56 protein-coding genes, 2 tRNA genes and 1 pseudogene (1 of these 59 running past the window's edge) are annotated in these 57,671 nt (G+C 42.4%); 31 read left to right on the top strand and 28 right to left on the bottom strand.

Annotated elements, in window-relative coordinates:
• Positions 1–575: the start of a DNA primase gene (locus AUJ82_05190; GenBank protein OIO59628.1), read on the bottom strand. 1,279 nt of this gene lie to the left of the window's left edge; the window shows 575 of its 1,854 coding nt (coding positions 1–575); it begins with the start codon at positions 573–575; its stop codon lies off the left edge, out of view.
• Entirely contained in the window at positions 576–2,033 is a 1,458-nt protein-coding gene (locus AUJ82_05185; GenBank protein OIO59627.1) for a hypothetical protein, read from the bottom strand. It abuts the gene before it with no gap.
• Between the two features lie 79 nt (positions 2,034–2,112).
• Here AUJ82_05185 and AUJ82_05180 point away from each other — a divergent pair, with 79 nt between their 5' ends.
• Positions 2,113–3,159: a hypothetical protein gene (locus tag AUJ82_05180; GenBank protein ID OIO59626.1), complete on the top strand. Its 1,047-nt coding sequence runs from the start codon at positions 2,113–2,115 to the stop codon at positions 3,157–3,159.
• Position 3,160: 1 nt separating this feature from the next.
• Here the strand turns inward: AUJ82_05180 and AUJ82_05175 are convergent, their stop codons facing one another.
• Positions 3,161–3,406 carry a hypothetical protein gene (locus tag AUJ82_05175; protein ID OIO59625.1) on the bottom strand — a complete coding sequence of 82 codons (246 nt, stop codon included), beginning with the start codon at positions 3,404–3,406 and terminating at the stop codon, positions 3,161–3,163.
• Here AUJ82_05175 and AUJ82_05170 point away from each other — a divergent pair.
• Complete coding sequence (locus AUJ82_05170; protein OIO59624.1) at positions 3,405–3,944, top strand: hypothetical protein; 540 nt, start codon at positions 3,405–3,407, stop codon at positions 3,942–3,944. The genes AUJ82_05175 and AUJ82_05170 overlap by 2 nt on opposite strands.
• Before the next feature lie 118 nt (positions 3,945–4,062).
• A complete protein-coding gene (locus AUJ82_05165) occupies positions 4,063–5,313 on the top strand; it encodes a hypothetical protein (GenBank protein OIO59623.1) in 1,251 nt (416 codons plus the stop codon).
• Positions 5,314–5,334: 21 nt separating this feature from the next.
• Here AUJ82_05165 and AUJ82_05160 read toward each other — a convergent pair whose 3' ends face one another.
• A complete protein-coding gene (locus AUJ82_05160; protein OIO59622.1) occupies positions 5,335–6,843 on the bottom strand; it encodes a hypothetical protein in 1,509 nt (502 codons plus the stop codon).
• Between the two features lie 161 nt (positions 6,844–7,004).
• Here AUJ82_05160 and AUJ82_05155 point away from each other — a divergent pair, with 161 nt between their 5' ends.
• Positions 7,005–7,748, top strand: a complete 744-nt coding sequence (locus AUJ82_05155; GenBank protein ID OIO59621.1) for a hypothetical protein — start codon at positions 7,005–7,007, stop codon at positions 7,746–7,748.
• Between the two features lie 9 nt (positions 7,749–7,757).
• Here AUJ82_05155 and AUJ82_05150 read toward each other — a convergent pair whose 3' ends face one another.
• Positions 7,758–8,552, bottom strand: a complete 795-nt coding sequence (locus tag AUJ82_05150) for a 3-deoxy-8-phosphooctulonate synthase (protein OIO59620.1) — start codon at positions 8,550–8,552, stop codon at positions 7,758–7,760.
• Entirely contained in the window at positions 8,539–10,155 is a 1,617-nt protein-coding gene (locus AUJ82_05145) for a CTP synthase (GenBank protein OIO59619.1), read from the bottom strand. The genes AUJ82_05150 and AUJ82_05145 overlap by 14 nt, the downstream gene beginning before the upstream one ends.
• 256 nt (positions 10,156–10,411) lie before the next feature.
• Between AUJ82_05145 and AUJ82_05140 the strand changes: the two genes are divergently transcribed.
• From AUJ82_05140 to AUJ82_05130, 3 genes are all read left to right on the top strand, one after another.
• Positions 10,412–10,489, top strand: a tRNA-Glu gene (locus tag AUJ82_05140).
• A gap of 208 nt (positions 10,490–10,697) precedes the next feature.
• Complete coding sequence (locus AUJ82_05135; GenBank protein ID OIO59618.1) at positions 10,698–11,135, top strand: hypothetical protein; 438 nt, start codon at positions 10,698–10,700, stop codon at positions 11,133–11,135.
• Positions 11,136–11,155: 20 nt separating this feature from the next.
• The gene (locus tag AUJ82_05130) at positions 11,156–11,521 is read left to right on the top strand and encodes a hypothetical protein (GenBank protein OIO59617.1); all 366 of its coding nucleotides are present in this window, start codon (positions 11,156–11,158) and stop codon (positions 11,519–11,521) included.
• A 79-nt stretch (positions 11,522–11,600) separates the two neighbouring features.
• On the opposite strand, the gene AUJ82_05125 is transcribed toward AUJ82_05130, so the two are convergent.
• Positions 11,601–12,149: a hypothetical protein gene (locus AUJ82_05125; protein OIO59616.1), complete on the bottom strand. Its 549-nt coding sequence runs from the start codon at positions 12,147–12,149 to the stop codon at positions 11,601–11,603.
• Between the two features lie 56 nt (positions 12,150–12,205).
• A complete protein-coding gene (locus AUJ82_05120) occupies positions 12,206–13,459 on the bottom strand; it encodes a diaminopimelate decarboxylase (GenBank protein ID OIO59615.1) in 1,254 nt (417 codons plus the stop codon).
• 88 nt (positions 13,460–13,547) lie between these two features.
• On the opposite strand from AUJ82_05120, the gene AUJ82_05115 reads away from it, so the two are divergent.
• From AUJ82_05115 to AUJ82_05105, 3 genes and pseudogenes are all read left to right on the top strand, one after another.
• Positions 13,548–14,186 (top strand): pyridoxamine 5'-phosphate oxidase, encoded by a 639-nt coding sequence (locus AUJ82_05115; GenBank protein ID OIO59614.1) that lies wholly within the window; start codon positions 13,548–13,550, stop codon positions 14,184–14,186.
• A gap of 483 nt (positions 14,187–14,669) precedes the next feature.
• Positions 14,670–15,374: pseudogene (locus tag AUJ82_05110) on the top strand (hypothetical protein).
• Positions 15,375–15,433: 59 nt separating this feature from the next.
• Positions 15,434–15,901, top strand: coding sequence for a hypothetical protein (locus tag AUJ82_05105; protein ID OIO59613.1), 468 nt, complete (start codon positions 15,434–15,436; stop codon positions 15,899–15,901).
• 8 nt (positions 15,902–15,909) lie between these two features.
• On the opposite strand, the gene AUJ82_05100 is transcribed toward AUJ82_05105, so the two are convergent.
• A complete protein-coding gene (locus tag AUJ82_05100; protein ID OIO59612.1) occupies positions 15,910–16,326 on the bottom strand; it encodes a hypothetical protein in 417 nt (138 codons plus the stop codon).
• A 147-nt stretch (positions 16,327–16,473) separates the two neighbouring features.
• On the opposite strand from AUJ82_05100, the gene AUJ82_05095 reads away from it, so the two are divergent.
• The 7 genes from AUJ82_05095 (at position 16,474) to AUJ82_05065 (ending at position 23,579) form a co-directional block, all read left to right on the top strand.
• Positions 16,474–16,806, top strand: coding sequence for a hypothetical protein (locus AUJ82_05095; GenBank protein ID OIO59611.1), 333 nt, complete (start codon positions 16,474–16,476; stop codon positions 16,804–16,806).
• A gap of 16 nt (positions 16,807–16,822) precedes the next feature.
• On the top strand, positions 16,823–17,926 hold the full coding sequence (locus AUJ82_05090) for a chorismate synthase (GenBank protein ID OIO59610.1): 1,104 nt from the start codon (positions 16,823–16,825) through the stop codon (positions 17,924–17,926).
• A gap of 58 nt (positions 17,927–17,984) precedes the next feature.
• Positions 17,985–18,071 (top strand) — tRNA-Leu (locus AUJ82_05085).
• A 1,802-nt stretch (positions 18,072–19,873) separates the two neighbouring features.
• Positions 19,874–20,167: a hypothetical protein gene (locus AUJ82_05080; GenBank protein ID OIO59609.1), complete on the top strand. Its 294-nt coding sequence runs from the start codon at positions 19,874–19,876 to the stop codon at positions 20,165–20,167.
• 214 nt (positions 20,168–20,381) lie between these two features.
• On the top strand, positions 20,382–20,591 hold the full coding sequence (locus AUJ82_05075) for a hypothetical protein (protein OIO59608.1): 210 nt from the start codon (positions 20,382–20,384) through the stop codon (positions 20,589–20,591).
• Positions 20,592–21,275: 684 nt separating this feature from the next.
• Positions 21,276–21,965, top strand: coding sequence for a hypothetical protein (locus AUJ82_05070; protein OIO59607.1), 690 nt, complete (start codon positions 21,276–21,278; stop codon positions 21,963–21,965).
• A 63-nt stretch (positions 21,966–22,028) separates the two neighbouring features.
• Complete coding sequence (locus tag AUJ82_05065; protein OIO59606.1) at positions 22,029–23,579, top strand: hypothetical protein; 1,551 nt, start codon at positions 22,029–22,031, stop codon at positions 23,577–23,579.
• Positions 23,580–23,643: 64 nt separating this feature from the next.
• Here the strand turns inward: AUJ82_05065 and AUJ82_05060 are convergent, their stop codons facing one another.
• A complete protein-coding gene (locus AUJ82_05060; protein OIO59605.1) occupies positions 23,644–24,765 on the bottom strand; it encodes a hypothetical protein in 1,122 nt (373 codons plus the stop codon).
• A gap of 42 nt (positions 24,766–24,807) precedes the next feature.
• On the opposite strand from AUJ82_05060, the gene AUJ82_05055 reads away from it, so the two are divergent.
• Complete coding sequence (locus AUJ82_05055) at positions 24,808–25,389, top strand: orotate phosphoribosyltransferase (protein OIO59604.1); 582 nt, start codon at positions 24,808–24,810, stop codon at positions 25,387–25,389.
• Here AUJ82_05055 and AUJ82_05050 read toward each other — a convergent pair.
• Both AUJ82_05050 and AUJ82_05045 read right to left on the bottom strand, forming a co-directional pair.
• Positions 25,386–25,859, bottom strand: coding sequence for a hypothetical protein (locus AUJ82_05050; protein OIO59603.1), 474 nt, complete (start codon positions 25,857–25,859; stop codon positions 25,386–25,388). The two genes, AUJ82_05055 and AUJ82_05050, sit on opposite strands and share 4 nt — an antisense overlap.
• 49 nt (positions 25,860–25,908) lie before the next feature.
• Positions 25,909–26,415: a hypothetical protein gene (locus AUJ82_05045; GenBank protein OIO59602.1), complete on the bottom strand. Its 507-nt coding sequence runs from the start codon at positions 26,413–26,415 to the stop codon at positions 25,909–25,911.
• A gap of 79 nt (positions 26,416–26,494) precedes the next feature.
• Here AUJ82_05045 and AUJ82_05040 point away from each other — a divergent pair, with 79 nt between their 5' ends.
• The 4 genes from AUJ82_05040 to AUJ82_05025 are packed head-to-tail and all read left to right on the top strand — an operon-like array spanning position 26,495 to position 30,136.
• Positions 26,495–27,178 (top strand): hypothetical protein, encoded by a 684-nt coding sequence (locus AUJ82_05040; protein OIO59601.1) that lies wholly within the window; start codon positions 26,495–26,497, stop codon positions 27,176–27,178.
• Positions 27,178–27,750, top strand: coding sequence for a hypothetical protein (locus AUJ82_05035; GenBank protein ID OIO59600.1), 573 nt, complete (start codon positions 27,178–27,180; stop codon positions 27,748–27,750). Before AUJ82_05040 ends, AUJ82_05035 begins: the two co-directional genes overlap by 1 nt.
• A 28-nt stretch (positions 27,751–27,778) precedes the next feature.
• Positions 27,779–29,161 carry a magnesium transporter gene (locus tag AUJ82_05030; protein ID OIO59599.1) on the top strand — a complete coding sequence of 461 codons (1,383 nt, stop codon included), beginning with the start codon at positions 27,779–27,781 and terminating at the stop codon, positions 29,159–29,161.
• Between the two features lie 12 nt (positions 29,162–29,173).
• Positions 29,174–30,136, top strand: a complete 963-nt coding sequence (locus tag AUJ82_05025; GenBank protein ID OIO59598.1) for a phosphohydrolase — start codon at positions 29,174–29,176, stop codon at positions 30,134–30,136.
• Between the two features lie 18 nt (positions 30,137–30,154).
• Here AUJ82_05025 and AUJ82_05020 read toward each other — a convergent pair whose 3' ends face one another.
• The 5 genes from AUJ82_05020 to AUJ82_05000 form a co-directional block, all read right to left on the bottom strand.
• Positions 30,155–30,433 carry an addiction module antitoxin RelB gene (locus tag AUJ82_05020; protein OIO59597.1) on the bottom strand — a complete coding sequence of 93 codons (279 nt, stop codon included), beginning with the start codon at positions 30,431–30,433 and terminating at the stop codon, positions 30,155–30,157.
• Positions 30,417–30,641: a hypothetical protein gene (locus AUJ82_05015; protein OIO59596.1), complete on the bottom strand. Its 225-nt coding sequence runs from the start codon at positions 30,639–30,641 to the stop codon at positions 30,417–30,419. Before AUJ82_05015 ends, AUJ82_05020 begins: the two co-directional genes overlap by 17 nt.
• A 287-nt stretch (positions 30,642–30,928) precedes the next feature.
• Positions 30,929–31,618 (bottom strand): hypothetical protein, encoded by a 690-nt coding sequence (locus AUJ82_05010; protein ID OIO59595.1) that lies wholly within the window; start codon positions 31,616–31,618, stop codon positions 30,929–30,931.
• Between the two features lie 93 nt (positions 31,619–31,711).
• Entirely contained in the window at positions 31,712–32,410 is a 699-nt protein-coding gene (locus tag AUJ82_05005) for a hypothetical protein (protein ID OIO59594.1), read from the bottom strand.
• A 57-nt stretch (positions 32,411–32,467) separates the two neighbouring features.
• Positions 32,468–32,680, bottom strand: coding sequence for a hypothetical protein (locus AUJ82_05000; GenBank protein ID OIO59593.1), 213 nt, complete (start codon positions 32,678–32,680; stop codon positions 32,468–32,470).
• A gap of 348 nt (positions 32,681–33,028) precedes the next feature.
• Between AUJ82_05000 and AUJ82_04995 the strand changes: the two genes are divergently transcribed.
• Genes AUJ82_04995 through AUJ82_04980 form a run of 4 tightly spaced genes read left to right on the top strand, consistent with a single transcriptional unit; the run spans position 33,029 to position 36,574 of the window.
• Complete coding sequence (locus AUJ82_04995) at positions 33,029–34,087, top strand: fructose-bisphosphate aldolase (protein OIO59592.1); 1,059 nt, start codon at positions 33,029–33,031, stop codon at positions 34,085–34,087.
• A 17-nt stretch (positions 34,088–34,104) separates the two neighbouring features.
• Complete coding sequence (locus tag AUJ82_04990; protein ID OIO59591.1) at positions 34,105–35,643, top strand: magnesium chelatase; 1,539 nt, start codon at positions 34,105–34,107, stop codon at positions 35,641–35,643.
• Positions 35,644–35,649: 6 nt separating this feature from the next.
• Positions 35,650–36,225, top strand: coding sequence for a nicotinate (nicotinamide) nucleotide adenylyltransferase (locus AUJ82_04985; GenBank protein ID OIO59712.1), 576 nt, complete (start codon positions 35,650–35,652; stop codon positions 36,223–36,225).
• Positions 36,226–36,238: 13 nt separating this feature from the next.
• Complete coding sequence (locus tag AUJ82_04980; GenBank protein ID OIO59711.1) at positions 36,239–36,574, top strand: ribosome silencing factor; 336 nt, start codon at positions 36,239–36,241, stop codon at positions 36,572–36,574.
• A gap of 52 nt (positions 36,575–36,626) precedes the next feature.
• On the opposite strand, the gene AUJ82_04975 is transcribed toward AUJ82_04980, so the two are convergent.
• From AUJ82_04975 to AUJ82_04960, 4 genes are all read right to left on the bottom strand, one after another.
• A complete protein-coding gene (locus AUJ82_04975; GenBank protein ID OIO59590.1) occupies positions 36,627–37,433 on the bottom strand; it encodes a flagellin in 807 nt (268 codons plus the stop codon).
• 219 nt (positions 37,434–37,652) lie between these two features.
• Entirely contained in the window at positions 37,653–38,459 is an 807-nt protein-coding gene (locus AUJ82_04970; protein OIO59710.1) for a flagellin, read from the bottom strand.
• Between the two features lie 207 nt (positions 38,460–38,666).
• Positions 38,667–39,473: a flagellin gene (locus tag AUJ82_04965; GenBank protein ID OIO59589.1), complete on the bottom strand. Its 807-nt coding sequence runs from the start codon at positions 39,471–39,473 to the stop codon at positions 38,667–38,669.
• 226 nt (positions 39,474–39,699) lie between these two features.
• Complete coding sequence (locus tag AUJ82_04960) at positions 39,700–40,506, bottom strand: flagellin (GenBank protein OIO59588.1); 807 nt, start codon at positions 40,504–40,506, stop codon at positions 39,700–39,702.
• A gap of 159 nt (positions 40,507–40,665) precedes the next feature.
• Between AUJ82_04960 and AUJ82_04955 the strand changes: the two genes are divergently transcribed.
• Positions 40,666–41,592 (top strand): hypothetical protein, encoded by a 927-nt coding sequence (locus AUJ82_04955; protein OIO59587.1) that lies wholly within the window; start codon positions 40,666–40,668, stop codon positions 41,590–41,592.
• 75 nt (positions 41,593–41,667) lie between these two features.
• On the opposite strand, the gene AUJ82_04950 is transcribed toward AUJ82_04955, so the two are convergent.
• Entirely contained in the window at positions 41,668–41,880 is a 213-nt protein-coding gene (locus AUJ82_04950; protein OIO59586.1) for a hypothetical protein, read from the bottom strand.
• 81 nt (positions 41,881–41,961) lie between these two features.
• Between AUJ82_04950 and AUJ82_04945 the strand changes: the two genes are divergently transcribed.
• A complete protein-coding gene (locus tag AUJ82_04945) occupies positions 41,962–42,147 on the top strand; it encodes a hypothetical protein (GenBank protein ID OIO59585.1) in 186 nt (61 codons plus the stop codon).
• On the opposite strand, the gene AUJ82_04940 is transcribed toward AUJ82_04945, so the two are convergent.
• From AUJ82_04940 to AUJ82_04925, 4 genes are all read right to left on the bottom strand, one after another.
• On the bottom strand, positions 42,138–43,019 hold the full coding sequence (locus tag AUJ82_04940) for a succinate--CoA ligase subunit alpha (protein ID OIO59584.1): 882 nt from the start codon (positions 43,017–43,019) through the stop codon (positions 42,138–42,140). The genes AUJ82_04945 and AUJ82_04940 overlap by 10 nt on opposite strands.
• A gap of 39 nt (positions 43,020–43,058) precedes the next feature.
• Positions 43,059–44,246, bottom strand: coding sequence for a succinate--CoA ligase subunit beta (locus tag AUJ82_04935; protein ID OIO59583.1), 1,188 nt, complete (start codon positions 44,244–44,246; stop codon positions 43,059–43,061).
• A 67-nt stretch (positions 44,247–44,313) separates the two neighbouring features.
• Positions 44,314–45,069: a ribonuclease PH gene (locus AUJ82_04930; GenBank protein OIO59582.1), complete on the bottom strand. Its 756-nt coding sequence runs from the start codon at positions 45,067–45,069 to the stop codon at positions 44,314–44,316.
• Between the two features lie 99 nt (positions 45,070–45,168).
• Positions 45,169–45,984 (bottom strand): hypothetical protein, encoded by an 816-nt coding sequence (locus tag AUJ82_04925; GenBank protein OIO59581.1) that lies wholly within the window; start codon positions 45,982–45,984, stop codon positions 45,169–45,171.
• A gap of 66 nt (positions 45,985–46,050) precedes the next feature.
• Between AUJ82_04925 and AUJ82_04920 the strand changes: the two genes are divergently transcribed.
• Together AUJ82_04920 and AUJ82_04915 are read left to right on the top strand one after the other, a co-directional pair.
• Positions 46,051–46,422, top strand: a complete 372-nt coding sequence (locus AUJ82_04920; GenBank protein ID OIO59580.1) for a ribosomal subunit interface protein — start codon at positions 46,051–46,053, stop codon at positions 46,420–46,422.
• A gap of 120 nt (positions 46,423–46,542) precedes the next feature.
• A complete protein-coding gene (locus tag AUJ82_04915; GenBank protein ID OIO59579.1) occupies positions 46,543–49,110 on the top strand; it encodes a hypothetical protein in 2,568 nt (855 codons plus the stop codon).
• 1,387 nt (positions 49,111–50,497) lie between these two features.
• Here AUJ82_04915 and AUJ82_04910 read toward each other — a convergent pair.
• The gene (locus AUJ82_04910) at positions 50,498–54,445 is read right to left on the bottom strand and encodes a hypothetical protein (protein ID OIO59578.1); all 3,948 of its coding nucleotides are present in this window, start codon (positions 54,443–54,445) and stop codon (positions 50,498–50,500) included.
• 457 nt (positions 54,446–54,902) lie between these two features.
• Positions 54,903–56,840, bottom strand: a complete 1,938-nt coding sequence (locus tag AUJ82_04905) for a hypothetical protein (protein OIO59577.1) — start codon at positions 56,838–56,840, stop codon at positions 54,903–54,905.
• A 128-nt stretch (positions 56,841–56,968) separates the two neighbouring features.
• On the opposite strand from AUJ82_04905, the gene AUJ82_04900 reads away from it, so the two are divergent.
• Positions 56,969–57,418 carry a hypothetical protein gene (locus AUJ82_04900; protein ID OIO59576.1) on the top strand — a complete coding sequence of 150 codons (450 nt, stop codon included), beginning with the start codon at positions 56,969–56,971 and terminating at the stop codon, positions 57,416–57,418.
• Positions 57,419–57,671: the final 253 nt, after the last annotated feature.

The raw sequence follows: 57,671 nt of genomic DNA, 5'->3' as shown, positions 1-57,671 counted from the left end.
TTTCCGGTATAAAATAATCCGCAGGATGTTAATGCTTCTTTCGAGAACTTTTTTTCCAATAGCTCATTTAATAAATCACGACCATCCAGGGGCGCATACCCAACACCGTATTCTTTTGCTGTATTCAATAAAAAACTACGGTCTTTTTCCCAATAATTTCTTATCCAGGCACCTTCTTTTGTGTCTGCTAAAAATGCTTTTCGATAATGCTCCGCGGCTATCTCGTGTATGTCAAATAGCTCTTTACGCTCAGACATGCTTTCTTTATCCTGACCGTCTTCATACTCCAGGGGTATATTAAAGCGGTTGGCCAACACTTCCACCGCTTCGGGAAATGCCAAATTTTCTTTTAACTGGATAAACCGAAAGATATCCCCGGAGTTCCCGCTGCTATAGCATTTGAAAAAGTTCTTGTCGGGGTGCACAAAAAAGGAGGGGGTCTTCTCGTGGTTAAAGGGGCTCAATCCCTTAAAATAACTCCCGGTCTGCTTCAGGGTCACATAGGGAGCCACAACGTCCACGATGGACACCTTTAGCTTGATTTCCTCAAGGCAGCTTCGTTTAAAAAACGACATCTATTTCCCTGTCTCTGCTTTTAATTGCTCTATCGTCTTCTCGACTTCAGCCTTCTGGTTAGATTGTGGCGCTTGCTTTAAATATAATTCATACAACTGCAACGCATTGTGCTTATTGTGCGCAATATCTTTATACCCTTTTGCCACAGCTAATGTTATTTCTGGTGAACCCGGGAAATTCGCCCTCGCTTTTAACAGCTCTTCCATAAAATACTGCGGGGTTCGCTCGTTCTGTACTATTTTTAAATAAAGTAACGTGTATAATATATTTTTTGGGTTCCTGCGAATCGCTTCCAATGCGGTCATCTCCGCGTCTCGCAATTGCTTGTTCTCAAAATAGGTTTCCGCAAGCTCATACCACACGTCCGCGTCGGTATCGTCAATCGTTAACGATTTCCAGTAGAGCTTCGCCGCATCTTTATACTTATTTTCGCGTCTTAACCGGCTCGCTTCTTTATAATAATCAATCGCGCTTACAGGCTTTTTTTGGACATAGCCTCCTCCTGCAGTGCCCACTTCGCTTCCGGGTACCTTACTCGATTCCGTCTCAGGCTCAACTTTGCCATCGCCAAGTTCATTACTTTCTTCACTCTCAGCAAGCGCTCTCTGGGCTTCCTCTTGCGCTTTCTTTTCTGCTTCGGCTTTAGCGCGTTCTTCCTCGAGGCGCAGTCTTTCTTTCTCTAAGCGGCTCTTCTCGAGTTCTTCTTGCTCAACTTTCCATTTCGCAAGGATCTCTTTGTCTTGTTCAAGTCTCGCTGCTTCAGCATCGGGTATCAATGCCGTTTCTAATTTCTTAAGATAATACTCAGCCTGCGTGTACGATTTTCTCGCGATAGCCACATCCACTAAGCCTAACAAGGCATACGCGCTCGCAGGATCTTGTATCAACGCTTGGTTATACCAATACTTGGCTTTCATATAATCTTTCACTTCATACGATAACCGTCCTATAAATATACTTTCTTCAAGATCAGGTTCTTCTTCTTCAAGCTCAACTCCACGCACATAAGCGTCTAGGGATAAATTAGGGTGCCCGCTACTCAAGTAAGCATATGCCAACAACTTCCACGCACGGGCGTCTTTGCTCTCCTTATTAAGGTATATCCGGTAATACTCGATCGCGGTCTCCCAATTCTCAGACTTCGCGTACGCTTCCCCAGCATACAGTGCAAATTCTATGTGGCTTGTATCTGCCAAATACGATTGCTCGTAATAAAACCCAGCTAACGCCACGTCTCCCATCTGCGAATACACCCAGGCCAAGGCTTCCAATACCTCAGGGTGCTCGGGAAAGGATTCATGCAGGTCTTCCAGTAGGGTAATCGCCTTACTGTACTGCTTTTCGTTCACAAATTTTTCAGATGTTTTTATATCTTCATTGATCAAATATTGTATTTTTTGCTGGCGCTCCTCCTCTGTCTCACGTTGACACCCCGTCCAGGCAAAGGTCAGGCACACTATTAAACTTAAATTTATTAACTTGATTATTACAGATTTCATTGTACTCTCTATAACACTCTCTTATCCCCATTAAAGAATGCAAGTTCTAAAATGCTGTTTGACGATTTTTTTTATCTTCAGTTGCCCTTTGTTGGCTTCCGCACAAACGCATACCCTCACCCAAGAGCATTCTCAAATACTCGAATTCAGCTTAGATAACTTCTCCAAACAGGATTACAAAAGGGCTACAAGGTGTCTCATCCGAACCTTCGAAGAGCAAAATAACGTTCACTTCAAACCGGGTCCCTATAAGCGTGTCGGCATTAAGGTTTATTCGCGTTCCGGCCCTGGGCTATCTACACCCCATAACCTCGTTGAAGCGGTTATCGATTTCCTCATCGAGCAGGGTTATGAGAAAAAGGATATTTTTATTGTAGACGAATATGCACGCTACTTGCGCGATGCTGGCTTCCTTCCTCCGCTGAGCGATGGCGGAAAAACGTTTGATGGCACTCCCGTTTTAGCGCTCGATTCAGGCAAATACTGGGATGTTAATTGGTTCTACGAAAACGCCTTGCCTTCTCGTGAAATTAACCTTTTCTCCCAAGTATTCTCCCCTTACTCCAACAACATTTCGAGCACTGGCGTAGACAGAAAAAGCTTCCTTCCCACCGTCTTGTTTCTCAATGTGGATTTTTGGATAAACCTCCCTATGGTGACTAGCACAGAAGCCTTGGGCATCGGGGGTGCCGTCCAAAACATATCCCTATGGAACGTCAGCAACAACTCGCGTTTCTTCACCAACCCAGCCCAGGCTTCCATCGCTGCCGCCGAAATCGCCGCCATCCCAGAGCTCAAAAATACTTTAGCATTCACAATCCTCACCCTCGAGCGCTACCAATACATCGGGAGCACTACTTTTAACGCCAATTACACCGAAACAGAACCTCTCCTCTTTCTTAGCAACAACCCCGCAGCACTCGACTTTCTCATGCTGAAGCGCATCAACCGCGAGCGTGCCAAAAAACGTCTCCCTTTAGTAGAATCTCCTCCTCCTTTTCTCGAATATATGAATGCCCTTGGCTTCCCTAACTACCACGGCTCCTCTGTCTCGATCAAAAATATTTCCTCCAGTTGTCGTTGATTTAAAGAACTGAACATAAGATCATCAGAGCTGGCAAGGTTTGTTCCAGGTGAAACAAACCCACCCCTTTTATAGCGAACTTATATATAAAAAACCAGCCAAACCCCGCAAGACAAAAAATCAATATAGCGAATTTAAAAAACTGAAATAACGAACTTATTACCAATTTCGTCAGGCTTTCGGCACCGCCTCCTGCCAAAACAAAAGGCTTCCTTTTTACTCCTATTTCTAGTAGAATCACGCCCATGTCAAAAGCCCCATTCCTACTTACCCTGCTAGGTCTCTTCACCATTGCTGCATGCACCATACAAGCCAGCGAACCCATACTGGTAGCAGATTTCCAAGAGAAGGAACTCTCTATTCTCGCCGCTATCCCACAAAATGCCTCTGGATACGAGGGTGAGTTCGAAGATAAAGCCGCCATCATGAGCATCACAGAGGAATTGGCCGCTGCTTATCGTCACGCTGATAGCGCTTACCTCGCCAAAATAATTGCCCCAGATGCCGTCTACATAACACCTTTTGGTGCCATGATCACTCAAGAGCAGCTCCTCAAAGACTTACGCTCTGGAGACCTAAGCTTCACAGAGTACGATCTGCTTACCATCTACGTCCGCTCGTTTAATAACACCATCATCACTATCGGAAATGTGCATATTGCCGCACAGCAGGGCAAAAACAAAATCAATGAAAATTTCCAGTTTATCCGTGTATTTAAACGTATCAATGGCCAATGGCAGGTGATTGCCACAGACCTTGCCATCTATAAAATAAAAATGCAGTAACTTACTCCACAGCAAAGCTTCCCAAACCTTGCTTAAATTTTTCAAACAATCACTTTGCATTTATTATACTTTTGTAGATAATAGCGCTGGTTTAAAAACAAAACACTAAAACCCCTCCATGGAGTACAACTGGGTATTATTCGCAATCGCCGCAATTGGCGGCTTTTTCATGGCCTTTAGCAATGGGGCTAACGATGTCGCAAACGCGTTTGCTTCCGCCGTAGGCTCAAAAGCGCTTTCGGTCAGGCAGGCTCTTATGATCGCCAGTACACTCACTCTGGTGGGGGCAGTCCTCCTGGGCTCGAAGGTTGTTTCCACACTCGTAGGTGGCGTCATCCAGCCGGATATCTTTAGCAGTGCGGATCACTACATCCTTGGCATGCTGTCTTGTCTCTTGGCCGCCGGTTTCTTTGTGCTGGTCTCTACGTTAACAGGCCTTCCCGTAAGCTCCACGCACGCCATTGTGGGCGCGATGACGGGTGTCGGCATTTCTCTCGGTGGTTTTTCAACGGTTAACTGGCCTCTCTTAACGGGCATTGCCATCTCTTGGGTAGCTTCGCCTTTTATCGCCGCTTTCATAGCCTTCTGGTCCATTAAGCTCATCTATCTGTTCATCTACCGACCTGGCAAAAAAACCATCATTGATCGCTTTGTGCGGTTCGCCCCCGGCTTCCTTGCCTTCGCCTGCGCAATCATCGCTTTCTCCCTTATCCACAAATCTTCCCTTAAGGCTTATCTCTTAATATCAGCTTGGGAAATTCCTATTCTTTTTTTAGCTCTTTATTTCGCTTTCTATTTGACGGCACGTTACTTCATCGGCTTCTGGACGCTTCGGGCGGAGAACAGTGAAAAGGGCACGGAACGTCTCTTTCGCAAATTGCAAATCGGTACTTCCAGCTTTGTAGCGTTTGCACATGGTTCTAATGACGTTGCAAACAGTATCAGCCCTGTGCTCGCTATCTTTGCGGTCATGAAAATGGGAGTCATTCCGGCTAACTTTGATAACATCACCATTCCCTTATGGATCCTCTGTCTCGGGGGTATCGGCATGGCCACTGGTACCGCCGCGCTTGGTTATAAAGTAATCGCCACATTGGGGGAAAAAATCACCCTGATTACAAACTCTAAAGGCTTTTGTGTCGATTTCTCTACCGCCATTACAGTCGTCTTTGCATCCATACTGGGCATTCCTATCAGCACCACGCATGCCGCTACGGGCTCAATCATCGGTGTCGGCTTTTTCCAGGGCAAGAAGGGCTTAAATTTCAGCCTCCTTGCCAAGATCTTGATCGCCTGGGTATTCACGGTCCCCTTAGCGGCGCTCGTCACCGTCCTGTGCTACTGGATACTCAAGAGCATCTTACTGTAGCCTGTGATCCGGTATAAAGACTTAAAGAATATTACAAGTGGTACTCTTCTTTTTCTCGTCTTGCATGTCATAGCCGTACACATTCGATTCTGAATCTTCATCAAGTATATCAATGACGATTTCGCTCGAATTCGTATCTACGTTGTCTTCCAACTCAATGTAGCCCTCCTTATTAGAAGACTCCTTAATCGATTCTTTACCTTCTTCAATAATGTCGATAACAATCTTATCCTTGCTATCATCAACAACAGGCGCATCCTCCTTCGGTGCCCCTACAATACAGTTCTTAGCAACGTTATAGACAGCTGGAGCCGTCGCTAGCGCCATTGAACCAAAGAATCCAAACATATTTAAGGCATTAATGCGGTACACGAAAACGTTATCCACTGGCCATACGTTCACCGAAAAAGTCGAAACAGGTCCAAGGCCAATCAATGATTCTCCAAACGAGCCCCACTCAATTGTATTTTGGAAATTGTTATCCAAACTGCTATTCTTCTTATATTCCTGAAGTTTTCTTTCGTATATTGGTTTGTTCTCTAATGAGATAACCTTCTCTTTTATCCCTTTGTCATTATAATCCTCAAGATCGGTGACAAAATTTCCATCATCGTCCATCTCCAAGCTATCCATATCGATAACAACTTCGTTACACACATTATCTAATTCTTTTTTCGTTTGTTCAGGATCATACTCTGCTACAAGAATACTTTGTCGGTCATTATAGTAACCAATTCCAGCTCCTATCAAACCGCCCCCTATAGAGCCGACCCAACCACCAATGTTAGAACCCGCATAGGATCCTAATGGTCCACCTTGGGCGTATCCAGCAACACCACCAATAACAGTACCAATATTATTACCAAGGGCAGAGTAGTTAGAAACACTTCTGCTGCTCATTTTAAGATTATTAGGGATAAAGTTCTCTATAGTCTCTCTATTCTCTTCAGATACCATATCAAGCCCCAAACCAACGAACCCACCTAAGGCCATTCCACCCAAACTACCGTAAAATACATACCTACCCATAGATATATAATCGCCCGTCAAAAGAGGTGAAATCCCTCCTACAACGCCCCCTACGGTACCCATTATGGTAGATACATTGCCGGTGCACTCCAGATTATTATTTTCATCCACAAGGTAGTGCTTAACATCTTTAATAGACTGAATGTTCCTTTGCCCAAACTCTTTTACTGATTCCGGAACACATTTCTCATATGCCAGAACAAATGGAGCCGTAGTAATCGTCTTTACAGTGCTCATACATCCACTACAGCAATTACAGTTACAACCACTCTTTTCAACAGAATCCTCCCAATCACGCACACTACCAACAACACCGTTGTTAGAACCGTAATTATCAATCATGTACTTCTTCGTACTCTTCAAATCCTCTGTCGACCTTGAGTTACCGTTGACATCAACAACACCTTCTCCGTTACTCTTCTCTTCCTTTGGCTTTACCAAATTACCAAAAAGACCATATCCACCTATTGTTGACTTTACCTGTGCCGAAAAATTATTCATACCTTAATACTCTTTATTATTTTATTGTTTTTATTAACAATACATAGATAATAGCAATAAAAAAACAAATAGTCAATAAAAAATAATGTAAATAATATACATTTGACATATTTAAAAAATAAACCATAATACATATTGTTAATAACTAAACAAAACAAATCATGAACGGACGCGAAAAAAGACACCACATCCTACACCTATCGAGCTGGGCCCTTATGCTCTTAACCATAGCTACAATAGCAACTTTATACCTAAAAACCCCAACCTCCTCCACCATCCAACTCCCCCCAAACCACTATGCCATCTTCGCCTACGGCTCTCTACTAAACAAAATCAGCATGGAACGCACATTGGGGCGCACCTACGATGGGCCGCTTATTCCAGCTGAAATAAAAGGATGGAAACGCTCCTGGAGTATTCGATACCCCAATGACACATATTATTATGAAGAAGATGGTAAATTAGTTTACCCAGAAAATATAATATATCTAAATATAGAAAAAAATGAAGAATCCGTTGTGAACGGTATAATCTTCATTGTCTCAGAAAAAGAGCTTAGGGAATTTGATAAAAGAGAACTCGTATATGACAGAATAAAGGTAACGCATAAACTCACAGAAAAGCTTATATCAGGTGGCCCGGTTTATACCTATGTCGCTAAACCTGAATATTTCATCAAAAACCTGAGAGCTACCACAGAAACAGCCATCCGCAAAGAGTACATTGATATCGTTTCACAAGGTGCAAAATCCCTAGGAACTAGCTTTCACCACGACTTTGAAAAAAATTCAGCGGCTATACCAACACACATTGTTGTAGACGCAAAACGAGATGAAAGTACTCCCTATACGGGCATAGTATCCTCCCGCGAGAAATCAACGGAAAAGAAACGCTCTGAGAGTTAATAAAGCCTGTTAGCGATTTGAGGCCGCGTAAACACGCAAGCAACGTTCTATAAATGGGGCTAACATTCCTGTAGCGATCTGAGTAGCGCTGTCAGAAATAGCGTTTTCTGGCTCTGGGTGCGTTTCTATATAAAGCCCCTGAGCTCCTGAGGCAATTGCTGCCAATGTAAGCGGCTCTATAAACTGCCGTTCACCTCCACTTTTACCACTTGCCGCGCCTGGCAACTGTACGCTATGGGTGGCATCAAAAATAACAGGACAATCATTACTTTTCATGATCGGAAAAGAGCGCATGTCTACGATCAAATTCTGGTAACCAAAAGTTGTTCCTCGCTCAATAAGCCAAATTTCACGAGCATTACTTTCTTCCAATTTATCCACAACATACGGCATTTCATAAGGCGACATAAATTGACCTTTTTTCACCGAAACAACCTTGCCTGTCTTCGCCGCAGCTACAACCAGATCAGTCTGACGAGCCAAAAAGGCAGGTATCTGCAATACATCACACACTTTAGCAACCTTGGCAGCGTGCTCCGGTAAATGAATATCGGTAGATAAGGGAAAGCCATAAGCCTCCTTCATTGATCTCAATAATTCAAGGCCTTTTTCTAAGCCTGGCCCCCTGGGGCTGTTTAAAGATGTTCTGTTAGCCTTATCAAATGAACCGGAAAAAACAATATTCAGTTCGGGAAACTGATGTTGCAGTTCTTTTAAAGTTTCACACACACGCTCGCATACCTCACTACTTTCAAGCGCACACGGCCCTGCTACTAACAAAAATTTATGCTTATCGTACAACATCTGTTAACTTCTTTTTCTGTTCAATAGCGGCACCAATAAAATTCGCAAACAACGGATGCGGTTTATTTGGTTTTGATAAAAACTCAGGATGGAACTGCACTCCAACATACCATGGGTGATCGCTCAACTCCAATATCTCTACTAAATTACGCTTTGGATTGGTACCAACAATGTTAAAGCCATTTTTTTCAAAAGCTTCACAATATTTGTTATTAAATTCATAACGATGACGATGTCTTTCACGAACGCTATCGCTTCCGTAGGCGGCACGAGCCTTGGAGCCCTCCTTTAACTTGCATTCATAAGAGCCTAAACGCATAGTGCCCCCTTTCTCAGCAATCCCCTTCTGTTCTTCCATTATAGCTATAATCGGGTTCTTCGTGGCTTCGTCAAACTCGCTACTGTTAGCATCCGTTAAACCAAGCACGTTTCTAGCAAACTCAATCGCTGCGATTTGCATCCCCAAGCATAAGCCGAAATAAGGTAGTTTGTTTTCTCGCGCGTACTTAGCTGCCAATACCTTGCCCTCGATTCCTCTATCGCCAAAACCGCCAGGGATCACTAATCCATCAAGTCCTTTAAAGTAATTTTCGACATCTCCCAACTCTAAATGCTCGGAATCAATCAACACTAAATTAACACGGCAATCATGCCCAATTCCAGCATGCGTTAAGGATTCATACACAGACTTGTAGGCATCTTGTAGCTCTATATATTTACCCACAACGCCAATTGAAACGTGGCAACTTGGGTTTTTCAGCCTACGCACAACGTCTAGCCAAACAGTAATTGGCTTAGCTGGTGCATCCATACGCATCATTTTCACAACAAGATTATCTAGGCCTTCTTCATGAAGCCTCATAGGCAATTCATAAATCGAAAAATCAACATCTTTTTCTTCTATAACGGCTTCCTTGGGTACGTTACAAAACATGCTTAATTTGTGACGCAACTCTTCTGTTATGGAGTGTTCTGTTCGGCAAACCAAAATATCCGGCTGTATGCCTATTTCTCTCAGCTTTGCCACGCTCTGTTGGGAGGGCTTTGTTTTTAATTCCCCGGCAGCCTTTAAATAAGGCAATAACGTTACATGAATAAATAAAACATTTTCTTTTCCTACCTCCAAAGCAAATTGGCGCATCGCTTCAATAAAAGGAAGCCCTTCGATGTCCCCAATCGTTCCGCCAATTTCAGTAATAAGAACATCTACGCCTTCTCCCGCCTTATAAATGCGTTCTTTGATCTCATTGGTTACATGAGGTATCACCTGGACTGTTTTACCTAAATAATCTCCACGTCGCTCCTTCTGCAAGACAGACTCGTAAATTTGACCCGATGTTAGGCTATTAAAGCGTGTTAGCTGGGTATTGGTAAAGCGCTCATAGTGGCCCAAGTCTAAGTCTGTTTCCGCACCATCATCCAAAACATAAACTTCACCATGCTGAAAGGGGCTCATCGTTCCAGGATCTACGTTTAGATAGGGATCAAATTTTTGTAAGCGGACCGATACTCCACGCACTTCTAGCAGAGCTCCTAGCGCCCCGGCCGTTAACCCTTTTCCTAGCGAAGATACAACGCCTCCTGTTATAAAAATATATTTCATGCTTATGATATTTTGAAAATGTGTAAACAAGGCTACCTCGCCTTAAAGAAGCTGTCTACGGTGATAATATAAATAAGAGATGAGGCTATTGGAATATATTACAAAAGTCAAATACACGTGTACGGGAAAAATTTTCACGCCTATTTCATTAACTATCAACGTGTTTTCTCAAGTGTCGCTACTCGTCACATAAATTTGTTAAAAAAGTCTTGCAATAGAAACGATTTTTCGTAAGATTCTCTACATTATATGGCATGTCCCGTTCGTCTAGCCAGGTCCAGGACACTGGATTTTCATTCCAGCGACAGGGGTTCGAATCCCCTACGGGACGCCAATTTTTTTAGTTACAACTAAAAGCTCTGCCTTCGGGCAAAACGAGAAAAAATGACACAGATCCACAAAATATGTGCCATTTTTTCGTACTGAAATTAAATTCACCAATCTTTAATTCCTTCGACTAGAACAACTTAGCGAAACCAAATTATTGGCACGCTTTTAGCAATACAATCAGGTGAACTTGAATTGAAAGGACATGAATTAATATGAGTAATCTAATCAAATCTGAATCTAGAGGTGGAATTTTGGAGAACCTGAATTTTGGCAATTGGGATCCTTTTCAAAATTTCAACACCTTGCTAAATGAGCTATCCAATATACAGTCACGAGGACAAAGCCACGCTCTAATTGATATTTACGAAGACGATTCCAATATCTATGCGCAATTGGAACTTCCTGGCATGAAAAAGGAAAATATTAATATCTTTGTGGAAGAAAATACCCTCACCGTTGAGGCGCAAGAAGTATTTGATCAAAAGGATAAGGGGTTCAAACAGCACAAAGAGCGTTCGTTCTCAAACAGTATCCTTCTTCCCGATCATGTTGATAAAGATCGCGTCTCCGCTGAACTAAAAGATGGAATTCTGCACCTAACACTCCCCAGGATGGAATCCAAAAAACCGCGTCGCATTGAAATTAAGTAACAACTTCACCTTAGAAACATATGACAACATTGCTAGAAGAAAAAAGAACGCTAACGCAAACAGCCTTCAGGAAGCCGGACTATGAAGTCATGGCGCATCCCGAGGGAGTTCAGATAAATGTGCACCTTCCGGGTGTCGCTAAGCAAGATATTGAGCTTACGTTAAAAAATAATATTCTTTATCTTAACGCGAATAAATCTAAACCCGCCTCAAATAATTACAGATTGATCCATAAAGAGATTCCTGCGATGGACTATCAATTAAGCCTACGCGTTAATAACAAACTGGATATGGACTCACTTAGGGCTCAGTATAAGGATGGCATTCTGGAAATTAACTTAACCAATTCCAAGGAAAGAAAGTCCAAATCTATTAGAGTCAGTTAGGGTAAAATCACCTCCTTACAAAAACAAAAAAACTCGAAAACAAATCGTTTTCGAGTTTTTTTGTTACTTGAAAATGACTTTACTTGTGGCTTGTGGACGAAGTATGGCTTTGGGAAGGCTCGTTCACGGGGACAATCATACCGTCTGTGGCATCACTTGGCACTTCGGATAATTTTAGTGCTTTACCGTAGACCATCCAACCGCCGTGCATACCCGTCTGGTAGACAGAAAAGCTAAGAAAGAGCGTACCGACAAAGGTTAAAAGCCTTAGGAGCCATGAAACTTTTTTCACGTTTAACATGAACATGGAAACAACGGCTAATAAAGCCACCGCAAAAGAGCCTCGGTAGGTCCAGTGAGCCCATTGAGCGTGCTCGTCTAAGAGGGCTTCTGCAGAGGGATAAGCAGCAAGAAATTGATTTGCGGCATCTTCACCGGCCTGCAATGTGTACTGGGCGGCGACAGCTGCCAGGACTAATACAAATGCTGTCATGCGAGGAAAAAACTTACCGGGAAGTAAGCCTATTAAGGCACACAGGGTTGCCAAAATAATAAGCGCTATAGGAAAGTGTACTAAAGCGGGGTGTAAGGGATCGGGGATTTCAATGTACTTAGTGATCATGTCCATGGCATGGACTTTATAGCACAGGAAAAACTAACGCAAGTAAAATTATCCCTACGGAATCATAGCTCATTTTCAATAATTTGACCTAAGGTTTGGCGCTTGCGAATGAGAATTGGAGTACCATCTTCCCTTAATAAAACTTCGGCCGCTTCTGGGAATGAATTGTAATTCTTAGCGCACATGGCTGAGCAATAGGCGCCAACTGCCCCAATGGCTAATGTATCACCTACTTTTGCCTCAAGCAGCTCTATTGAGGCGATTGTTTCTGGAGTCTCGCCGCAGGTTATTAAATCGCCAGATTCACAACAATGCCCAACAACAACATATTTCTTGTAACTAAACGGTGCTCGCGCTAATTGATCAGTTAACACCATGATCGGGTGATGCGCACCGTACAAGGCAGGACGCATAATTTCCGTGAGGCCAGCGTTTAGTTTAATAAATTCATAACCCTCTTGCCCCGTAGCGACAATGTCATCAATCGTTGTTATTAATACACCGCCACTAGCCACAAGATAAGTTCCTGGCTCGACCTCCAGATGAAGTTGTCGGCCTGTTTCTTCAGCAAAGTTTTCCAGCTTTTGGGTTATAGCGGAACTGATTAAACGGGTATCCACGCTCTTTTCCTCCGGTACGCGCCCCACTTTAAAACCGCCTCCCAAATTCAATATCGTCACCTCAGGAAATTGCCGCACAATATCAAGGCTCATTTCAGCAGCACGTTGCCAAGCTTCTGCCTCTGCTCCGGAACCGATATGGGTGTGAATTCGTACAATTTTCAAACCGTATTTGGCTGCTGTAGCCGCTACATCCTTCCAATTCTCGTACCATATCCCAAAACTCGCGGACGGGCCGCCTACATTTGTCTTACGACTTCCCCCTGAACCAAGACCTGGGTTAAAACGAACTCCCACTTCATGATTCGGACGAATTTTGCCAAATGCCTCTAACTGCCTAAGGGAACAAGCATTAAATAAGATACCTGAATCCAGTAGCGCACTTAAATTCCTGGGAAGCTCCTGGCTGCTCAGGCTAATTTTCTCTCCCTTAATACCCGCCAAAAGCGCACGCTCAGCTTCGAAACCAGAGCTGGCATCGATATGGATTCCCATGCTATCAAATAACCTTAAAATAGCTGCGTTTGGTAAAGCTTTCATGGCATAGCGAACGGTTAAACCGTAAGGGTTATGAAAATCCAGCATAGTCTTTGCGTTGCGCATAAGCTCTGCCTCGCTATAGACAAATAGAGGGGTTTCAAATTCTGACTTCAGAGCCATTAGAACCTCATCTGTGATAAACGGAAATATTACCATTGCCCTGAAAATTGATTTTAGCCTTAATGCTAGACGTAGGTGACTACCAATCAAATAACATTCCTATTCAAATAAACGTTTATACGCAATGGAAATTCATGATATGCGCAAGGAATATTCGGAGAAAGGCCTAAGAAAAACGGCTCTTAAGGCAGATCCTATTCAGCAATTTCAGCAATGGTTCGATGAAGCGGTTAACTCAAACATAGAAGAACCCAATGCCTTTACTCTAGGAACGATCCGTCAGGACAACTTCCCATGCAACCGCACCCTACTCCTGAAGTCTTTCGATTCCCGCGGATTCGTCTTTTACACCAACTATGGTAGCCGAAAAGCACAAGATATTACTCTAAATCCGAATGTTTCTCTTCTATTTCTTTGGCTTCCTTTAAACAGGCAAATTCAAGTTTTAGGGCGTGCCGAAAAGTTGTCATCAGAAGCGTCTGCCTCTTATTTCAAAACAAGGCCACGTGAAAGTCAGATTGGCGCTTGGGCATCTCCTCAAAGCCAGGTTGTCCCTAACCGAGCATTTTTGGATGATCGATTCGATCAATTTGAGCAAAAATTCAAAGATCACCCCATTGATCTTCCTGACAACTGGGGCGGCTATTGCATAACCCCAATTGCTTTTGAATTCTGGCAAGGAAGGAATAAACGCCTCCACGACCGCTTTCAATATCGCTTGGATGATAAAGGCAACTGGATAATTGAGCGTCTAGCACCTTAATTAAAGCCCGCAAAATAGCTGAAAAACAAGAAGACCGCCTCCACAGAGACGGCCTTCTAAAACCTAAAGACAAACTACAAACCTATCTAAATTGAAATTTTCACCAATATGATTGGGTTTATCTATAAGGGTAGACAGCCTTATTCTGACATTCGTTCAAAAAAATTTAAAAAAAAATTGAGCATGTAGCAAAATTTCTTTCTACCGGGTAATTTTCTAAAAAAGAAAAATCGCCCACCTTTTGAGTGAGCGATTATTTCAAAACCTAAAGACAAACTACAAACCAACTTGAAAATTTTAATCTTACTCGTTGACCAGTAGATTCATATAGGTAGACTGCCCTTAATCAGACTTTGTTCAAAAAAATTTAAATAATTTTAAATAAAAACACAAGTCCCTTAACCGCAATAAGTTATAATGAAGAAATTTTGCTGCTTTTATTCAGGTTTACCCAAAAATAGCCCAAACAAAGAACATAAATTTACCTTATCGAAGGAGGAATCTCACCATTTGGTAAATGTTTTGAGAGCACAGGTAGGTGACCAAGTAACGCTGTTTAGTGCCGATAACTGCTTTTGCGAAGGAAATGTGACTGAAATACGTAAACATGCCGCTGTTGTGACAGCAGGCAATATAAAAGCAGTTACCAGACAATATCCTGAAATTACCCTGGCTGTGGCGATTCCTAAAGGAAAAACCATGGAATCCATTATACGCAAGGCAACCGAAATTGGGGCGACCAGGATCATTCCCCTACAAACAGAACGTACCGAGGTTCAATTAAACGCGGAACGTAAAGAAAACAAAGGGCAACGCTGGGAGCACACTGCCATTGAATCCTGCAAGCAATCCGGTAACCTGTGCATACCCCAGATTACTGAGATACAAACCTTTAAGCATTACATAGAGAGCTTATCTGCCTCGATTTCTGATAATGAAGTATGCTTGATGGGGAGTTTGGAAGCGAATAGTGTCCCCTTAAAAAACACCCTCCAAAAATTAGATTTTAAAAACTTGAAACAGTTGATTTTTCTGATTGGGCCAGAGGGCGACTTTACTCCTTCGGAATACGAGATGGCAAGGTCGGTTAACGTTTTACCAGTTCGATTGGCCAAGAATGTGTTGCGGGTAGAAACAGCGGCGCTTTACGCGCTTGCCGCACTGGATTACGAACGGCAAGCGCTTTAGTTTTTACAAAGGCATAACGCTACCTTTATAATAGGGTAATTCACCTCAAAATTACCCCAATGAAGTTAAAGGACAGTACTCTGATTCATTGCCGGAAAGAGGTTGTTTGGGAGCTCTTGAACGACACTCGTACCTGGCACAAATGGAACCCGAAAGTACAAGAAATAGTACCTGTATCCTATGGCTCGAGACGGGAAGGCTATAAATACAAGATTACCTATAAAATGAAGGGTAAAAAATTACCTTCTAATGCGGAAATCGTGTCATACAAACCGCCCGATGAGCTTATAATCGCATGCAACAACCCGGAATTCAATAAAGAGAACGTGGTATATGAAATATACCATATTACAGACCAAGAAGGAGGAACATTACTCACCCAGACAATAGACTTAACCCAGTCCGGCATAAGTCTATTTTGGCAGATGGTTATGTACCTGATCTACCGATTCGGGAAACCCACAGGTATGAAATACCTTCAGCAATTCAAGCGAATCGCTGAAGAAAAAGAGCCCATTGTGGACTAAAAAGCTTATTAGACGGATTGGGCGACCAAGTCGTCTTCCTGAGCATCTTCATTAACAGCTGCTGGTCTTTCCAGTTTCAGCATGTCTTTGATGACCGTGTGGTCATCGAGCTCACTTAGAAGAACGCGGATTTGGTTCACAACCTCCATAGCTGCTTGGCTTTCATCGTGTTTGACACGGCCTAATAATAAAAACTCAGGCGTGACACGGAAAAAGTCTGCTAACTTATGGATAGCTTCTGGAGATGACGGAATACGTCCATTCCTCCATGTACCAATTGTAGAAATCGGATAGCCGACCGCTTTGGCAATATCGTGTAAGGCAACATCATGGTAAGCCATGAGCACACGGAAGCGAAGAGCAAATGTGCGCCTTAATTCTTTATCTTTTTTATTGATTTTCTCTGTGGAATTGATATAATTCATTTGTCTTTTCTAGGATTGACTGTCGTATATTATACACTAAGGAAATTATCTATTACAACATTAAAATTTCTCTTTATGTAAAAAAATGTTACAAATCCCTCTTAATCAAAGACAAAAACATCTCAAAAACTAACCCAATACCCTATTATGATGAACGAAAAACTTGATCAACTGATGAAAGCAAAGGAATGGTTTACTGCCCCTGAAGTAGCAAATCTTATCGGCTCCACGGACGAATTTGTACGACGTGCAATTGAACAAAAACGGATCCTAGGGCACATTTTTGTCAGCGGCAAAAAACGGTTTTACCGCGTAAACAAGAAACATATATTGCTATACCTTTGCGAGACTGCCACTTACAAAAACCACGACTTTCAGTCTAAATTCCTGGCTCTGATTAAAGGTTGCCCCAAAGACATACAACAAGAGATAATGAGGGCGCTGGAATCAAACCGGCCTGAGAATATCTCAAACAATTAAGCGTTTTAATATTATTATGGGAAATATTTTTGGCGAAATCTTTCGTATTACAACATTTGGTGAAAGCCATGGTGGCGGAGTGGGCGTCGTGATAGATGGTTGCCCACCGAATTTACCATTGGAGGCTTTGGAAATACAAAAAGAACTGGATCGTAGGCGTCCTGGGCAAAGCGCTATTACTACTCCCCGTAATGAAGCAGATGAAGTCGTGATTCTGTCCGGCCTATACCAAGGAAAGACCCTGGGCAGCCCGATTGCGATGCTGGTTTATAATAAAGACGCAAGGCCGGAAGCTTATAACGAAATGCGGGATAAATTTAGACCCTCTCATGCCGATTTCACTTACCAAACAAAATATGGGCACCGCAATCCGGAAGGCGGAGGGCGTTCATCAGCAAGAGAGACAATTGGACGGGTTGCCGCTGGTGCAATCGCAAAAAAGATTCTTTCTGTGTCCCACGGTATAGAGATAAGGGCTTATGTGGATCGCGTTTACGATATACAAGCCCTGCCCTTAGACCATTTTCCTACGATAGATGATGTTGAGAAAAACATCATTCGTTGCCCTGATGACGCAGCCGCAGCGAAGATGATTCATTTAATAGAAAAGATGCGCGAAGAGGGGGATTCTGTCGGCGGGGGCGTCCTGTGCCGCGTAAAATCACTACCTGTTGGCTTAGGAGAACCCGTTTTTGATCGCCTTGAAGCTGATTTAGCAAAAGCGATGCTATCTTTACCCGCAACAAAAGCGTTTGAAATAGGTAGTGGGTTTGCGGGAACACATATGAAGGGATCCGAGCATAATGATGCCTTTGAAATGAAGGAAGGCAAAGTGTCCACCAAGACAAATTACTCCGGAGGCATTCAGGGCGGAATTAGCAATGGCGAGGAACTGTATTTTCGAGTCGGGTTTAAGCCAACGGCAACGATTCTTAAGAAACAACAAACCGTGGATTTACACCATAAGGAAACGGAATTGATCGGGCGTGGCCGACATGACCCCTGCGTACTACCGCGTGCCGTTCCCATTGTAGAAGCGATGGCGGCCCTTGTGCTATTAGATCATGTCATGAGAGACAGTGCTCAGTGCCATACATTCGACTTTAGCAACAAGGCATAATGCGACTTGACTTTGCGGGTAAAGAAAATAACGTTAGTAATTTCCCCGAGATTATTGTGCTGGGGTGGCGGAATTGGTAGACGCGCTAGATTCAGGTTCTAGTGTCCGCAAGGACGTGGGGGTTCAAGTCCCCCCTTCAGCACCACTTATAGGAATGCCTCCCCGTGTTTTTCTAATTTTCTTTTCTTCCCTAATAAATTGTACCGCTCTTACCAAAGCTGATTTGATGTCTTTTAGTTTAGCAGGTTTTGTTAAATAGTCATCCATCCCCTCTAATATGCCCTTTTCGCGGTCTGATTTCATGGCGTGGGCAGACAGCGCGATAATATAAATATGCTTCAAGTCCGGATCCGTCTTGATCCTACGGGTTGTTTCATAGCCATCCATAACAGGCATTTGAATATCCATAAGAATAAGGTCTATGTTCTTTTTTTCATTCAAAACGTTAAGGGCATCACTCCCATTAACCGCAAAAGCAGGGTCATAACCTATGCGATGAAGTATCATGCTAGCAACCTTACGATTTACCTTATTGTCATCTATAACGAGAATATTTAAGGGGTAAGCATCTGAAAAAGCTTTACCGATCAAAAAAGGTACCTCTGTATCTTCCCTGGGCGCACGCACAGCCTGAGAAACTTCCATCACAGGCTGAAGCCCCGACTGCGTTACTTTTTGAACGGGCTCCGCGGGCAAAACTTTCTCTTCTACAACGGGAAATATGAACGTAAATGACGAGCCCTTATTAGGAGAGCTTTTTACGGAGATTTCCCCCTCCATCATTTCTACTAATTTTTTACAAATGGCTAACCCTAGACCACTACCGCCATAAGTACGTGTCGTAGAAGAGTCTAACTGCGAGAAGGATTGAAATAATTTGGGGAGCGAATTCGGTGAGATACCTATACCCGTATCTGTTACCGTAAACTCAAGCATCGGGAGCGTTGAACTGTTCGTATTATTGCAATCAACAGAAATCGTTATACTGCCCTTATCGGTAAATTTGATGGCGTTATTAACCAGATTAAGGAGAATTTGGCGAACTCGGCTTTTATCACCCAGAATGACTTCCGGCACATCATCGGTAATCTGACAAGTCAAAGATAGGTTTTTTGATTTGGCGTTTGGGGAGAGGAGTTCTACAACCCCGTGCACTATTTCCTTAACATTAAAGGGATGGTTATCAAGCTCCATTTTCCCAGCCTCAATTTTCGAGAAGTCGAGAATATCATTTAAGATGGTGAGCAAATTTTCACTGCTTCGTGAAATCGTTTCTGCGAATTTGCGTTGTTGATCATCTAACTGGGTGGTTGTCAATAACTCAGAAAAACCAATGATGCCATTTAGTGGCGTGCGAATCTCATGGCTCATCATGGCAAGAAAAGCACTCTTAGCTTGGTCGGCGACTTTTGTTTTTTCAGCAAGCGCTTTTGTTTCGTTGATAGAGTCTTTGAGCCGTTCATTGGTGTCTAGCAACTCGTGATTGAGTTGTTCGGCATAGTTTTTAGCGTTGAGGAGTTTTTCCTTGGAGAGGATACTCTCGGTTCTATCACGAATGATAATTAACGCAGACTCCAAGTCTACATAAGACAAGCGGGCTTCAAAGTATTTCCAGCCGGAAGGCTTTTCCAATTTAAATTCTAGGGTATCGGTACGCTTGTTACGGGAAATTTGAGACAAACAGCCCATGAACTGATCTCTTACCTGGTCTGGGAAATTTTCGCGAATGCTCGAGCCGATTAAGCGGTCATTTGCCTCGAACATGGACTCGTCTCTATTGGCTTTAACATCTAAGAACTTTCCTTGTCGATTGACGTGAATAATCGTGTCTGGAACGGCATTTAAAATAGCAGTATTCTGGGCTTCGCTTTTCATCAAGGCTTCAGCGGCTCTTTTCTTACTTGTGATGTCTTGAGAAAAATACAAAACGGCAACAATCTCGTTATTATGATCTTTGAGAGGGAGCTTTCTGCTTGTCGCAATATATTCCTTGCCGTTAGGGAGGATCATTTTCTCGTTGAGAACTTGTATCGTTTCACCACTCAAGACGCGCATGTCGTCATCTCTGACACCTCTTATTTTTTGGGAAACATCACCATATACAATTTCCGTGGGTATACCTACCTCGACTTCAGTCTTACCAATCAGCTCATCTGTGCTCTTACCAAGAGCCTTGGCAAAACTGGCATTTGCCATAATATAACGGAAGTCACGATCTTTTGCGAAAATCCAGTCTGGTGACGTGTTGATGATGGCATGGTATAACTTCTTGGAATGCTCAACTTCCTTAAGCGCCTTGCTCGTGTTTCGCTCAAAACGCTTTCGCTCCATGCAGATAACACCTAAGAAAAGAGCCCCCGTCATCCCTAAACCGGCGATTGCCCAATTGGCCAAAAAACTATCAATTAACGCTTGGTTCTGTGATACTTTAGCGGCATAAAGCATACAGAATGCAATGATAAGGGACCCTATACTGGCACCGAACCCACCATACCCAATAGCCATCCAGATCAGGAGCGGTGATAACGTAAACGCGATCAACATGCCGGATATCCCGCTACCCGTCATGATATCAAAACTGCTTAGCCCTGCTAGCCCTGCCAGTACACATAGCGTGAGGAACCCAGAAATAGATGCCAATTTATTTTCTTTTGAAAAAAAGTAATCAATAGAGGGTTGAAACGTAAAAACTAACGGCACTAATAAGAGAATGCCCATAGCATCCCCCAACCACCAAGTGTAAATGGCTTTATTGACAAGTGCGAACCCTTCGGATACCGGAGAGAAAAATGCGGCGCCAGAGGCTCCGATAACAGCCGAAGCAAACGAAGTAAAGAAGACGCCTACTACTACAAAACCAACTAAGTGCTGAGAATCCTCAATTGTTTTCTTTATGTAAAAGTATTTTTTAAGCAGTATGACAGAAAGTAAGATAGAGCCAGTATTGCCTACGGCTGCCGTAATAGAAAAACCCCAAGACTGGCTAATGGCAAAATTAACAGCCAAAGAGCCCAAAAAAACACCCGGCCATAAATTATAACCGAAATAGAGTAAGGCTCCAAGGGCGAGACCCGCGGGCAACCAAACAGGTGTGATGCCTGCATCTAATGGTGCAAATGCTAAGCCATATTTGCCTAAGAAAAAATAGCCAACGGCAAGCACCAGTATTTTTACTAGAACAGTTCCTGAAAAGAAGGGTGCCTTTGCCCTAAGTAGCTTTCGTTTCATGGGGTAACAATTGCTATACTAATTTTCATTACTTTATAGTTCAAGCTTAAGTTTTTTTCCCTCGAAAGTTGCTCTTTTATTTAGCTTGTTCCCGTTGTGGAGAGTTTTTTATGATATAGCTATGAATACCCCACTAAAAACCCCGCCTCAAAGTCCTGACAAAGTTAAAAAAATAAATTTTAAGATCATCACTGAAGAGGGTGAAAAAAACGAACTCCTCTCCCCGCGCTCCCTAAAAAACCTGAAAGGGGAATATGACCAACGAAATGAAATCGGTTACTCCAAGGGTCAATTTCTATACGCTAGCCTAACGAATACTTTGAATGATAAAGATGAGGGCAATGGGCGCGTTGAATTGTGCCAGAAGTGGATCAAGCACAATTTCAATATCATGATCAATCTTAACACCGACTATAACGATCCTTTGTTGAAGTCATTAAAAAATCTTACCTTGAAAAAGGGAAAGGTTGAAGACAACGATTTAAACGATATCGCCGATAAGGAATGGGAAGTCAGTAAAACCAAGCCTAAAGATCGTTCCGAGAAGATGCTAAAGGAATGGGGTATTGTTGTAATTGATGCCTTTAAGGAAGAAAACGATTACGTCAAAGAATGGGAAGAATTCAACCAAGAGAGCATACAACTTGAGCTTGGGAAAAAACTCTTTGAGTCCATTACACGTAATGAAAAGCCGGTTTTATTAAGTGACGCCCTTAAAAAATTACTGAAGAATTTGAGCGAGCAAAAGCACCTTATCCAAATGGCGCATGAGGAGTTTATCCTATCCGTACCAAACAATGACAAAAATTAATAATCAGCAACTTGTGAGATTTGCTATTGTTTCTGAAATTCTTTTTCGGGTAAGATTTCTAACATGCTTACCACAACTACCCCAAAAAATGATGGCAACCTGAAAACGGTTGAAAAGAAAATCGAGAATCTCAACTCAAACTCCGAAAACAAGGAGGGGGAGTTCAAAGATAATATGGCGTTAAAACCTCGCAAGCTAGAGGATTTAACTAAACAAAATGAAGAGAATAATGTTTCGAGTAGTTATATTCGTGGCACAATTAATTTCGTTTCTCTTGGCTACGTTTCACACACGAATGTTGACCGCTTTACAGAATTTCAAACATGGGTGAAGGATAATTTTAATATCTTAATAGATAAAAATGCCCAGTACTCCGATCCTTTACTAAAAGCTTTGCAAAAGTTTTGTTTATCTCAGGTAAACTCGAGCGAGAAGGAGCTTAAGTATTTCTTGGAACTCGAATCTAAGTTCGCCAATTCAAAATTAGAGAATCTCTCTAAGGAAACTCTGCAGGACTGGGGTAAAGTGGTGCTAGATCTATTGATGGGCGACCCAGAGAAAACCAAGCTAAAGAATGATGACAAGCTCATTCCCTTTGGTGAAGCCATTTTTAATACTATTACAGAAAACGAGAGCGTAAAAACACTGGGTGACGCTTTAAAACATGTTCCTCTCACAAAAATGAAGGAGGAACTAAAGCCATTCAATGAGAGCCTTAGCAAAAGGATAGGTGAGCGTTTAATAGAAGCAGGCGAAAGCAAAAAGCTACCCCATTCCTATATGCTATACTTAAAATCAAATGTTGAATCCAAAAGAGGATTGGAGGAAAACTTTATTACGTACGCAAATGAGCAAAAAATCGATCTAGTCTCTGCGCTTGATAAATATGTCGAGGACAGAATCAACCGAGTAGAGGAAAGTGTCTTAAAAGATATTGAGTTTAGCTATGGCAGTAAAGAAGAGGCGCTAAAGGTCTTGAAATACATGGATGAAAACAAACTTAACTTTAAAGATCTATATTATATAAGGGAATCGGATCAAGAGCCTATATTCCTTACGCCAAACATTTTAGAATTCCTGAAGGACGATTCAGCCAAAAAATTTATAGATGGCTATGCTAGCAAAGAAGAGGCTATAGACGCATTATTATGCCTGGAAAAATACAAGCTCAACTTTGATGACCTTTGTTTTAACAGCCAGCTGGATAATAAGCCAATATACCTTACGGCCAGCATGTTAAAGTTTTTCAGAAATAATATATCTAAGGAGTTTGCACTAACTGACCCTGATAAATGGAGCAATTCGCTAAGAGAGGTATTTCTTGAATCCATTGATGAGGATAAAGGCATGAATAGAGATTGCAAAAAGTATGCGAAAGAAAATTTCGTTAACCAGATACTCTTTAATAAATTCTTTTCTTACAACATTGAAGGGATAACAGATGTCAACATTCCGAATGCCATTCAGCAATACATAAATAGCATCATTAATGAAGCAAAAGAATCCTTTGAAAATCTGTCCCCAAAGAGCGAATTAAAAATTGTAGAGATGAAGGATCTCAATGTGAGCGTGAATGAGGAGGAGGAAGAAGAATCCCTGCTATCCACAAATTAGCACACCATACAACTTGCCATTAACAATAAAAAAAGCTCTCCTTTCTAAAGGGAGGGCTTTTTGTTTACCGGCGTGCTGCTTTAAGAAACAAACTTATTCCCAAGATAAGGAACACTATATTGGGAAGCCAGACAAGTAGATCAGGACGCAAGTGTGGTTTCGTGTTAAACCACGTCATCACGATCATTAAAAAGTAGTAGCTCAACGCGAGCCCGAGGGCGATCGCTATATTGAAGTAAGTTTCCGAGCGGCTTGTTTTAAGTGCCAGTGGGATGGCGATAATCATAAGGGGAATAACAGAAAAGGCCATTGCCAGGTTCTTTTGTATCTGAAGCTGGGTTTTGATTCTTTCGGTATAGCGCCCCTGCTCCGCCAGCATTTCCCTGTGTTCTATTAATTCAGGTAATGTCATCATAGAGAGCTTTTTCTCTGAACGAGCAGCCGCAAAAATCGCATCAAGGGGGAGTTGAATGGTTAACTCTTTAAAAAAGACTGTCAGCAAAGCATTACTCTGAGGGTCTTCCGGGTCTTTATCTGATTTTTTCTCACCGCTACCGTTATAAAGGGTTAAAATAAGGGCATTGGCTTTTTCATCGTATTTAAAATTGCCCTCTCTGGCTTTTACGAAAAGCTTTACGCGATTTTGTTCATCAAGCTCCCATATCCAGAAATCCGAAACTTTATCCTTTTCCCTAGAGCCTAAAAAAAGGACATAACCGGGAAACTGCTTTACAAAGGAATTGGGTTGAATAAACCGGAGGGGGTTTTCCTGGACCGCCATCGCAATACCACTACGATAATCCGATTTCGCCTTTGGCCCGTAATAAAAGTTGATCCATAGCGCGATACAAGCTCCCAGCATAGCCAAGAGAAATATTGGATAGGATATGGAATATAAACTAATGCCTGCGGAACGAATGGCTGTTAACTCGTTTTGTGAGGACATTCTGCCCAAAACCAGTAGCACGGCGGTTAAAAAACCTAAAGGCAATGCGTATGCAAACACATAGGGCAACAATGTAACTAATAGCTTAAAGAAAGCGATCCAGGGCAATTGCCCCGCGGCGACTAACCCAACAGCCCCTCGTAAAGCATTCCCCACGACTAATACAAAAACGTATAGGCCAATAGAAAGCAGTGCCGCAATGAGCACTTGACTTAAAATATACCGGTGAACGACTTTCATGCTTGATTGTTACTTATGACGCTTTAAGGATAATAATCTACAATGAATACGATGCAAGAAGCAACACAAGAGGAAGTTCTTTCCCTATTCCGTAAAAGTGGCGCGTTACTCCAAGGTCATTTTATTTTAAGATCCGGCCTGCGAAGTGCTTACTTCTTTCAATGCGCACGTGTCTGTGAGGACTTAGCAGCTGTTACCCGCCTAGCAACCATGCTTATTGATAAACTTGACAACGTTGATTGCGAAACCGTTGTTGCCCCGGCAATGGGCGCGCTCTGTCTCGGTCAAGAAGTGGCTCGCCAACTTGGAAAGCGCTTTATTTTCCTGGATAAAATAGATGGCAAATTAGAACTGCGCCGTGGATTTAAGTTTAAACCGGGAGAAAAAGTCTTAATCGTAGAAGACGTTATCACCAAGGGTGGCCGAGTACAGGAATCTCTTGATGTCACTCGCCAACATGCTGCCGATCCTGTGGCAGTCACCGTTTTGGTAGACAGAAGCCAAGGGCAAGCACGCTTTGATGTCCCTTTAGTTTCCTTGCTAGAAATGTCTTTCCCTGTCTACGAGCCCGATAATTTACCCGAAGAGCTCAAAAACATCCCCGCAATCAAACCGGGAAGTTAACTTCCTATCTTGTAGCTACGCTTCTTATGCTTCGCCAAAGAATCTTTTAATTCATTTGCGAGCATAGGAATCTTGTCGTCATCCAACTCGACAAACAAATACAAGCGGCCATCCTCTAATGATTGATCCATACGCCTAAACCCTATGGGATGCCCGTCTACAAGCAAAATGAGGTTTTTGCCCCGTTCACTCACAGAGAGTTTATTAAGGGTTTTAGCCCCTTTATCATTAAACTGAAACAAAAGACAATAGCCGATATCCACCTCCGCCAAAGCGACATCGGTAACATCTCCCTCAAACAAAATGGGCTGAGGAAAAACGGAAAACACTAAATCGCTTTCCGGCATTTGCACAGACTTTGCCCATCGAGTCGGAAGGCTTGCGCTGGATTCCGTATAAAAGCGCATGGTATGTGCCGGCTCATTTTTCTTTTCACAACCCGTCACCAAGGTCACCAGTGCTAATAACATAGCCCAGATTAGTAAAGATTTTGAGTTTTTAAAAAAGCAGGGAATAGTTCTATCGCAAGACATGATCGAGCTGTTCTTTAATTTTCTCAATATCCTCTACAGAAAAATCTTTTAAAGGAACCACATATTCTTTTTTAGTAGGAACGTGAACGTAGGTTAGAAAATCCTCAGTGGCCTCCCCTACTCTTTTGAGAATGCGTTTACGCTCGAGCATGAGGCCGAGTAGTTGTTTTAAAATGTCTCGTTCATTTTCCGGGAGCACAGCAGTGTCCGCATCTTGATACAAAGAAAGAAACAGTTCTTCAGTAGACTGCAGCATATTTTGCTTTTCGGCCTTATCCTCTGCCTCTTTCTCCTTTAAAACACGCGTCCAACGCGCAATCACCTGATCTTCTGAAATATCCGTAGGAAGCACTTCTTGGTCATGAATATCTATACGGTGCATAATACCATCATTACCCATGTAAATAATCGACAAAATGCGCTCCCCGGGAAGAAATGCCTTTCCGGTACTCGTGTTTTTGCGCGAATGCGGCTTTAGTGACCAATTGTTCATATCTTACAGATTAATAAAATGGCCTATTACGGGAGATTTCACAATCGTTTTTTCAAGCTTTTTTTGCTATGAGTAATGGTTGAATATGCCCAGAACTATTATTATAGGTGATGTGCACGGCTGTGCGCTTGAATTGGCAGATCTCTTAAATAAGGTAAAATTAAGAGGGGATGATAAATTGGTTTTTATTGGAGACCTCATTAACCGAGGCCCGGATACCGCAGGCGTATTCCGAATCGTCCATAATCTGCAATATCAGAAAAAATTTATATTAGGAAACCATGAATTGCGTTTATTAAATTATCGCAAAAAGAAAAAGGGCTCCATCCTCAAAGCGTATGACAAACCCACTGTAAAAATCCTTACCCCAAAGGATTGGGAACTTATGGAAAACATGGTGCCCTATGTTTACAAAAAGAAGCATGATACCCTCATTATCCACGGCGGCCTTCTGCCCAAAATACCCTGGAAGAATCAAAGCATTAAAGACATAACCCGAATACAGGTAATCGACAAAAAGGGTAAGGGTCACAAACGAAGCGAGTGCTGGAAGGGAACTCCATGGGCTAAGCTATGGGCAGGGCCTCCATTTGTGATTTACGGGCATACCCCATACAAGCAAGTCCACCACGATCTCTGGGCTATGGGTATTGATACCGGTTGCGTTTATGGGGGCTATTTGACAGCATACATTTTACCGGAAAAGGAAATCATACAAATTCCGGCTCGCAAGACTTACCATATAAACAAAGGATTACTGTAATGATACCCCTAGGATACTCCCCCGATACGATTGCCCACTCTGCCCTCTTACTTGTCGATATACAGGAGATTTTTAAGGACATTGTACCTCATTATGAAGACATCGTAAAACGGTCCTGCCTAGCAATAGAATGTGCTTCTTTGCTTAACATTCCTATCATATACACAGAACAAAACCCTCGTAAACTGGGTAAAACGGATAAACGCATACTGGAACTGTTAACAGCAGAGGACACTTATACCGCCAAAATGGCTTTTTCTGCCTGTGCACCTTCTGAAATCAAGGAATGGTTAAAGGAGCATAATATCTCACGCCTTTATGTCGGCGGGCTGGAGGCAAGTGTCTGTGTATTCCAAACCTGTAACGAAGCCATTGACGGTTTTTACGAGGTGGTACTATTGCGCGATTGTATTGGCGGGCGCAGAGAAGCGGATACGGCTGCTATTATAAACTACTTTTCCCACCGGTTTATTCCGCTCTTGCCCGTAGAAACTATTTTCTATAGCCTCATAAGTTCCGCAGAACACCCTGCTTTCAAGCAATTTGTTAATATTATTAAAAAATATAGCTGAAAATAATCAGTAAACATTTTTATTTGTCATGCGAGGCCTACCACTCAATCACTCTCACAAAACGCTGTCGCCAGAATGTTATTCATTAGAAGACCTTCTACAGCAGCCGCTTGAGGATTTGGAAAGTTTGACAAAGGATCGGCTGGAAATGACTCCACCCCATATCATCGCTTCCTTTCTGGAACGATTGGATGTTGATGAACGTCGCACTATTTTAAGAAAACTTTCCGTAGAGCACGCTTCTGAAATCCTTTCGGAAATGGACGCAGAGGACTCCGCCGAAGTTATCGCGGCGATGCGAGAGTGGCGTGCTTTGAAAATCTTAGAAGAGTTTGAGCCCGATGACGCCACAGACCTTATGTACGAGCTTAAGGAGGATGACCGCGCTCGTATTTTAAACAAATTGAGCCAAAAGATGGCTCAGGATGTCCGCAAGCTCCTCACTTATCATCCTAATACAGCCGGTGGAGTAATGACGCCTTATTTCATGTATGTGCATCCTGACATGCATGTAGATGAAGCTATCCATCATATACGCAAACTAAAGGATGAATTTGACCACACAAGCTATGTTTACGCCATCGATACTGCCGGAAAACTAAAGGGTGTGATGACGTTGAGGGCCTTGATTCTGGCCAAACCGGATCAGAAAATCGTAGATATCATGTCTACTGACATTGAGGGCATTTGCCATCCTTTTGAGGACAGTGAGAAGATTGCACTTAAAATGGCGGAACTCAATTTCCACGCCTTGCCGGTTGTCGACAGCGAAGGCCGTATTCTTGGCATTGTTGAGCACGATGATGTAATCGATATTATCCAAAACGAGGCTACGGAAGACTTCCAAAAGATCGTGGGTGCGGGTCCAGATGAAACGATCCATGACTCGGTAGCGTTTAGCGTAAAACGCCGTTTCCCTTGGCTGCTGGTTAATTTAGCCACCGCGTCAACGGCATCTTGGGTGGTATCTCTCTTTCAAGGGTCTATACAACAGCTTCCCCTCTTAGCTGTTTTTATCCCCCTAATGGCAAGCCTTGGAGGTAACACGGGGGCTCAAACACTGGCCGTTGCCATTCGCAGCATTGCTCTGGGCCATGTTGAGACATCTGATAATATGTCAATTTTCATCAGTGAAGCCCTTAAAGGGTTGGTTAACGGGTTGTTTATTGGGTTGATTGGTGGAGCCGTTGCTTTATTTATGTCGAGAGATCTCTCCCTGTCTTTCGTTATTTTTTCTTCGCTTATGATCACTATGTTGATCGCAGGCTCCATCGGCGCCATCGTGCCTCTTTTACTGAAACACCTACACCTAGACCCCGCTCAAAGCTCCTCGATTTTCTTAACGGCCATCAATGACAGTTGCAGTAGTCTTATTTTCCTGTCGATTGGCACCTGGGTGTTATTAGGATAAATTTAATAAACAATGACAGTAGACGAATTAAAAAAAATCCCTGAGGGCGAAAAGCAATCGTTCCAAGCCACGTTAATCGTAAAAAAGATCGCCGCCAAGGTCGCTCGTAATGGTACCGACTTCTTAATGGTAGAGCTGGGTGATAAAACAGGCAGTTTTGGCGTTACTTGTTTTAGCGACACCCGCGAATTCGAATATTTCAAACAGGCCAAGGATGGCAGCATTGTCTCCATAGAGGGCGTATCAGATCATTATCAAAGCCGTTTTAGCCCGAAAATACAAAAGATAGTAGAGATAACAGCAGAGGAAGCGAACCAAAGTGGCGCCATCGGCAATCTTGTCGAGGTATCCACAGAAGAACCGTCTGCGCTATGGGCAGAGTTAGATAGCTACGTAAACAAAATCAAGAATCCTGAATTGCGTTTAACGGTTCAAACCGCCCTGGAATCCATCAAAGATGATTTCATCAACTGGCCGGCCGCGATTGCCATGCACCATGCGTATCGTCATGGCCTACTCGAGCACACCGTCCACGTCACCAGAGCTGCCGTTGTCCTACTCCCGCTATATCCTGAGGTTGACCCTGATCTTGCCATCGCGGGCGCCATCTTACACGATATCGGAAAAGTAGTTGAATACGAAGGTCATTTCAGCACAAAAAAAAGCAAAACCGGTCTCCTCCAGGGGCACGTCGTCCTGGGCTACCGCATGGTTCGCAAAGCGGGCATGCAAGCAAAACTTAACCAAGACATCCTGGAACGCCTAGAGCACATCATCCTCAGCCACCAGGGCGAGCTCGAATGGGGCGCCGCTGTCATGGCCGCCACTCCGGAAGCCGTTTTCGTCTCCATGGCAGATAACCTGGATGCCAAAATGGGCATGGTACAACGCGCCCTCAGGCGTAAGAACGAAATGGATACATTCTCAGAGTACATCCCCGGCCTCAAGGCTCCGGTCTTGCTGGAGGGGGTGTAAGAAAAAAACTTCTCTCGCCTATCCTTCATAAACATCTTTCCGGTGCTCAATCGCCGCGATCACAATCAGCTGCTCTTCCGGCTCAATACGGTAAACAACGCGATAGTCGCTCACGCATAACCGCCTATGCCCTTGCAAGCTATAGCGCAGGGGTTTCCCAAAAAAAACAGGATCAATTATCAACCGTTCTTCGATCGCTTTCTTGATTAAGCGGCGCACGGATGTCCCTAATCTCGGAATGTCTTCTTTTAGGACAGCTTCCAGATACTCAACAGTGTAATTACTCTCCCCAGACATCTTTGTGAGAAAGGCGTTTCTTGCTTGTTGCGGAACGTTCTTTCGCAACTCGGCTCAACCAAAAATCTTCCCTCCGTTCCAAAGATTCCATAATCAATTCCTTCGCAAGGCTCGATACGGACTGCGACCGCCGCTTCGCCAAAAGGGAAAGCTCTTTCTCCACTTCTTTTTCTAATGTAATGTTTAATCTCGGTTTAGTCGTTGCCATGTTTCTTGTATCTCTCTTTCCTTATAACTCGAGTGTAACACTTTTACATCACTTAGTCAAGAGGGGATATTTAAGTAATAGGAAGAAGGCTTAGCGGTTCAATACAAATCGTCAATATTTCCGTATTCTGAATCAAATAGTCTTTTGTAGACATGAATAAAGTATATCTGTCATGCCACTTATATAGTCACAGATCACTCTGGCCTTTGATCTTTCATCTTTTTCATCCATTATTCTGCCGTGATAAAAATCAGAAACTAATCGATGAGGTTTTTTTCCTTAGGCCTTCATTCTTGGCAAAGTACTTTCCAGTTTAAGTTTACTTTATCTGTGGGAGGCAAGAAAAGATAAGCTGTTCCCTTCTCTATTTTCATCTCTTGCCCGATAAGCGCTTTAGTTAAATAATGAAATACTTCCCCATGCGTTACGAATATAAGAAGCATATTGTTATAGCAGGAGTTAGAAAGTTCCTGAATGATGGATTTTCTTACTCGTTCAGTAAAATGTTCATCTGCCTCAGCATCATCAGGTAAGCAAAGGTTTGTCTCATTAAAGTAGGCATTCCTATAGGCGCTAGCCAAGTTCTTATCTTTTGAAAAGTCTCCATAGTACCGGGCATCTATCCCTTCTTTTATTATTATGTCTCCACCAATGGCAGCTTGCAGTATTCGAGCAGTGTGGATTGTTCGGAGCTTTGGGCTGGATACAATGACAACAGAGCTATACCGTGAAGCTAGTGTTTGTGCCGTTTTGAGTACAGTTTTAATCCCTTGTTCATTCAGATCAAGATCCTGAACCCCTCTCTCTAAATGATCAAAGCTCCAGTCGGTCTGGCCATGCCGCATGAGCAGGAAAGAAACAGGTGGAAAATTAGACAATGTATTATTATTCAAACAATTTTGACCGTCATTACCCATATTATTTGGAGAATCGATTGGAGGGGGCTGTGAGTAACTCTTTTGAAATGGCAAAAACATAATTAAGTAAAGGTATAGCAAAAAGACAAGCATCCGCAGGAAAAAACTCAGTATTAACAGAAAAATTAAGACTTGAGAATTGATTTATTTCGGCTAATTTGCCAGATGCAAACCCCAACTGCCATCATCTTTTGTTTCAAATAATATTGGAGTAGCGTATCTTTTTTTACCAACTGTATCTTCAGTTAATTTAATGTATTCTTTTAATGATTCGAAAACACAACCATGAGAAACGATCAACACTTTCCCATCACTAAAGCCGGAGCAGTAAAAGTAATCCAGAACTCGATCCCTAAAATCTTCCTTACTCTCGGCGTCAGCAGGGAGCAAAGTTTCAACCCTATCCTTAATGTTGGCGAAAAACTCTGGACCATTTCCAGATTGTCTTTTCAATAACTCAGCTTCTGCTTTTTGGATTGCCCAGTTCCCAAAATATCGTTCTTCCAACGCTGGTTCAATAAACACAGGAATTCCTCCTAAGGATTTTGAAATTATCTCTGCGGTTTCTCTACATCTTTTCAAAGGACTTGAAATAATTCTATTTATACCGACCCCTCTTAACAAATGAAGCACACCTCTTACCTCTGCAATGCCTTCATTATTGAGTTGTAAATCTTGAGGCCCCATCTCTAACATGTCTTTATTCCAGTCAGTCCTGCCGTGTCTCATAAAATAGAAGCTATTTTCAGGATCCATACAAATTGCATGCAAGACTGAGCCTGTAGTCACATTCTGTCCGACTAAAGCGGGTACTCCAATAAATAAAGTGCTGATTATAAAATAAAACCTCATGATTTCTAATTTTCTAAAAGTTAGGCGGAGTTTATCTTTTCACGACATTTAATTCAATCAAATAATTCCCCTGAACCGGAGCCCACAGACATCATAACCCCCAACCCCCGGAGCGAAGAAAAAGAGCATAAGAAAAAAATCTTTGGAAAAGCAAAATACCAATCTCAATCTACCTGTTTGAGATATACCATTAGGCAATATCTGCTCGGCGGAAATAATCGAGATCAATAATTTTGCAAACACAAGGTAGTCTCCAAAAAAGGCACACATGCTACTCGACCACTAAAAGCTAATTTAATCCACGTCATTGTACTGCTCAAAATCTCACTTAAAATGCAAAATTTCAACTTTTTTTTAAAAATCATCCCAATTATCCCAACTATCCCAATTATCGACCAGAAAAACACTTGACACTTCCGTATAATAGAAGAAAGCGATCTCGTTAACCTTTACTCCTCAAAAATTATGATCTCGAAAATGCTACCTCGTCTTATCACTCAAAAACAGCTTTTGCCAATTTCCACGAATACCGCTCCAAATGTTGCTTGTTCGGGCAATATTTTTATGATAACTTTTTTACAGATCTAGCTTTCACAATAACCCTGAATACTAAATTCCATGAATTCACACCACACACACCTACAAAGATTTATTGAAAATGATACAGAGCAGCTGATCGACTATAAATGCAAAGTATCTTCTGCTAAATTACACCTGCCATGTCCCGATTTTGTGGATCGCATATTTGTTAACAGCGATCGTCCGGCTCAAGTACTCAATAACCTCGCTCGCATTTATAGCCATGGTCGGCTTGCCCACACGGGTTACATGTCCATTCTGCCGGTAGACCAAGGGATAGAGCATTCCGCTGCCGCAAGCTTCGCACCTAACCCGGATTATTTTGACCCAGAGAACATTATTAAGCTCGCTATCGAAGGAGGTTGTAACGCTGTAGCCTCTACACTAGGGGTTTTAGGCATGTGCTCTCGTAAATACGCTCACAAAATTCCATTTATTGTAAAACTCAATCACAACGAGCTCCTCACCTACCCTAATAAATTTGACCAAATTTATTTCGCGCACGTAAAGCAAGCGTATGACATGGGCGCTGCCGCGGTGGGTGCAACAATCTATTTCGGTTCCGATGAATCAGATCGCCAAATACAAGAAACCACCGAGGCCTTTCAGCTCGCTCATGAACTGGGGTTAGCCACTATTCTCTGGTGCTATTTAAGAAACCCTGCTTTCTCTCAAGATAAGGATTACCATACCAGCGCAGACCTCACCGGCCAGGCTAATCACTTAGGGGTAACCCTTGAAGCCGATATTATTAAGCAAAAACAACCTACCAACAACGGTGGCTATTTGGCTTTAAAAAATTATGGCAAAACAGACAAACGGGTCTACTCAGAGCTTTGCACGGATAACCCCATTGATCTCACACGTTACCAAGTAATGAATTGCTATATGGGACGTTGTGGTTTGATTAATTCCGGGGGTGCTTCTGGCAAGGATGATTTCTTTGACGCCGTGCGTACCGCTGTTATTAATAAACGCGCCGGCGGTTGTGGTCTTATTTCAGGTAGAAAAGCTTTTCAACGCCCTATGTCAGAAGGTATCGAACTTCTCCATGCCATTCAGGACGTTTATATTGATGATCGTATAACAATCGCCTAGTTTTTCTCAAAAAAGTAATGCTAGCGAACGTATTAACAGGTGCCCTCATCGGCATCGAAGCATTTCCTGTGCATGTTGAGGTCAACACGGGAGAAATCGGCGAGTTAAAGATGGTTCTCGTAGGCCTTCCTGATTTAGCAGTGAAGGAATCCCAAGACCGCGTATTTTCTGCCTTAATGAACAGTGGTTTTCGCCCCCCAGAAACAAGAACTACAATAAATCTAGCACCTGGAAATATTCGTAAAGAAGGCCCTGTCTATGATTTACCTATAGCGCTTGGTATTCTGGCAGCAACACGTCAGTTACAATCCGACATGCTAGACAGGGTATTAATCGCCGGCGAACTGAGTCTTTCCGGCAAAACCAGACCGGTTCGGGGTGCCTTAGCGCTTGCTCTTTTGGCAAGAAAATTAGGCAAAGAAGCTGTACTCCTCCCTCGAGAATCCGCGGAAGAAGCGGCTTTAGTCGAAAACGTGATCTCGTATCCCGTAGATTCACTCGATCAAGCAACCCGTTTCCTGTCCGGAGAAATTCACATAGAGCCCATCAAACCCAGTGACAGTCCTTTCAATCGAAAACCTGATGACGAACATTATATAGACTTTTCAGAAATCAAGGGGCAAAAAGCCCTCCGTAGAGCGGTTGAAATAGCCGTTGCCGGTGGCCACAATATTTTAATGATCGGGCCTCCGGGATCCGGAAAATCCATGGTGGCAAAACGGATCAACACCATCATGCCTCCCCCAACCACCGATGAATTCTTAGAAATACTAAGCATTCAATCCGCGGCCGGCATGACCATTTCTAATTCTGAAAGATATTTCCAACGGCCGTTTCGTTCCCCTCACCACACGATAAGTGACGTAGGTTTACTCGGTGGGGGCTCTATGCCCAAGCCGGGTGAAGTGTCTCTTTCTCATAACGGGGTTCTTTTCATGGATGAACTACCGGAGTTTAAACGCTCAGCCCTGGAAGTCCTTCGCCAGCCATTGGAAGATGGCGAAGTCACCATTTCCAGAAGTGCCGCGAAAATAACACTTCCCTCGTCCATCATGCTCGTTGCCGCCATGAACCCCTGCCCCTGTGGTTATATGGGAGATTCCAAGCGCGAATGCCGCTGCACGGTCCCACAAGTTCAACGCTATCGTAACCGCATCAGCGGCCCTTTACTAGACCGCATTGATATTCACATAGAAGCACCGGCTCTCCGAATTGAAGAGTTAAGAAACGCTGCCCCCGGGGAAACCTCAAAGGAAATTCACGAAAGGGTAAAAAAATCCCGACAAAAGCAGCAGGAACGTTTTCAGGGCAGCCGCTATTGCTACAATGCCCGAATGTCTCAAAAGCAAATTCGCAATCATTGCGGCATCAAACCATCAGACGGCGATCTCCTACAAAGAGCTATGGAGGAACTGCATTTATCCGCAAGAGCTTATGACCGGATATTAAAAGTTGCCCGAACGATTGCAGATCTCGAAGATTCTGATAGTATAGAGACGAATCATTTACTGGAAGCAATTCAGTATCGTAGTCTTGACCGAACTCTTTTTTACTAAATGGATATGGGCAAAAAAATAGGAATCCTAGGGAGCTCGTTTGACCCCATTCATCTCAAGCACCTCATTATTGCTCAAGATGCATTAGAACAGCTACAGTTAGATAAGATTTTGTTTATTCCGGTAGCAAAATCACCCCTTAAGCCGCACTCACCTAACGTATCAGATGAAGACCGGCTCCGCATGGTTAAGATGGCAATCGAAGGCATGGATTCATTTGAGCTTCTCGATTGGGAAATCAAAAAAGGAGGTATCAGCTATACGATTGATACGGTAAAACACCTACAAAAAACCTATCCTGCGGATAAATTTTTCTGGATTATAGGGGAAGATCAGTTAGAACAGCTACCGCAATGGAAGAATATCGATGAATTGAAAAGATTAATTGATTTCATAGTTGTCAAACGCCCTGGCCATAGTATACAATTTCCAACTTCTGGTTTGCATTTCATTTCAAGTCATCAATTTGACATCAGTTCAACAGAAATTAGGCAACGGCTACGTGATAAGAAAACAGCCTACCCTTTTTTGCCAGAGAAAGTACATCAATACATTAATCAAAATCATTTATATGGAAGATAACAACTCAGTCGTTATGGGAATTTTAAGAGAATGCTACAATGCATTGGATGATAAAAAAGCGATGGACATTAAAATCCTGAAGCTCGTTGGTAAGTCTTCTATCACAGATTACTTTATTATTGCATCCGGAAACTCTGAACCCCACTTGCGCGCCCTAAGATCAACTATCTCAGACACCTTAAGCAAACTTAAGCTCAAAAATATTCGCATAGACTATGAGCCCGATAGCGGATGGGCTGTGATCGATGGGTTTGACTTCATGGTACATATCTTCTCTCCCGACATGCGCTCCAACTACAATTTAGACAAATTGTGGCAAGACGCAGAAGTCATCGACCTCTCTAAATAAGCACAAGAGCCTCTCTAGAGAGGCTCTTGTGGGTTCTCAAATAAATGAGGTATTAACCAAGCAAACGTAATGCTATCTGTGAAGAAGCATTTGCTTGGGACAACATAGCAGCACCAGACTGTACCAATATATTGAACTTCGCAAAGTTAGTCGATTCCTGTGCAATATCAGTATCGATGATACGGCTATTTGCGGCCTCGAGATTAACTTTGTTGACTACTAACAAATCGGATGCAAACTGCAAGCGATTTGTTTGCGCACCATTAGTAGCACGCAAGGTAGCAATACTATTGATCGCTGTACTTGTGTTCGCAACCGTGATACCAGATAGTGTCGTAGCAGCTGTAATGGTAGAAACAGCACTGTTTAAGTTAGCTTTTGCTACATTAACACTCTGTGATCCATCTTCACTGATAGCTACACTAAGATTACTGGACGATGTCGCGAACATACTGACGCCGTTGAAGGCTTCAGCTTGTATCTGCGTCAACTGCGAAGTCAACTGATTGAACTCGGTTGAGTAGTTTGATTTGTCTGTAGAACTCTTTGTCACGTCACTGTATAGTGCCGATAACTCAGAGATACGTTCCATGATCTTACCAGAAGTTTTCAACGCGCCATCTTGTGTCTGCAAGAATGATACAGCATTCGCTATATTATCTTGAGTCACACTATTACGCTTGATTGCTGCTGACATTTTCATAGACACAGCCAAACCACCAGCGTCATCTGCTGGGGTGATGATCTTAAAGCCGCTTGATAAGCGGTTTAAGCTCTTTTGCAGAGACGAGTTACTACGATTCAGATTGTTCGTAGCATCAACGGCTGCAATGTTTGTATTGATGATTACACCGGACATGTGATTATATCCTCCTTGATTGATTTTTCAGGTAATTCCCTATTACCGAGGGCCATTTGATTAAGGGATTGGCGCCCTTGTCAGAGCCTATTAGCCCTGATGTTTTATAAATCGTCCACATATTAAATAACTTTAACTTTTTTTATAGTTAAAACTGAAAAAGCAAAAGGCCTCTTCGAAAAGAGGCCTTTGACGGGATTGGGATAACTGCGATCAGGATTAACCAAGCAAACGCAACGCAATTTGCGAAGATGAATTTGCTTGAGAAAGCATTGCGGCTCCCGATTGTACCAGTATGTTATACCGAGCGAAGTTTGTAGATTCTTGCGCAATATCAGTATCGATGATACGGCTATTTGCGGCCTCGAGATTAACTTTATTAACCACGAGCAGATCAGACGCAAACTGCAAACGATTTGTTTGCGCACCATTTGTAGAACGCAAGGTAGCAATATTATTAATGGCTGTACTTGTATTCGCAACTGTAATACCAGATAGTGTTGTAGCAGCTGTTATGGTACTAACGGCACTGTTCAGATTAGATTTTGTAACACTCACACTTTGTGATCCATCTTCCGTAATGGCAACCGTAAGACTGCTAGAAGAGGTCGCAAACATACTAACACCATTGAAGGCCTCAGCTTGTATTTGTGTTAACTGTGACGTCAACTGATTGAATTCGGTTGAGTAGTTTGATTTGTCTGTAGAACTCTTTGTCACGTCACTGTATAGTGCCGATAACTCAGAGATACGTTCCATGATTTTACCTGCAGTCTTTAACGAACCATCCTGTGTCTGCAAGAATGATACAGCATTCGCTACATTATCTTGCGTGACCATGTTACGTTTAAGTGCTGCGGACATTTTCATGGATACAGCCAAACCACCAGCGTCATCTGCAGGTGATATGATTTTAAAACCACTGGACAAGCGGTTTAAGCTCTTTTGTAGAGATGAATTACTGCGATTAAGATTATTGGTTGCATCTACCGCAGATATATTGGTGTTGATGATTATTCCGGACATTTTGGTATCCTCCTTGATTTTTTTTGGCAATTCCCTATTACCGAGGGCCATTTTATTAAGGGACTGGCACCCTTTTCAGAACATAGATCCTGATAGCTATACAATCGTCTTTTAAATGAAAAACTTTAGCTTGTTTATAAACTAAAAAAAGAAAAAGCCCCTTAAGAAAGGGGCTTTTGACGGGATTGGGATAACTGCGATCAGGATTTATCCTAGGAGTTTTAACGCAATTTGAGAAGAAGCATTCGCCTGTGAGAGCATTGCAGCTCCGGACTGTACGAGTATATTATATCGAGCGAAGTTTGTAGATTCTTGCGCGATATCAGTATCGATGATACGGCTATTGGCAGCCTCAAGATTAACTTTATTAACAACGAGCAAATCAGATGCGAACTGCAATCGATTTGTTTGCGCACCATTGGTAGCACGCAACGTGGCGATACTATTGATCGCTGTGCTCGTATTTGAAACGGTGATACCGGATAGTGTCGTAGCAGCTGTTATGGTACTGACGCCGCTATTCAAGTTTGCTTTTGCTACACTAACACTTTGTGAACCGTCTTCCGTAATGGCAACTGTCAGACTGCTAGAAGAGGTCGCAAACATACTGACTCCGTTGAAGGCTTCAGCTTGTATTTGTGTTAACTGCGATGTCAACTGATTGAACTCGGTTGAATAGTTCGCTTTGTCAGTAGAGCTCTTTGTTGGGTCACTATAAAGTGTGCTCAATTCAGAGATACGTTCCATAATTTTACCGGCTGTCTTCAGCGCACCATCTTGTGTCTGCAAGAACGATACAGCATTCGCTATATTATCCTGAGTAACACTATTACGCTTAAGAGCTGCTGACATTTTCATAGACACAGCTAAACCACCTGCGTCATCGGCAGGTGATATAATTTTAAAACCGCTGGACAAGCGATTTAAGCTCTTTTGTAGAGATGAGTTACTGCGGTTCAGATTATTGGTTGCGTCAACCGCAGATATATTGGTGTTAATGATTATTCCTGACATTGTCTTATCCTCCTTGATTTTTTTGGCAATTCCCTATTACCGAGGTCCATTTTGATTAAGGGATTGGCACCCTTGTGCAATTTATTTTTGCGTAACTATATAATCGTAAAAAGCGTTAGTTTCTTAAGTTTTTTTTAAAATTTTGTATTTTATTTTTGGATACAAAAAAGCCTCTTTCATAAAAAGAGGCTTTTTTGACGGGATTTTCGTTTTCAGTAGCCAGGATTTACCCTAGGAGTTTTAACGCTACCTGGGCAGATGCATTTGCTTGCGACAACATAGCTGCTCCCGATTGTACCAGTATGTTTAGCCTTGCAAAATTAGTTGATTCTTGCGCGATGTCGGTATCCAAAATACGGCTATTAGCAGACTCAAGGTTAACTTTATTAACTACGAGCAAATCAGCGGCGAATTGTAAACGATTTGTCTGTGCACCGTTGGTGGCTCGTAGTGTAGCGATACTGTTGATACCTGAAGTTGTATCGGCAACCGTAATACCTGAAAGCGTTGTAGCAGACGTAATTGTCGTCACAGAGCTATTTAAATTAGCTTTTGTAACATTAACAGACTGAGTGCCATCCTCATTTATACTCACACTCAAACTACTACTGGATGTAGCAAACATGCTAACCCCGTTAAAGGATTCTGCTTGAATCTGTGTTAACTGAGATGTTAGTTGATTAAACTCCGTTGAGTAGTTTGACTTGTCCGTAGAACTTTTAGTAGGGTCACTATAGAGTGTGGCTAATTCTGATATACGCTCCATGATTTTGCCAGCGGTTTTCAAAGAACCGTCTTGAGTCTGCAAGAACGATACAGCATTTGCTATATTATCTTGTGTGACCATGTTGCGCTTAAGGGCTGCTGACATTTTCATGGATACAGCCAAACCACCAGCGTCATCGGCAGGTGATATAATTTTGGAACCGCTAGATAAACGGTTTAAGCTTTTTTGTAGCGCAGTATTGCTTCTATTTAAGTTATTTGTTGCATCTACTGCAGATATGTTCGTGTTAATGATTATTCCTGACATTGCGTTATCCTCCTTGATTGTTTTGGTAATTCCCTATTACCGAGGGCTATTTTTGAAGGTTAGCTTCCTTTTTTCCGTCAACCTTAATATCGGCGGGCAAAAAATATACTTTAATTATTTTTTTGATTTTTTTGATTTTTTTACTCATGACTATGTGAAATGGATAATCCCGAGCATAAACCTGCAATTGAACTCTTAGAGCAATTCATCAATTACCTACATTATGAACGGCAGTACTCGAAATACACTCAGCGAAACTACCACCAAGCCATAAGAGACTTCCTCGCTTGGCACAGTAAGTACAACACCGGAAATGCTAGCCTTACCTCAATTACTTCTAAAATTCTACGGGATTATGTCATTGAATCCCAAAAAACACTTTCCAGACGAACCTTGCATAACCATATCTCAGCTATTCGTGCCTTTTTTCAATATCTGCTCAAGCACAAACACCTCGTCTCAAATCCAGCCATAGGCATCCCCCTGCCTAAAGTTGAAAAAATGCTCCCAAAATTCTTAACAGAGAAGCAGATAGCATTACTCCTCCAATCCCCGCTAACTATGCTTAAAAACGAAGAAATCTCCCCTTTCGAGGCTTGGCGAGATCGATTGGTATTGGAGCTTATATATGGGGGAGGACTACGCGTGAGTGAGGCTGCAAATCTTAACTACAGTGATGTTAATTTCGCCGATGGAACCGCTAGGATTATCGGAAAAGGAAATAAAGAGCGAATTTGCCCATTGGGAAAAGTTGCACTAGCCTGCTTAAAGCATTTTCAAAGTATTTTTGCTCCTGAATCCATTGCTACAGATGCAATCCTCCTGGGGAATAACAAGAAAAGAATACAAATATCTGGCATTCAAAAGCTTATAAAGAATCACCTTCGCTTTTCAAATCTACCCCAAGACATTACCCCGCACAAAATAAGGCATTCCTTCGCGACACATATGTTAAACCATGGTGCCGATTTAAGATTACTTCAAGAGTTATTAGGCCATTCGAGCCTATCATCTACCCAAGTCTACACGCATGTAGATAGCTTGAAACTCAAACAAATTCATCAGAAGGCTCATCCTAGAGGATGACAGCCCACTGATAAATTCTTTTGCTGACTCTGTACGAGCCTCTTTTTAACTTAAAATCCATAACTCATCGAATAATCAATGAGCTACAAACTGCTCTTCTCTTTCTGCGGCTTCGAGGTATATTTCTTCAGGAATATCCTCTAAAACCTTCACGATGTAATTTGAACGACTTCGCCGTTCAACTTTAGCCAGTCGGTCTACCTTATCGACTAGGCGTTTTGGTATGCTTATAGAGACCTGTGTCATACCAGGCGCTCTTTCATGCGATTTTTTTTTGTTATCAGACATATTAGGATATATATTTGCAAATATTTAATTGAAAATTATCAAAAAATAACCAAAATTAATACGGTAAACCTTATCACCCCTATGGAAAAAATTATCCTTCAAATCCCCCATAACCTCTTGGAAAAAATAAATTGCTTGTCAGATTCACTGGATCTCAGTTTTAATGATTATTTAATTAAAAAATTGGAAGAATTGCCCGAAAACAACGCAAATAATGACTTACGTACTAAAAAAAGGAAAAATAATCTACACACAACTTACGAGTAAGAGTAAATTCCTTGCAAAGTTTTTGCGATATCAGAAGGTGTAGGTGCAATCGCAATTCCAGCATCCTTTAATGCCGCAATTTTCGCTTCCGCGGTACCTTTGTTACCCGATATGATAGCGCCGGCATGTCCCATTCTTCTTCCGGCAGGAGCAGTTGCACCAGCAATAAAGGCGACAACTGGCTTTTTAACGTGGTTTTTTATAAACAAAGCAGCTTCCTCTTCGGCATCACCACCGATTTCACCAATCATAATGATAGCTTCCGTTTCTGGATCCTCATTAAATAATTTGACCGCATCTGTATGTGTTGTCCCGACAACGGGATCTCCACCGATACCAATACAGGTAGATTGCCCATAACCAGCACAAGTAAGCTGCCACACAGCCTCGTAAGTTAATGTTCCTGAACGAGATACAATACCAACCGATCCTGGCTTATGAATGTAACCTGGCATAATACCAATTTTACATTGTGCTCCAGGGGTAATAATGCCTGGACAATTCGGCCCAATGAGATGCGCATCAGATCCTTCAAGTTTAGTCTTCACTCGCGCCATATCTTGGACCGGTATACCCTCAGTGATACATACTATCAATTTTATACCTGCATCTAGCGCTTCCAAAATAGAGTCTGCAGCAAACGGTGGAGGAACAAAAATAACCGAAGCATTAGCACCCTCTTTTTCTACTGCATCTCTCACAGTATTGAAGATAGGCACGCTATTTTCAAACTTTTGCCCGCCCTTACCAGGGGTAACTCCCGCAACCAGCTTTGTGCCATAGGCCATGCACTGTGAAGCGTGGAAACTACCTGAATTACCCGTGATACCCTGTACAACAAGGCGTGTATCTTTATCTGCAAGTATACTCATTTTTAAATTCCTGATTTTATTCTAAACATTGATAACTCATTACTTACCCGCAACAAGGGCCACTATTTTTTGAGCGGCTTCTGCTAACGATGATGCCGAGGTTAAAGAAAGGCCACTCTCTTCAAGCAGTTTCTTCCCCGCGTCCACATTTGTACCTTCTAACCTCACAACTAGAGGAACAGAAATACTCACATTCTTTGCTGCGGCAATAATGCCTTTTGCAATCACATCACACCGCATGATGCCTCCAAAAATATTCACCAAAATACCTTTAACATTTTTATCTGATAAAATAATGTTAAACGCTGCTGTTACTTGCTCCTCGTTAGCACCTCCGCCAACATCAAGAAAGTTCGCAGGATTTCCTCCAAAATACTTAATAATATCCATCGTTGCCATCGCTAGGCCTGCTCCATTAACCATGCAGGCAATGTTACCATCTAGGGCTATATAATTGAGCTCTGCTTTCGAGGCTTCTATTTCCTTAGGATCTTCTTCATTGAGATCGCGTAGGTTTTGTATATCGCGGTGGCGGAAAAGAGCATTGTCATCAAAAGACACTTTAGCATCTAAAGCCAGTACTAGGCCAGCAGGTGTGGTAATCAAGGGATTAATCTCAACCATTGAACAATCCTTCTCTGCATACAGCCGATAAAGGTTCAATAGAAGTTTCACCATCTGCTTTACTTGATCCGATTCAAAGCCGAGACCAAAAGCAACTTCACGAGCCTGATATGGCATTAAACCTAACAACGGATCGATACTGATTTTGATAATCTTCTCAGGGGTCTCCTCTGCAACCGTTTCGATATCCACGCCGCCTTCAGTTGAAGCGATTATGATGTGTTTCGAAGTAGCGCGATCCAATAAAATAGCAAGATAATATTCTTTTTCAATATCATTGGCTTCCGTAAAATAAACCGTTTGAACTTTCCTACCCTCAGAACCTGTTTGATGGGTTACTAACGTATTTCCCAGCATTGCATGGGCAATCTCACGTGCCTCATCTTTAGATTTGGCAAGCTTTACTCCACCTTTGTAGCCATCTACAAATGTGCCCTTACCTCTACCACCAGCATGAATTTGAGATTTCACAACAAGCATGCCTTCCGAGAACTCAGAAAGAGCAGAAGGGAACTGGTCTGGAGCTTTAACAGCAGTACCTTTAGCAACAGGCACTCCATATTCTTCAAATAGTTGTTTAGCTTGGTATTCGTGAATATTCATATTAAATTTCGGTAAAAAAATAGTTAATAGCAGCCCTGTTTGAATTACAAGACTAAATTTAAAAGCGTTAGTTGGATTTTAATTTAGAATTATTCTTAATAGCATCTAGTTGCAAATGGCTGATTTTTGAAATGCCTTTTTTGGCCAATGAAAGCAGACTATGCAATTGCTCTTCCGGAAAAGTCGCCCCTTCACCTGCACCCTGAATTTCAATAAATTCTCCACTGTCCGTCATCACGACATTGAAATCTACGGTAGCGTTCTTGTCTTCCACATAGTTTAAATCAAGTACGGGTACATCCTGATACACACCAACGCTTATAGCGGAAACTACTCCCGTAAAGGGATCTTCTTTGAGCTTTCCATCGATCATGGCTTTTTGAACAGCCAAACGCGCCGCTACATACGCGCCGTTAATGGCCGCGGTACGCGTTCCCCCATCTGCCTGGATCACGTCACAGTCAATCCACAATGTAAAACCGGACAGCTTTTTAAGGTTAACGACAGCTCTCAGCGCTCTACCAATCATTCGCTGTATCTCAACAGTACGACCATCAAGCTTGCCACGAGTAATATCACGCTGTTTCCTGTCTAACGTACTATAGGGAAGCATTGAATACTCAGCCGATATCCATCCACCTTCAACCCCTTGCTGAATCATCCACCGAGGCACCTTGTTCTCAAGGATCGCAGAACATATAACTTTCGTATTATCAAAGCTTATGAGGGCAGAACCATGAGCATAGGGCGCAAAGCCGGTCTCTATACTTATGTGTCTTAATTCTTCTTCTTTACGATAATCGGGACGTTGAAATGGTAGCATTGCAATTTTTAGTAAATTTGCATTACCATAGACAATGCATGCAGCTTCGTCAATAGCATACGAGAGTCAGTTCTTAAAACGATACCAATCTAGCGCAGACTAACGCTTTTTCCTTCCAAGAACAAAACCTGCAACACTGGTAAACAAAGCTTTTGGCATCTTTGAAGTTACAAATGCAAACAGCTTATTTTTCGCACCGCATACCAATACAGGCTTTCTCTTTTTGAGTGCACAGAAGGACTCTTTCACGACATCTTCAGGTTTTTGCCCAGAACTTTTACGAGCCGTGCGATTACCCATAGCCGGTTTATCAAAAAATGCTGTTTCTGTACGACCAGGACAAACAGTAAGAACATGGACATCAGTCCCCTTAAGCTCTGCATTTAACGCTAACCCCCAATGTAAGATAAAAGCCTTAGATGCGGCATAAGTTGCTATGTTTGGAATCGGAACATAACCAGCTACAGATGATATATTAATAAGGGCACCAGACTGCTTTTTCAAAAGGGGTAACAATCGATGAGTCAACGATATTACTGCTTTTATGTTTACATCAACCATGCTTAATTCATGTGCAATATCCAGCTGATCAAAATGGCCATAACTTCCGAAACCACTGTTATTTACAACCAAAATAGGCCCTTTTACGGAAGATGATTCGATACGCTCGATGATCTTTTGAACAGTGCTTTCAAGATTCCCTAAGGAATTTAAATCACAAGAAAAATGCTCAAATGGCCGTTTTGGCATGAAAGAAAATTCAGGTTTTCTTCGAGAAATGTTGAAAACAGTACCTTCATGGGGTATATTAAGGAAAGAGTGAAGGAATTCTTTACCAATGCCGGAAGAACCACCAGTAATGATCACAAAAGGGAAGTTCGAGGGGGAGTATTCTTGAATCATGGTAACATACATAATAAGTTATCCCGGTTCCTGTAAATCAATTTTTTATCCACAACCCAAAAATAAGGAGCAAAACGAATGACAAATAAAGAGATCATCCTATCCGGTGTCCATATGGACCTGACAGAAGCGCTAAAAAGCATGGTTCGTGAAAAAGTTGAAAAACTGTTTCGCCATGAGGATAGAATCATTCGAGTGCGTGTAGAACTCGGATACAATCATAAAAAAGAGCGTCATGGCGAGTTCATGGCAAAAGGTCATATAGAAATTAATGGGCCTGACATGATTGTAACAGAATCCACCGATGATTTATATAAATCAATCGATCAAATGATTCAAAAACTGGATAGAAAGCTCAGGCGTCGAGCCAGATTATTGCGTGTAAAACGTCGTCATAATTCTCGCGGCTTAGACATCCCAGCAAACTTACCCCAAAGCTACGTTGCTTAGGTAATCATTTACAAGAATAAAACAGGACCCTCCTATTCCATTGAGTATGAGGGTCTTTTTTATCCCTATAAGCGGGAAAGTATTTTACCAACCAAAACATATCTGCTACAAATAGCACCTATGGTAAAAAAACAGGCCACCGCAGATAATTTAGATAACATTGTTGATACCCTTCTTGATGAGGAGGTTCTGCGTTTTCAATTAACTAATGGCCTAACCGTTATTGCCAAAGAAAACCATAGTGCGGAAATCGTTTCAACTCAACTTTGGGTTAAAACAGGCAGCATACATGAGGATCGTTTCCTTGGCTCGGGCATATCTCATTACGTAGAGCACATGCTCTTTAAGGGGACTGATAAAAGAGACTACAAAAAAATCAGTAATGATATTCATGCTAAGGGTGCCAACACTAACGCGTATACCACCTTTGATCGCACTGTTTATTACATTGATGGGCCCAACGATGCACTCGAAATGAGCCTAGATGTGCTCTCCGATATAGTCTTCCATTCCAATATAGACCCTTTAGAAGCAGCTAATGAAAAATCCGTAATTTTGCGTGAAATCGATATGGGTCTAGATGAGCCAAGCACTTTGCTTTCTGAAGGTACTTTTAAAACAGTTTATCATAATCACCCTTACAAATATCCAGTCATCGGTATTCGCTCAATATTTGAAGGCCTTAGTCGTGATGATCTTTGGGAATATTATCAAAAACGTTATTCACCCAATAATTGCGTCTTGGTGGTTGTTGGCACATTTGACACTCCTACCCTATTGGAGCAGATCGAAAAGTATTTTGGATCTTTGCCCATGCGCAGCTTGAATGCTCCCTATATCGCAACCGAGCCACTACAATATGCCCAGCGCTCTTTCTATCAATCCGGTGATTATAACTTAACTCGCGGCAATGTTGTTTTCAAGACTCCAGGCCTTGGGCATGATGACACTCCAGGCTTACGTATATTAGCTAATGCTATGGGTGAAGGGATCAGTTCCCTCTTGTGGCAGGAATTACGCGAAAAGGAAAATATCGTTCACTCCATAGATACTTCGGTTTGGACACCGGTTGATAGCGGTTTATTCTGGATATCATATAGTTGCGATCCAGAGAAACGAGCCGTAGCCGAAGAAGGCATATATAGAATTTGCGATCAAGTGATGCAAAAGGGCTTTCAACAATCCGCTATTGATAAGGCAATTCGGCAAGCGATGATAGGCGAAATCAATACACGGAAAACGATGAGCGGGCAAGCCTCGCAACTCGGTTCTGCTGAAGTTGTTGCAGGTGACCTAGGATTTCCACGTTATATGCTCAATAAGCTTAAGGCTGTTCAGGCAGGCGATTTACAAGATTTAGCGAAGAAGTATCTTGTGCTAGAACAATCTACTAAAGCAGCATTGGAGCCCAATTCTGTTAAGAAAGCTTCAGTGGTCGTGAAAAAACCGCTAGCCTTGCCGGATTTCGAGGAAATAACGCTAAAGAATGGTGTTCGCGTCTTGCTGCAGCCCTATTTTGCTTTGCCTAAAGTTCAACTGAGCGTGGTCTCGTTGGGTGGGCCTTTATACGAGAGCGTGGATCAACGAGGGTTAACGGCGTTGATGTCTACTCTGCTTACTAAGGATACCCAAAAGCGTTCTGCACTGGAGGTGGCTGAAGCAACTGAGAATCTTGGGATCAATTTCAGTGAGATGGCCGGCAATAACACTTTTGGCTTTGGGATGGAGTTTCTTCCAAGTGATCTGGATGTTTCGTTGGAGATTCTTGAGCAAGCGCTTTTGGAGCCTACTTTTTTGAAGGACACATTTGAGATTGAACGGGATGGCCAGATCTCTTCGATACAGATGACGTTGGATGAAATTACTTCTTATGCCACATTGCGGCTTCGAGAGCTATTTTTTGGCGAGTACCCGTTTAGGGTGACGAGCCTGGGAACGGTCGATGCGCTCGAAGGGATGACGCGGGATGATGCGGCTATGTTTTATAAGAAGCTGGTTTGCGCGGATAATCTTGCGGTAGCGGTAACAGGGTCGTTTGAGCGGGATGTTGTGCTGGAGAAGTTGGCGTGGTTGGAGAAGATTCCTTCAACGCCGTTTCAGAAGCAAACGCTTGCGTTTGCTGGGCCTGAGCAGGGGTCTTTCGAAGAGACTGCTGAGAGTGAGCAAGCGATTGTGCTTGTGGCGTACCCCGATGTTACTGTTACAGATGCTGATTTTCAGACGGGAGAGGTGTTGGATGAGATTACGAGTGGTATGTCGAGTAAGTTATACTCTCGTGTGCGAGAAGAATTGGGGCTGGCCTATTTTGTGGGATCCCAGAGGGTGATTGGGACGATGGCGAGCATGTTTTTCTTTTTCGCGGGGACTCATCCGAAACACGCGGAACAGGTGGTTCAGGAGATTGAAGCGGAAGTGGCGCGGTTGAAGCGTGGGGACATTTCTGATGCGGAGATTGCGGATAGTAAGACGCATATTCTTGCGCAGCGGAAGATGAACTTGCAGCGACTTGGCGCGCGGACTTTGGATGCTTCGTTGAATTGCCTGTATGGGCTCCCGGTGAATCAGTGGCGTACTTATGACAAACTGGTTGAAGCGGTATCGAAGGATTCGATACAAGCATTTGCCCAGAAGTACTTTGATGACGCGCAAAAGGTCAAACTGGTTATTGGCGGCAAGACGCTGGAATAGACTGGCGCCTCATGCCCTGGTGTTGCAGGAAGGAATATTTTGCAATTTTATGCTCAGACGAGGATCTAAAACCTCCGCGCCCGTGGCATTAGCAACCGTCATGCGTTGATCAGGAGTAGGCGTGAGTGGAGTTGAGACGCTATGGCGGGTGGGTTATTCCCGGTGAAGCGAGTGAGTGATTACATTGATTTTGGTTCATAGGAAATGAGTGAGTTTTAGGATGTTGGTTTTTTGGGGTGAGGGATAAAGTCTCCTGACGCGAGCGGAGCGAGCGGCGGGGTTGGGGTTGTTAGGTGATTAAGGGATTTTTTTAAATAAATGAATTGAGGAGTTGCAGTTGTGTGCTAGTATTACGGATGGAGAAAAAGAGGGGGTGCCCGAGAAGGGGGTTGGATTGTTAAGTTGAGAGAATGGCTTGCTTTTGAATCTCGTGGTGGTTTTGCCTGGTTGAGCTAAATGAGCTAAAGCTATGGTTTATGTGTTGGGCTTTGGTTTCGTTACGGGGTGGTTGCTGTATTTCGAAGAGCCAAGGTGGCGATGGGGTTGTGGTAATTGGAGATTTAAAAATTGGAGGGAGGCTATAAAAGATAAATCGTTGTCACGCAGGGCGTGTTCAGTATGGGTTTCGATTAGAAATGAGTTTGGGTGATTAAATTGGATTGGTAGGCAAGGACTCCCGATGCGAGCGTAGCGACCTGCCTACGCCAAGGCTATGGCAGACACTCTTGGCTCTTACCTTGCTGCGCTCGGAGTGCCAAGGTGGCGGGAAGGGTTAGGTGTGATTTAAAATGATTGATTGAAAGGTTGAGTTGTAGTGATAAGTTTATGGATGGAGGGAAAGAGAGGGATGCCGATAAGGGAGTGAATCGTTAATATGAGTGAGAATGGTTTTTTTGCGTTCGGTAGTGGTTTGGGCGGCTCGTGTTTTGGCTCTTTGATATTCGACAGATGGATCCGACAGACATTTTTGGCTCTGGTCTCGCTACAGGCTGGTTACCTATATCTCGAAGTGTCAAGGTGGGTTCGTTGCTTAGGGGTAGTAACGATTTTATATTGAGGCGGGGTTTGTTTCGGTATTTGCGAAAGGGTTTTCTTCTATTATACAGAAGTGTCAAGAGTTTTTCCGGGCGATAATTGGGATGGTTGGGATAATTGGGATGATTTTTAAAAAAAGTTAAAATTTCTTTCGTTTATGTGAACGAGTGAGCACTGTAATGGCGTGAATAAGATTAGCTTTTTGAAAGTTAGGAGTTTTTTTTAGATGTGTTTTTAGTGAGACATGCCAGATTCCTGGAATATGGAGGTGTAAATCCATTGACTTAAATCAAGGAAAGTAAGGATGTATTTATTTTTAAAATACATCCTTTGCTTTTTATAAAAACTACTTTTAGTTCTTTGCTCTGTTTTTTTGAAGAATAGTCATTTCTTCTTCGAGCTTTACTAAATACGCTTCATCAAAAGCTTCCCAGGAGAATTCCTTGACGTTTAGATTCTTCCAGTCTGACTGCGATTTTGGATCTTTTTTCGTTGTGCAGTGTTCCAAGCGCTTTAATAGAGCTTGATCTGCTAACGTTTTATATTTCTTAGAGAGACTGATAGCCTGCATTTTATGCTCTGCTTTTTCAACCTTGCGAGCCGTTTTCAAGAACCTGTTACGACGCTGGAATTGTCGCGTGACTTCGTACATGTAGCGTAATTGAAGCGGGCGATTATTTTCCGGTTTATTTTTATAATGGATTGCCTGGGCGCTGACCGTTTCTGGGTGGTATTGCGTACCGAAGAAATCCAGATCCCTGTAGGTGGCTTCACTTGTACCTGTTAATGATTTTCCGGAAATTTTAAGTCCTTTATTACCCGGATTTATAACAGCGAAACTATGCGCAGAGATGACGCGTTCTATCTTGATTTGCGTTATTTTACAATCGTTCAACGCTTTTCTCTTTTGCTGTTTTGTGAGCATAAAGAAATTGGTTGGGCTGTTGGTTTCAAACACCGTTGTAGAACTGTGGAATCCTACCTTGTTTATACTTGCGCCGTTGTATAAACCGATTTGCTGGTTACCCAGGCATATGCCAACTACCGGAACCTTTTCTTCATCTGCCAATTTGAGCGCATTTTGATAATGATTTTCCAGAGATGAACGTTTGATCTCGGGATAGCCATTGAGCGTAAATTCGCTCTGTGGATAATTATCGCCACCACCCGATAGGTAGACGCCATCGAGTTGCGCCATGACCTCCTTTGTCAAAAGATCCGGGGTGATGATGACATATTCGAGATTGTCGATGCGATTCATGATCCTTCTGGCGAGGCGATAACCGTTGTCAGTGAACGAACCACTGTAAGGATTTGTATGAACGATGCCAATAGTCGTGACATGCTCTTTGCCCTTTGGGCGAATTTGCTTAAGATCACCCTTGCTGTGCAGGATTTGGAGACCGCGAATGAGCGATTCCTCACTATATTTGAGAGCAAGCTCACGCCATGGGCCATCCTTCGAATAGTAAAGTTGCGCAATAGAGCCATAAGGAGCTTTAGACGTGACGATATCAATATTTACCGCACCAGATTGGATCAATTTTTCAGCATCACCAGCATTTTTAATAGTGCTTAATGTTTGGTATGAAATTTCATTAAGCGCCCTTGTATATGCTTTTTTTAAATTGACATGCTTCAAGACACGCTCATCAATTTTCGTAATTTCCTTAAGTACAGACACGCCTCCAGAAGAGTGCAAGATGAGCGATTCGAGCTGAGCCAAATCAAGATCTTTTACACGGTTAATCAATGACGGATCCTGCGCCAAGATTGCGAAAGAGGAGCGCCAATAAGCTCTTTTAACAAAATCCGTGAAAAGTTTATTTTTATTATTATCTGAGCCCAGTTTAGCCCCGCTTTGGATAATATTTTTAAGTTCCTTATCTTTTATGTTTAAGCTGATGGCTTTTTCCACAATGGAGCTACTTTCATCCTCTTGTGCACCTGCTTTCAAGAAGAGTTCAACGACACCCCATTGCTTTTTGCTGATGGCGAATTCTAGAAGACCTTTCCCGCTATCAGAGCCCAGGCTGGCACCCGTATCGATTAGGGACTTTATGTCATAGATAGAGATTTCGCTTTCGATAGCCTGCTTGAGGATAAGGTTGTTTGGATCTTCCGTGGCACCTGCTTTCAAGAAGAGTTCAACGATCTTCCACTGCTTTTTGCTGATGGCGAGGTCGATAAGACCTTTCCCATTATCAGAGCCCAGGCTGGCGCCCGCATCGATTAGGGGCTTTATGTCATAGATATAAGTTCCGCTCTCGATAGCCTGCTTAAGAATAGGCTTGTTTGGATCTTCCTTTACACCTGCCTTTAAAAGTACGGCAATGCTAAACCACTGCTTTTTGCTGATGGCGAGGTCGATAAGACCTTTCCCGCTATCAGAGCCCAGGTTGGCACCTGCATCGATTAGGGGCTTTATGTCATAGATAGCAGTTCCGCTTTCGATAGCCTGCTTGAGGATAAGGTTGTTTGGATCCTCCTTTGCACCTGCCTTTAAAAGTACGGCAATGCTAAACCACTGCTTTTTGCTGATGGCACCTTCGAGAAAACTTTTCCCATTATCAGAGCCCAGGCTGGCACCCGCATCGATTAGAGCCTTTACTTCATGATCATTAATTCCACGTTTGATGGCTTTTTTAAGGATAAGATCATCTGATCCTTCCTTAGCACCTGCGCCTAATAATCCTGCAATATCATATGCGTTTGCGCCTGACGATTGAGCCAGCTTAATTATGGATACGTTGGTACTAATTTTCACCCCGCGCTTTAAGAGAGATGCTACAATAGGCCATTGCTTATTTTTAATGGCTTGTTGCATGAGGTTGATGCCAGCATCTTTACCTAAATAAGCTTTACCGTCTATTATCTGGGCTATCTCGTGATCTTCTGCTTTTGATTCAAGCGCTTGAGTAAGTAACGAATTATCGAGATCTTCTTTTGCACCATGCTCTACTAAAATCGCGGCTTCATACCATAGCTTGTCCTTAATAGCATCACCGAGAAGGGTACTGCCCATTTCTTCGGACATGAAAGCATTACGCTCAATCAGCGAACCTATTACCCATGAAGTAGAATTTACCTGGACTGCCTGATTTAAAATAGGGTTATTAAAGTCATCCTGGATCATTATTTTGTTCGTCCTGAGTAATGACTCTGCGTTTTTTAAATTTTTTTCCCTAAATGCGTTATAAAGATCCGATTGCCAGTGATTGGGGTAATAATCAATTTTCATCGAATGCATGTATTCATAGTTACTCCCTAATTGACGGAAATAGGGACATTTTGGTGGGGGCAGGAATAGTTTTTTTGTTTCTAAAGGATATGTATTTCGATTGCTTAAAGGATTCTGGTTTTTAGGCACAGCTTGACGACCAAAACTAAATGTATTCTCGGAAGTAGGCATACTCCCTTCGGTTGTGTTAACGATCTGGGGCATGCTTAAAAAGATGCTTGTGGCGATTTTACCCTTGTTTTTGCACGCAAAGTCCCAAAGCCTTTTAAAGATGCCGGATTCCTCCGAGTAGGTGATTTCCTCCGAGCTGAGTAATGCGTATTTGAGCAGCTTATGACCATCTATATTATCCTCGTACTGATTGAGGATGTTTTCGATGTGAGTACTTTGTTCCTGAGAGAGCCCTGATTGTTTGAGAAGTTCGGCTTTGTTTTCCTCTTTTAGAAATGTTTCTAAGTAACTATTTAATGCGTTTTTAAAGAGGCTGTTGTAGGAGATATGTTCGTTATACCAGCCCGTATTTCCATCTTCAAAAGCGTGCTTTAAGGATTCGTAAAAATAGTATTCGCCGGATTTGAGGATGGTTTCTTTGTCCTTAAGACGAGAGGTAAGCGTTGTGAAATAGTCCTTTTGAGAAGTTTTGTTAAAAAGGCTGTTATCGGATTCCAGGAGTTCCAGGGCTTTGGCGATAGCATCGAGATGCGCATTTTCGTCTGAAATGACCTGGATGATGAAATCCCGGGTTTGTTGGTTTTGTTGAGTAAAATTGTCTAAATTTTCTATTACTGACTTTGAAGAGTCGTATTTTATGTTGTTATTATTAGGTGATTCGAAATAGATATCAAAAATGCTTTTGGATGACTCTTCATTATTGGAGAAGAAGCTGCCAGCCCAGTTTGTTAAGCTAGAGAAATAGCTAAAGGAGCTATCTTTTGATTTTTGCTCGGAAGTGACTTGACGCTTTTTGTCGTTAGAATTGTCTTTATTGAAACAGAATTCATTACCGTTAAATTGATTGTTTTTATTTATTAAACTTCCTTTATTGATATCGACGTTCATATTTATTGATATTATTTATTTATTAATTTGATGGATTATAGATGATTAACGAGCGCATGTAAAGTGTAAATCTTACATTTACCTACTGTTTAATAAGAAACATTACTTACCTTGGTGAAGTGCCTGTATTTGAATGATTTTACCAGGCTAGCCACTCCCTGAGGGACTTTTCCGGCGCAAAGTAAATTACATGCACACCTTAACAAGTAAGGCGTGCGCAACAAGTGTAGCAGCTTATGCTAGCGGTTATTCGATGGCGGCGGTGAGCTTTTCCCAGTCTTTAATGAGTTTTTCCAGCTTTTCTTGGAGGACGGAGTGCTCCTTCATGAGAGAAGGCGCTTCTGGTATTGTCCTTGAAGAAATTGGGATCGGCGAGCTTTAGCTCGAGGTACAGCGCATCTAGATCCACGATGTCACTTAATTCAATCGTTTAAGTTGTAGCACTATCAATCCCGCATTATTCCTCTGGATTAATCAGTTTCCAGTAGAATTGACGTGTCTTGAATTTTTCCAAGGCATCAAAATCTTCCTGAGTTTGCGGCTCCCAGTTGTTTGGGATAATGCCGAACAAGATGAATGAAGAACGAAGAACCTCAACATAATGCTTCGGGAGCTTATCTCCTGAGTCTTTACTATCGTGGCGAATGTGAATTCGATTTTTGACTTCCGCGACAAGTTCAGCTCCGCAAGTGGAGAAGCCGTACTTTGATAGAACGAGATTAAGGTGCCTTGCAAGGGAAATTACCTTTTCGTGGTTGATGACCTTATTATTCTCCTTAAATCCGAAAACAATATCGAAGATCTCTTTATGTGTTTTATTCACCTCATTAGAAATTTTCGCAAACGAAGTTGCATCGGGAAGCTTATAGGCGTTCTTAATAAGAGCTATCCGCTCATTAATTTTCTTTTCTTTTGCTAACTCCTGTTCGGTTTTATACTGCTCAACCAGCTCTTTACGCTCTTGAGATTTCTCGAGCATTTTCTTTATTTTCCTTTCCTTTTTAGTAGGCTTTTTGACCGTGACCTCCTTTGGCAGACTCATTTCCTTAGTTTTCATCTCTTCAGCAATCTCGACTTTCACATCCTTTAGCTCTGGCTTCTTGCCGATCGTTGCCCCCTCCTCGATCTCGGTTTTTTTGATAATAGGCACCTGTTTCTCAGTCTTCAGTTGAACCACCTTATTCTTCTTCAATTTGGATTTGGAGAGTTTTGCACGCTTCACTTCAATTGCTTTCAGGAGTTCGCCATTGTGCTTCATAAAATTGCTGTAGCACTTATCATTGAGTTCAAACTTACATTCCTGAGCGATCTCTTCCGCAAAAGGACGCAGCTTGCTCATTACCAAAGCGAATGCTAAAGCACCATGATAATATAAGTTATCTACGACATCAGGTTTAAAAAATTCGGTTTTCTTTAGCATTGCGGTCTCAATGATAAAACGATTCCACTGAAGATTTAACATATCATACAAAGCATACGCCATTACAGGACAACTTCTAACACGTTTGAGGATGTCTGCACTTACATCGAAGCATTTAAATAATGAGTCGAGCAGCGCAAGCGTTTTTTTATTCGTCTCTTTTTTCTGCTGTCTGAATTTTTCGATCGCAATTGCTTTTAATTTTATGCGCTGTTTTCTCTCTAGGTTCTCTTGTTCCCGTGTCTTAAAAGAATTGTAAGTATCTTTTTGGGTTTGATCAATAATGGTTAAACCTGAGCTTTCCTGATTCTCTATTCCTGTGATCAATTCCTCAGCTCGGTTAGCATTTTTAGTGTAATTAATTACTGGAAGTTCATTCACTTCTTTATGAACCGATTTAATCAAAAATTCAACTAGATCTTTAACTTCGCTGAAACGCTTTGAACCCTCTGTAAACACTGTTTTTATTTGCGTATACACTTCTTTGGAAGGCGTAGTTGGTCCAGAAATTTGATCAAAGAACTCATTCTCAGAAAAAAACATAAGAATATAGTTATTTTGGTCTTTTATTATAAGTCCAGTTTCATGGAGGCGCTTTAGTGCATTACACCTCTCGCTAGAAATGTCATCCGTTTCCTTGATCATCTCATCGGATAAAATCGAGTTTGCCATGAGAAGATGAGGACATTGTCTTGCAAGGAGTTGCACAGTAAGTCCCATATCCTCCTTAAGGGTAAGTTTATCTTCGTCTACGCAAAGAGTACCTGTCGTGGAATCAAACCCTACTCCGCTTGAGATTTGAGTGATATTGCGTTGGTCAATTGTTATTGAGTCAACAAGTTCAACAACTTGATTCTTATTTAGGCTATCTTTATCCTTAATAACAGACCGGACATTACTTCCATCACCCGTATCCTTATTATTAAGATCCAAACTGCTAGATTTACTTGAATTATTAATTAATCTCTTATCCATTATTTTGTGCTTCAAATTTAAAGAGTATAATAATTTAAAAAATTACAAATTAAGTCAATAAAAAATCAATTATCACAATTTTAGGGTTTACTACTTTAGGATAGACAGTAAGGGAAGAAGAGGATTAAATGAGAGAGATGAAATGCCCTAAATGCAAAAGCGAAAAGAAGGTAAAGAATGGTCAAGCGCACGAAAAGCAGCGATATAAGTGCAAGTCGTGCGGTTGTAATTATACGAAATCGAGACCGAGGGGCAAGTCCAAGGCGATAAAGCGCAAAGCATTGCAGCTTTACCTGGAAGGCATGGGATTTGCGGCAATAGGGAGGTTTTTGAAAGTAAGTGATGTGAGTGTAATGAGATGGATGAGGCAAATAGCAAGGGAAGTGCGAGAGCTTAGGCAGACGAAAGGGGTCAAGGCAGTAGAGATCATGGAATTGGATGAGATGTGGCATTACGTTAAAAAAAAGCCCGGCGAGTCTGGGTATGGATTGCTTATGATCGCAAGCGAAGAAAGCCCATTGCGTTTTACTGTGGAGGCCGTCATCAATTTGCAGCACAAAAGCTCTGGGAGAGAATAAAACCTATACCCTGCCAAGGATATGCAACCGACCACCTGTTAGCTTACGAAAGCGTTCTTCCTCCAGAAAAACACATACAGGGAAAAGCTCACACTCATATCATCGAAAGTTTTAATTGCACGGTCAGGCATTATCTGGCTCGCTTTCGCAGGAAAACGCTCTGCTACTCTAAGTCATGGGCCATGCTAAATGCCTCCCTGACTCTCTTGTTTAATAAACGTGCGGCTATGTCTATCCTAAAGTAGCAACCCCC

The sequence above is a fragment of the Verrucomicrobia bacterium CG1_02_43_26 genome (assembly GCA_001872735.1).
Taxonomy (GTDB): domain Bacteria; phylum Verrucomicrobiota; class Verrucomicrobiia; order Opitutales; family CG1-02-43-26; genus CG1-02-43-26.
The sequence above is the reverse complement of the archived record's forward strand: the minus strand, read 5'-3'. Positions and strand labels throughout refer to the sequence as shown.

Bases quoted from the DNA above. Each gene is read 5' to 3' on its own strand.
- AUJ82_05180 (OIO59626.1), top strand. From the start codon at position 2,113: ATGCAAGTTCTAAAATGCTGTTTGACGATTTTTTTTATCTTCAGTTGC.
- AUJ82_05170 (OIO59624.1), top strand. From the start codon at position 3,405: ATGTCAAAAGCCCCATTCCTACTTACCCTGCTAGGTCTCTTCACCATT.
- AUJ82_05175 (OIO59625.1), bottom strand. From the start codon at position 3,406: ATGGGCGTGATTCTACTAGAAATAGGAGTAAAAAGGAAGCCTTTTGTT.
- AUJ82_05165 (OIO59623.1), top strand. From the start codon at position 4,063: ATGGAGTACAACTGGGTATTATTCGCAATCGCCGCAATTGGCGGCTTT.
- AUJ82_05160 (OIO59622.1), bottom strand. From the start codon at position 6,843: ATGAATAATTTTTCGGCACAGGTAAAGTCAACAATAGGTGGATATGGT.
- AUJ82_05155 (OIO59621.1), top strand. From the start codon at position 7,005: ATGAACGGACGCGAAAAAAGACACCACATCCTACACCTATCGAGCTGG.
- AUJ82_05150 (OIO59620.1), bottom strand. From the start codon at position 8,552: ATGTTGTACGATAAGCATAAATTTTTGTTAGTAGCAGGGCCGTGTGCG.
- AUJ82_05145 (OIO59619.1), bottom strand. From the start codon at position 10,155: ATGAAATATATTTTTATAACAGGAGGCGTTGTATCTTCGCTAGGAAAA.
- AUJ82_05135 (OIO59618.1), top strand. From the start codon at position 10,698: ATGAGTAATCTAATCAAATCTGAATCTAGAGGTGGAATTTTGGAGAAC.
- AUJ82_05130 (OIO59617.1), top strand. From the start codon at position 11,156: ATGACAACATTGCTAGAAGAAAAAAGAACGCTAACGCAAACAGCCTTC.
- AUJ82_05125 (OIO59616.1), bottom strand. From the start codon at position 12,149: ATGGACATGATCACTAAGTACATTGAAATCCCCGATCCCTTACACCCC.
- AUJ82_05120 (OIO59615.1), bottom strand. From the start codon at position 13,459: ATGGTAATATTTCCGTTTATCACAGATGAGGTTCTAATGGCTCTGAAG.
- AUJ82_05115 (OIO59614.1), top strand. From the start codon at position 13,548: ATGGAAATTCATGATATGCGCAAGGAATATTCGGAGAAAGGCCTAAGA.
- AUJ82_05105 (OIO59613.1), top strand. From the start codon at position 15,434: ATGAAGTTAAAGGACAGTACTCTGATTCATTGCCGGAAAGAGGTTGTT.
- AUJ82_05100 (OIO59612.1), bottom strand. From the start codon at position 16,326: ATGAATTATATCAATTCCACAGAGAAAATCAATAAAAAAGATAAAGAA.
- AUJ82_05095 (OIO59611.1), top strand. From the start codon at position 16,474: ATGATGAACGAAAAACTTGATCAACTGATGAAAGCAAAGGAATGGTTT.
- AUJ82_05090 (OIO59610.1), top strand. From the start codon at position 16,823: ATGGGAAATATTTTTGGCGAAATCTTTCGTATTACAACATTTGGTGAA.
- AUJ82_05080 (OIO59609.1), top strand. From the start codon at position 19,874: ATGATCTTTGAGAGGGAGCTTTCTGCTTGTCGCAATATATTCCTTGCC.
- AUJ82_05075 (OIO59608.1), top strand. From the start codon at position 20,382: ATGATAAGGGACCCTATACTGGCACCGAACCCACCATACCCAATAGCC.
- AUJ82_05070 (OIO59607.1), top strand. From the start codon at position 21,276: ATGAATACCCCACTAAAAACCCCGCCTCAAAGTCCTGACAAAGTTAAA.
- AUJ82_05065 (OIO59606.1), top strand. From the start codon at position 22,029: ATGCTTACCACAACTACCCCAAAAAATGATGGCAACCTGAAAACGGTT.
- AUJ82_05060 (OIO59605.1), bottom strand. From the start codon at position 24,765: ATGAAAGTCGTTCACCGGTATATTTTAAGTCAAGTGCTCATTGCGGCA.
- AUJ82_05055 (OIO59604.1), top strand. From the start codon at position 24,808: ATGAATACGATGCAAGAAGCAACACAAGAGGAAGTTCTTTCCCTATTC.
- AUJ82_05050 (OIO59603.1), bottom strand. From the start codon at position 25,859: ATGTTATTAGCACTGGTGACCTTGGTGACGGGTTGTGAAAAGAAAAAT.
- AUJ82_05045 (OIO59602.1), bottom strand. From the start codon at position 26,415: ATGAACAATTGGTCACTAAAGCCGCATTCGCGCAAAAACACGAGTACC.
- AUJ82_05035 (OIO59600.1), top strand. From the start codon at position 27,178: ATGATACCCCTAGGATACTCCCCCGATACGATTGCCCACTCTGCCCTC.
- AUJ82_05030 (OIO59599.1), top strand. From the start codon at position 27,779: ATGCGAGGCCTACCACTCAATCACTCTCACAAAACGCTGTCGCCAGAA.
- AUJ82_05025 (OIO59598.1), top strand. From the start codon at position 29,174: ATGACAGTAGACGAATTAAAAAAAATCCCTGAGGGCGAAAAGCAATCG.
- AUJ82_05020 (OIO59597.1), bottom strand. From the start codon at position 30,433: ATGTCTGGGGAGAGTAATTACACTGTTGAGTATCTGGAAGCTGTCCTA.
- AUJ82_05015 (OIO59596.1), bottom strand. From the start codon at position 30,641: ATGGCAACGACTAAACCGAGATTAAACATTACATTAGAAAAAGAAGTG.
- AUJ82_05010 (OIO59595.1), bottom strand. From the start codon at position 31,618: ATGTTTTTGCCATTTCAAAAGAGTTACTCACAGCCCCCTCCAATCGAT.
- AUJ82_05005 (OIO59594.1), bottom strand. From the start codon at position 32,410: ATGAGGTTTTATTTTATAATCAGCACTTTATTTATTGGAGTACCCGCT.
- AUJ82_05000 (OIO59593.1), bottom strand. From the start codon at position 32,680: ATGTGTGCCTTTTTTGGAGACTACCTTGTGTTTGCAAAATTATTGATC.
- AUJ82_04995 (OIO59592.1), top strand. From the start codon at position 33,029: ATGAATTCACACCACACACACCTACAAAGATTTATTGAAAATGATACA.
- AUJ82_04990 (OIO59591.1), top strand. From the start codon at position 34,105: ATGCTAGCGAACGTATTAACAGGTGCCCTCATCGGCATCGAAGCATTT.
- AUJ82_04985 (OIO59712.1), top strand. From the start codon at position 35,650: ATGGGCAAAAAAATAGGAATCCTAGGGAGCTCGTTTGACCCCATTCAT.
- AUJ82_04980 (OIO59711.1), top strand. From the start codon at position 36,239: ATGGGAATTTTAAGAGAATGCTACAATGCATTGGATGATAAAAAAGCG.
- AUJ82_04975 (OIO59590.1), bottom strand. From the start codon at position 37,433: ATGTCCGGTGTAATCATCAATACAAACATTGCAGCCGTTGATGCTACG.
- AUJ82_04970 (OIO59710.1), bottom strand. From the start codon at position 38,459: ATGTCCGGAATAATCATCAACACCAATATATCTGCGGTAGATGCAACC.
- AUJ82_04965 (OIO59589.1), bottom strand. From the start codon at position 39,473: ATGTCAGGAATAATCATTAACACCAATATATCTGCGGTTGACGCAACC.
- AUJ82_04960 (OIO59588.1), bottom strand. From the start codon at position 40,506: ATGTCAGGAATAATCATTAACACGAACATATCTGCAGTAGATGCAACA.
- AUJ82_04955 (OIO59587.1), top strand. From the start codon at position 40,666: ATGGATAATCCCGAGCATAAACCTGCAATTGAACTCTTAGAGCAATTC.
- AUJ82_04950 (OIO59586.1), bottom strand. From the start codon at position 41,880: ATGTCTGATAACAAAAAAAAATCGCATGAAAGAGCGCCTGGTATGACA.
- AUJ82_04945 (OIO59585.1), top strand. From the start codon at position 41,962: ATGGAAAAAATTATCCTTCAAATCCCCCATAACCTCTTGGAAAAAATA.
- AUJ82_04940 (OIO59584.1), bottom strand. From the start codon at position 43,019: ATGAGTATACTTGCAGATAAAGATACACGCCTTGTTGTACAGGGTATC.
- AUJ82_04935 (OIO59583.1), bottom strand. From the start codon at position 44,246: ATGAATATTCACGAATACCAAGCTAAACAACTATTTGAAGAATATGGA.
- AUJ82_04930 (OIO59582.1), bottom strand. From the start codon at position 45,069: ATGCTACCATTTCAACGTCCCGATTATCGTAAAGAAGAAGAATTAAGA.
- AUJ82_04925 (OIO59581.1), bottom strand. From the start codon at position 45,984: ATGTATGTTACCATGATTCAAGAATACTCCCCCTCGAACTTCCCTTTT.
- AUJ82_04920 (OIO59580.1), top strand. From the start codon at position 46,051: ATGACAAATAAAGAGATCATCCTATCCGGTGTCCATATGGACCTGACA.
- AUJ82_04915 (OIO59579.1), top strand. From the start codon at position 46,543: ATGGTAAAAAAACAGGCCACCGCAGATAATTTAGATAACATTGTTGAT.
- AUJ82_04910 (OIO59578.1), bottom strand. From the start codon at position 54,445: ATGAACGTCGATATCAATAAAGGAAGTTTAATAAATAAAAACAATCAA.
- AUJ82_04905 (OIO59577.1), bottom strand. From the start codon at position 56,840: ATGGATAAGAGATTAATTAATAATTCAAGTAAATCTAGCAGTTTGGAT.
- AUJ82_04900 (OIO59576.1), top strand. From the start codon at position 56,969: ATGAGAGAGATGAAATGCCCTAAATGCAAAAGCGAAAAGAAGGTAAAG.